Genomic DNA, 56,445 nt, shown 5'->3' on the forward strand with positions numbered 1-56,445 from the left:
GTCAACGTGCGGGTCACCGGGCTGGTGCTGACCCAGGCCAACCCGCGCCGCATCTCGCGCTACGGCTACACCGGCTACGGCTACGGCTACGGCACCAACGCGGCGCGCAAATACTACACCGACTGAACAGGCGCTTTCGCCAGCGTGGACATCTGCGCGAACAGCCCCTGTGCCTGTTCGCGCAGGTGCGCGGAGGCCGGATCGGCGCGCAGGGCCGCCGTCAGATCGGATTTTTCGGCGCGGCGTCGCTTCAGCGTCTCGCCGCCATGGCTGGGGCTGTAGGCAGTGCTGGCGCGACCGATGCGGGCGGCGGTCAGACGATCCACCTCACGATAGACGGCGGCGTAATCCTCGGCCCCCCAGTCGGGCACGGCCCAGGGCGAAAAGCCCGGCGCTCCCTGACAATGCGCGTTCAGCGACCGGATCACGGCGGGAAAATCCCCGGTCGCCATCGCAAAGGGGACCAGCGTCACCCGGTCCGCGACCGGCAGAACGCCTTCGTGAAAGTCGATGTATTCGCGGTAGGCCAGCGACCACGTATAAATCTCGGGGTTGCGCATAATCAGCGAGGCGACCGCGTCCACGGGTTCGCGGAACACTACGATCACAGGCTTGCCCAGCCGCACGCCTTCGCGCACCTGCGCGGCTACATGAGAATGCTGGGCGATCCGCAGATCATGCCCGAAGGCGTGGAGAAAGCAGCCTTCCAGATAGGAATTTGCCGAGCGCGGATAGCCCTCGATCACCAGATCGCTGGCCTGCGTGACGGCGAAATCCGGTCGGGCGCGGCGCAGCAGCGCCATATAAACCGAATCGATGCCCGCCACAAAATTGCGCAGGCGGCGGCGCAGTCGACGGCGCTTCGCCGCGAGCGTCGGCTGCCCCGCAGACGGATGGGCCGATGTTGGCATCATCGCCTGATTCCAGTATTGATGTCGACAACTTGAATGCTCTGACCCCATCAGTAGCGGTTCTGGACGCGCAGTCCAACCGCCCGCCCGATCTTCTCACCCAAATTCGCCGTCCGGACGCCTGCCGGATCATCTGACGGGAACTCCATGAATCGCGCAGCCTCGGGTTTCATCAAAGCGCTCACGGGCACCGCGCTTGTGGTCACGCTCGCCCGTGCCGCGCAATTCGCCATGGCCGCGCTGCTGGCGGCTCAACTCGGGGTCGAGGGGTTCGGCATCTTCGCCTTCGCGCTGTCGGCGGCGGTGGTGGCGGGGCAGATCGGCGCACTCGGCTGGCCGGTGCTGAACGTGCGTCTGATCGCGCGTTTCGCGCAGACCCGCGACGCCGCACAGCTGGACTCCCTGATTTCGCTCTCCCGGCTCGGCGCCGGCGCGGGCGCGCTGCTGACCGCCGCCGGGCTGGGGCTGGCGGCGGCGACGGCCCGGGCGCAAGGCGACGATGCCATGGCCGTCGGGCTGGGGCTGGCGGCGCTGATCGCGCCGACGGCGGTCTTCAGACGCCTGTTTCGCATGCAGCTCGTCGGGTTTTTCCGTCCCCGCGACGGCGCGTTTCTGGAAGACGCGGCGGCGCCGGTCGCGGTGACGCTTTTGGCGCTGGCGCCGGGATTCTCGACGCCGCTGGCGCCGGGGTTGGTTTTCTTCGCCGCCGCCGCCGTCGCGGCGGCGGCGGGCTGGGCGCTCAGTCAGGCCGGCGCAGCGCGGCTCATCGCCGGGATGCCCGCTGAATCAGGCGCAAGACCCACGCCGCATGCGCAGGTCAAGGACTGGGCGCAGGCCAAAGACTGGGCGATCACCGCGCTCACCCTGCTGGGCACGCAGATTCCGCGCCTGATCATCACGCGCTCGGACGTGCTGCTGATTGCGCCCATTCTGGGATTCGAGGCGACGGGGATCTACGCGGTCGCGATGCGGCTGGCCTATCTGGTTTCGGCCCCGCCGCTGATTCTGGCGCAGGTCATGCAACCTTGGATCACCCGCGCCTTTCACGCGGAAAACCGGCGGCGGCTTATGCGGGTGCTTGGTCTCGGGCTCGGCGCGATCGCCGCTTATGCGCTGGTGGCGCTGGCGGCGACATTCTGGTTCGGCGAGGCGCTGACCAGCCTGTTCGGCGCGGAATTCAGGCCGGCGGCGGCGCTGATCCCGGCGCTGGCGGCGGCCGAGGCGTTGACCGCCCTTGGCATACCGCTTGTTTTCATCGTGGTGTCGGGCGAGAATTATCGACGTCACGCTGCGATCGGACTGGCGCTGACGGCGGCGCATGTCGGGCTGTTCGCGACGCTGCTGCCGCGCGAGGGCCTGACGGCGGCGCCGGTGATCTATCTCGGGGTCTCGGCGTCGCTGTTCCTGATTACCGCGACGCTGGCGTTCAACACCCTGCGGGCAATGCCGTCCGACAAATCCGGGAAAGGCGATCAAACGTGATCTTGATGCATTTTTTGATCTCGGCGCTCAGGCGCGCGCCGCACCGCCGCGCGCCTGCTGACGACGGCGGCGATGCCGTGTGAGCCAGCAGGATATCAATGAAACCAGCGCGATGATGACGAACAGGCGCAGCGACGTGCGCAGCGTGTAGGTTTGGAACTTCATCACGCTGATCAACAGGACCGGGTAAGCGGTGATCGTCGCCAGATCTCTGTAGCGGAATATCCCCACGGTGATCTGACGAATGACAAACAGGCATATGACGAAAAACGCGCCGACATATCCGACGCCGAAGAAGTAGGTTTCGCCGAAGGAGCCAACCGGCACCACCCGTGTGATGCGCACCTGATGCACCATTCTGATATCGCTGAACCCGTCGATGAAGGATGGAAACGGGCTGAATGACAGCAGTTTGTACTCGATGGCAAAACTTGGATTGATACGCATCGTATTGGCCAGATTCAAGCCGCCGTCAAAGGTCAGAACCACGAACTTGGTGGCGAAATATCGAATCAGAGAGGTGTCCAGCGTCTCCAGCACCAGAGGAATCGAGGCAAGCCCCTGAAACTGATAGCCGCGACCGAGAATCACCACGATGAAGGCGCCGAAGAAAGTCACGATCAGCGCCGGCAGCAGGATCATCTCACGCACCGATATGGATTTGTGCCCAAGCACCCGGCCGAGGATGTAGATGAAGATAAAGACAACCGAATAGCGCGAATAAACCGCCAGACTGAAGGCCATAAGATAACTGCAGGCTAACGCCAGCAGCATCATCTTAGCATCAATCCGACCCGGTGGTTTGAGCGCAAGCAGCATGAAGGCCGGTACACCCAGCGGACGCAGGCTATTGTTGATTAACGCTCCGAAGCCGGCGCCAACACCATTTTTTAACGGATCCGAGAGCGCCAGATACTCAGAATTCAGATAAAGCGTGCCCTTGTCGATCAATGCCAGATGCGTCAGCGCCCAGATGAAGATGAAAGCGGCATAGACTGTGGCGGCGGAACTGGAATAGGCATCCCTGAAGATTTTCCGGAAGGCCTCTTGATGCCCTAAATCTCGTCTGAGCCCCATCACGGAAAGCGGTCCGATGGCGCTGAAGGCGGTGAACACCAGACCGGTCTGCACGAAAAATTCATCCAGCCGAATGCTTGGCATCGGGCTGAGCATCAGCTGCGGCAGATGCACGTTCGCCTGTATCACGCCCAGCAGCACGGCAATGTTGAGCATGCAGAACAAGCTCCAGAACACTGCAGGCGAATACCATGCAGTCCGCTGAACCCCATAGATTACGAAAAACCCGTTGATCGCGATGAAAGCGAGACCGATTTCAAACATCTGCCGTCAATCTCTCTTGCATCGCTGTTGCGCCGGGAAAAGCTCCGATTGGAAGCTATCCAGCATCACCATACACTGACGCAGGGGATCTTGCCGAGATCGGCGCGGTCCTTGTAGCGGGCCGCGATCTCGCGCACCTCGGCCAGCAGGCCCTCGTCCAGCGTGGTCGGATCCAGCCCCAGATTGAGGAAGCGGTCATTGGCCACGTGCAGTTCGTTTTCCGGGGCCTCCTTGCGGGGGTTCTCCATGTTGGCGATGGCGGCGCCGGTCTTGCCGGCCACCAGTTCGGCCAGATCGCGCACCCGGTGGGTCTCGGTCATCTGGTTGAGGATGTTCACCCGTTCGCCGCGCTGGGGCGGGTTGGCGATCGCCAGCTCGATGCAGCGCACGGTGTCGCGGATATGGATGAAGGCGCGGGTCTGGCCGCCGGTGCCGTGCACGGTCAGCGGATAGCCGATCGCCGCCTGCATCAGGAACCGGTTCAGCACGGTGCCGTAATCGCCGTCGTAGTCGAAGCGGTTGATCAGGCGCTCGTCCTTTTCGGTCTCCGGCGTCTGGGTGCCCCAGACGATGCCCTGATGCAGGTCGGTGATCTTCAGCTGGTCGTTCTTGTTGTAGAAGAAGAACAGCAGCGCGTCCTGGGTCTTGGTCATGTGGTAGATCGAACCGGGATTGGCCGGGTAGAGGATTTCCTGGCTGACCGCGCCGTTGGCGGTGTTCACCTGCACCTCCAGATAGCCCTCGGGGATCTGCATGCCGGCGGTGCCGTAGCCGTAGACCCCCATGGTGCCCAGATGCACGAGGTGGATGTCGAGTTCGGATTCGACGATCGCCGCCAGCACGTTGTTGGTGGCGTTGAGGTTGTTGGACACGGTGTAGCGCTTGTGGCGGCTGGATTTCATCGAATAGGGCGCGGCGCGCTGTTCGGCGAAATGCACGATCGCCTCGGGCTTCTGTTCGGCCATCAGCTTCAGGAAGGCGTCGTAGTCTTCGGCGACGTTGAGATTGGCGAAATCGATGGTCTTGCCGCTGACCTCCTCCCAGGCCGCGAGCCGCACCGACATGGGGCGGATCGGGGTCAGGCTCTCGGTTTCCAGCTCGTTGTCGATGTTGCGCCGCGACAGGTTGTCGACGATGGTCACGTCATGGCCGAGATTGCTCAGGTGCAGCGCCGTGGGCCAGCCGCAGAAGCCGTCGCCGCCAAGAACGAAAATGCGCATTGCTCATGTCTCCGAATGTCAGATCGCCCGATGGGGCTGTCGCAGGTCCCGCCCGGGGAGCGGGCGTCGTCAGGTCAGGACACGGGTTCGGGGGGGCCGGGGGCCGCGGCGGGTGCGCCCTGGGTCAGGAACCAGCGCCAGGTGTCCGCCAGCCCCTGTTCCAGATCGGTGACCGGGTCGTAGCCGAAGGCGGCGCGCGCCCGGCTGACGTCGCACCAGGTGGTGTGGATCTCGCCGTCGCGGAAATCCTCGTGGATCACTTCCAGCGGATGCGCGTCCGCGCCCTCGACCGCGGCGATGCCGCGCTTCATGGCCCCGATCAGCGCGTTCAGGTCCGTGCCCTTGCCCGAGCCCAGCTGATAGACGCCGCTGACCCCGGCTTCGAGCGCGCCGATGATGCCGGCGACGATGTCGCTCACATGCACGTAGTCGCGCACCTGACTGCCGTCGCCATAGACCGTGACCGGCGCGCCCTTGAGGATGTTGCGGTAGAAGGCGGCGACCACCGAGCCCTTGTGGAAGCTGCGCGGCCCGAACACGTTGGAAAACCGCAGGCAGGCGCAGTCCATGCCATAGGCCCCGGCGAAGGCGGAATGGTAGCCCTCCATGGCCAGTTTCGACGCGCCGTAGGGCGACAGCGGCCGGGGCGTCATGTTTTCATGCACCGGCGAGGGCGCTTCGCCGAGGATCGCGCCGCCGGTGGAGGCGGAGACGATCTTGCCCACGCCCTTGCGGCGCATGGCTTCGAGCAGCCGGAACGAGCCCATGGCGTTGACCTCGAAATTCAGCGACGGGTCGGCGATGCTGTCCATGACCCGGGTGTCGGCGGCCAGGTGGATCACCGTGTCCATGCCCTCCAGCGCCGCGTCCAGCGCCGGGGCGTCGAGGATGTCGCCCTTGAGGAAGCGCGCGCCGGTTCCCGCCAGATGCGCGCGCTTGCCCAGCACCTCGCTGTCATAGGCGGTGACGTTGAGGCCGCGCCGGGTCAGCGCCGCCGCCAGATTGACGCCGACGAAGCCGCAGCCGCCAGTGATGAGGATGTTTTTCATGATCTCAGTCGCCTGCAAGTTCGGTGTAGAGGGGAATCAGCCGCGCCATGTCATGGGCCCCGATGTCATAGTCTTGCGCCGGGGGCGCGTTGCCCGGGTCGCCGGTCAGCCCGGCGATCTGCGCCGCCAGCGCCTGCGGGTCCAGGTCCCGCGCCACCCAACCGGGCATGGCGCGGCGAAATTCCGGGATCGGCGGGATCAGCGCGCGCCCGCCCGCGGCGATGATCTCCAGCGCCGCGCGGGGCAGGCCCTCGACCCGGCTGACGATCAGCGCCGCCAGCGCCGCGCGCCCCAGCGCCAGCACCTCCGGGTGGCCCACCGGGCCGATCAGGGTGAGAACGCCCTCGGCCTCGGCCCGCCGGTCGCTGGCGCAGAGATCGCGCAGCCGGCCGATGGTGACCAGGGTCACGTCCGCCCAGCCGGGGCGGGTGCGCAGGGCCCGCGTGGCGGCGAGCATGGCGTCAAAGCCCTTTTCGCGGCTGACCCCGCCGGGATTGAGCAGAAACCGCCGCCCGGTCAGCCCGCGCCGCGCGAGGATGGCGGCGGTCTCGGCCGCCGAAGGCGTGGGCGACGGGGCGAAGGGAATGGGGATGTGGCGCACCTTGCCCCTGAGCGCCGGGCGGGCGTTCAGGCTGTCGGCGATGGCCTCGGAACAGGCGATGATCCGGTCAAAGGCCGCATAGGCGCAAAGCGCCGGTTCCGGCGATTTGGGGTCGCGCACGTCCACCGCCAGCGTCGCGTCGGGCAGGGCGCGGCGCAGCCGGGCGACGGCGGCGCCCATCAACGACGGATTGTAGAAGAACGAGGAATGGATCAGCACCGTGGCGCGGCCCGGTTTCCCGCCTCGGCGCCCCCCCTGCCCCATCGCGTCGAACGCCGCGCGAACAACCCCCGGCAGGCCTAAGAACCGCAGGTTCTGCAACGCGTACAGGCCATGCACATGCCAGGGTTTTTCCGCCCGCCCGGCGCGATGCGGAAAGATCAGCTTTCGCGCCACCCGCGGATCCCAGCCGGGCGCGTCGGCGGCCCCCGGCCCGGTTTCGGAAATCACGCAGGCGTCGTGCCCCGCCGCGACCAGCGCATTGGCCAGGATCTGCCCGTAGCGCGAGGCCCCGCCCGGCGCCGGCGGAACCGTGGGCATGACCAGCGCGAAGCGCCCCGGCGTCGCGCCGGCGTTTGCCGCGCGCGCGCCAACCGGCGCGATCGGGGCGCTGCGGTCATGATGGGACAGGCTGTCGGCGTCAGGCATGGGGCGGGTCCGGAGGGTTGCGGGTGGAACGGGGGCAGGCGGGATCGGTCAGTCGCGGCCCTCCCAATGAATGCCGGTCATGTCCCGCAGCGCCGCGTTGGCCGGGGCGAAGCGTTCGGCGAGGGCGGCGCGCAGGGCCTCGGGCGCGGTCTTGCGGGCGCGCTCCAGCGGATTGACGTTGCGCTCGGAAAAGCGCGCGCCGGCAAAGCGCCCCACGCCGAGAAAGTCGCAGACCTGATCGAAGACCCCGGCGGGATCGGCGCGCAGATCCTCGCTGCGCAGCACCAGCATCCGTTCCGGCGCGAAATGCCGGCGATAGCGGACCAGCTGTTCGGCGTAGAACCCGCGCCCGGCATAGCTGTGATGCCGGCGGTGGAAGTCACGGGCGCCGTGGGGCTTCATCCGGGCCGCCATGTCGGGGCCGATGCGGGCGGCCTCGGCGGCGAAGGCGGCCTCGATGTCCAGATCCTCGTTGCCGCGCATGTATTCGAACCAGTAATGGGACAGCGCCCGGCTGACCGGTTCGCGCAGCAGCGCGATCAGCTTCGCCTCGGGCAGCAGCGCCGCCATGCGCGCCGCCGCCCAGGGATGGTAGAGGTAATCGGGCGTCGCCTCCAGCCGCAGCCGGTCGTCCTCGGGCGGGAAATAGCTCCGGTACCAGGATTCCGGGCGGTGCGAGCTGTCGTTGAAGTAATGCACCTCCTTGGCCGGCGCCCCGGCGATGTCGGGATGCTGGGCCAGGTGGTCGAACAGCGAGGTGGTGCCCGCCTTCTGCGCGCCGATGATCAGCGCGCCGGGCAGCCCGCCCGCCGGCTTGCGCCACCGGCGCAGATGCTGGCCAAGCGCGCTGCGCCGCTTCGCCTTGCGATAGCGGGCCGTCACCTCGCGACGCAGGGCGTCGTGGTCGCTCATCCCGGCTCTCCCGGCCGCGCGCGCATCCCTAGCCTTCGCGGTTCCGGCGCGCCGCTTCGGCCCGGACCCCCTGCAGATCATGCCGCACCATGTCCTCGACCAGCCCGTCGAGCGTGCATTCCGGGACCCAGCCCAGTTTTTCGCGCGCCCGGGTCGGATCGCCGATCAGCAATTCGACCTCGGTGGGGCGGAAATAGCGCGGATCCACCTCGATCCGCAGCGTGCCGCTATCCGCGTCGTAGCCCTTTTCGTCGATCCCGGCGCCGCGCCATTCGATGGCGATCCCGGCCACGGCGAAGGCTTTTTCCACGAAGCTGCGCACCGTGTGCGCGACCCCGGTGGCCAGCACGTAATCGTCGGGGGTCTCGGCCTGCAGGATGCGCCACATGCCTTCCACGTAATCCCTGGCGTGGCCCCAGTCGCGCTGCGCGTCGAGATTGCCCAGATACAGGCGTTCCTGCAGCCCGAGGCTGATCGCCGCGGCGGCGCGGGTGATTTTCCGGGTGACGAAGGTTTCGCCGCGGATCGGGCTTTCGTGGTTGAACAGGATGCCGTTGGAGGCGTGCATGCCGTAGGCCTCGCGGTAATTCACCGTGATCCAGTAGGCGTAGAGCTTGGCCGCCGCGTAGGGCGAGCGCGGATAGAAGGGCGTGGTCTCGCGCTGGGGCACCTCCTGCACCAGCCCGTAGAGTTCCGAGGTCGAGGCCTGGTAGAAACGCGCGGTCTTTTCCAGCTTGAGGATGCGGATCGCCTCCAGCAGCCGCAGCGCGCCGAGCCCGTCGGCGTTGGCGGTGTATTCGGCGGTCTCGAAACTGACCTGGACATGGGATTGCGCGGCGAGATTGTAGATCTCGTCGGGCTGGACCTCCTGCACCAGCCGGATCAGCCCGGTGCTGTCGGTCATGTCGCCGTAATGCAGATGAAAGCGCACGTCGCGTTCATGGGGGTCCTGATAGAGGTGGTCGATGCGCTGGGTGTTGAACGAGGAGGAGCGCCGCTTCAGCCCGTGAACTTCATATCCCTTGTCCAGCAGCAGCTCCGCCAGGTAGGCGCCGTCCTGTCCGGTCGCCCCGGTGATCAATGCCCGCTTCATGAAATCCCCGTCTCTCCCGTCCCATGCCCGACGCCCATGTCGCGCGGCGGTTGTTTTCTTGTCCGAACGCCGACGCCTGCAAGCTTCGCAGACCATTCCAGAGCCCCCGCGTCAAGCGTCACGAGAGCGTGAGGCGGGAATACGGCCCCCGATTCGGACTCGCCGGATGCGGCAGCGCAACGGTTGTCGCACCCCTCGGACGGTGTTTCGCCATGAAACAGAAACAGCCGGCGGAATTCGGGGCCGGCGCAAGGCGCGCCGCCTATCCGGCCGCCCGGGCGCGCGGGGCGTCTTCGTCGGGCGCAGCGGCGATCTCCGGGCGCAGCGCGCCGCCGGTCAGGCGCGCCTCCAGCCCGTCGAGCACCGCGGCGCGGTCCCAGTGGCTGACGGCGCGCTTGCGGGCGGCGGCGCCAAGCTGCGCGCAGGTCGCCGGATCCTCGGCCAGCGCCGCCACCGCCGCGGCCAGCGCCGCCGCGTCGCCGGGCGGGGTGACGCGGCCGCAGCCGCGCATCTCGGCGGCCAGTCCGGTGGTCTCGGCGGCGGTGGCGATCACCGGGCGCCCCGAGGCCAGCATGTTGGCCAGCTTGGAGGGCAGCACCAGATCCGCCGCGCCGGCGATCTGGGGCAGGATGTGCAGATCCGCGAGCCCCAGCAATTCGCCCAGCCGGTCCATGGGCTGCAGCGGATGAAAGCGCAGATTGCCCGCCGAATCCGCGGCCGCCCCCGCCAGCCGCTTCAGGCGGGCGAGGTTGGGCCCCTCGCCGCAGATCACGAACACGATGCCCTTGCGATCCTCCAGCAGCTTCGCCGCCTTGATGATCACCTCGATGCCCTGCTTGTTGGCGATGTTGCCGGAATAGAGCGCCACCTTGCGCCCCTCCAGCCCCCACAGCGCCCGGTAGTCCGAGGGCCGCTCCAGCGGCGCGATGCGGTCGGTTTCCGCCCAGTTGCGCAATTCGGTCACCCGGGCGGGCTGCACGCCCTTGTCGATCAACCGCTGGCACATGGCCGGCGAGATCGAGCTGACCACGTCGAACCCGGTCAGCACCCGGCGTTCGAACCAGCGCGCCAGCCGCGCCAGCCGGCCCTCGCCGGCCAGCAGCCCGGTGGAAAACGCCGCCTCGACCTCGAAATCCTGCACATGCAGCCAGCAGCGCGCCCCGGCCAGCCGCGCGGCGAGGCGGCCCAGCGGCGCGGCGATGGTCGAGGGCGCGACCACGAACACCTCGTCGGGGCGGTCGCGCCAGGCGCGCCACAGCACCGGGACCAGCGCCGCGGCGGCGAAGCTCAGGTGATGCAGGATGCGTTTCGCGCCGCTCGGGGCGGCGGGGATGTAATGGGGGCAGCGGATGACGCGCGGCGGGGCCGGATTGGGGGCGGCGCCGGCGGGGCCTTTCGCCAGCCTGTCCCCATGGGCGGCGTCGCCGTCCGTGGCGACGTCATCGGCGGCGGTCCAGAACCGCCGCCAGCCGGCCATGGGTTTCCAGGCCGGGTAATAGGGCGAGGCGGCGATGACGCTCACCGCATGGCCATGGGCCGCCAGCCGCCGGGCCAGCCCGGTGGTGTAGATGGCGATGCCCACCGGCTCGGGCGCGTAGTTCATGCCGAGGATCAGGATCCGGCTTTTCGCCGGGGGCGCGGCGCGGGCCAGCGCCAGCGGCGCGGCGCCGACGGGATCGGCCCCAGCAAGACCGGGGCGGGCGGGATCGGGGCGGGCGACCATCGCTCAGCGCCCCCCGGCCCGGAGCACCACCCGCACGGTGCGCAGCAGGATGGACAGATCCAGCCCCAGGCTCAGGTCCCGCAGGTAGCGCGCATCATAGGTCGCGCGCTCGGCGAAGCCGCCGTCGTTGCGGGTCCCCACCTGCCAGAGCCCGGTGATGCCGGGGCGCAGCGCCATGTAGGCGTCCGGGTCGGGGTAGAGCGGCAGCTGATCGGGCATGAAGGGGCGCGGGCCGACGAGGCTCATGTCCCCGGCCAGCACGTTCCACAGCTGCGGCAATTCGTCGAGCGAGGTGGCGCGCAGGACGCGGCCCGCGGCGGTGACCCGGGGATCGTCGCGCAGCTTCTGGTCGCGGGCCCATTCGGCGGCGGCGTCGGGGTCGGATTCCAGATGCGCGTCGAGATGGGTTTCGGCGTCGTGGATCATGGTGCGGATCTTCCAGCAGGTGAAGATGCGCCCGCCCCGCCCGACCCGCTTCTGTCCGTAGAGCGGCGCGCCGCGATCCCGGTCGCCGCGGCCAAGCGCGACGAAAAGCAGCAGTCCGGCGATCAGCGGCAGCACCAGCGGCGCGAAGGCCAGCGCCAGGACGAAATCCAGCAGCCGTTTCAGTCCGCCGCCGTAAAGCCCGTTCGGCGTCTTGTCCGTTGACTTGGGCATATGCGGCGCAACCGTTCCTTGTTCGTCGGCCTCGGGATCGGCCCGCGCAGGCCTGTCCGCATGCGCCCGGGTGAAGCGCGTCATGTCGACGGCGTGCCCGCGCCCATCGTCCGCGCCGCCCCGAAAGGCGCGTATCGGACCGCCCCGGGGCGGCCGCCGCAAAGGCCGCGCGCGCGACATGCCAGCTATTTCGCTCCCGCACAATGGTTTCAGCGCCGCAGCGCGGCGCACGCATTGTTGAGCGAAGCCGCGCCGCCATGCAAGGCGAACCGCGGTCCCATCATGTGGAATCCACGCGTAGTCCACTCAAGTTCCCCTCGATCCGCAGCGATCTTCACGACGCTTTCATGCCCGGATCATATCCAAGGTTGCGGAGCCGGCGATGAATTATCGCCTCATGCGTGCATATGAACAAAGAGATTCATCTGTGTCGAGCCCAAACCGCCTCCCGCGCCGCCCCGCGCGCCAGCCCCTGCCGGGCGCATGGCGGGCGCCGCGCCGCTTGATCCGAGGCCGCGGACGGGGCTATCTGCGTCACGCCGGGCCGCGCGCGCGCCGGCCTGAACGGAGATCCCCGCCTTGGACATGACCCCGGATCCCGAGGGTGCGCCCGATCGTCGCCCCGGCCGCGGGGCCAAGACCGAGGCCAGGCACGATCCCGGCCGCGGGGCCGATCACGGGCTGGGCCCGGGCGGGCGGGCGCTGCGCGCCGGGCTGACGCTGGCGGGCGGCAACATGGGCATGACCCTGATCCGGCTGCTGCGCAACGTGCTGATCGCGCGGCTGGTCAGCGTCGAGGATTTCGGCGTCGCCGCCACCTTCGCCGTCACCCTGTCGATTCTGGAGATGATGAGCGGCCTGTCCGTCGGCCATCTGGTGGTGCAGGCACGGGACGGCGACAACCCCAGGCTGCTCGCCGCCATCCAGGGGCTGATGCTGGCGCGCGGGGCGCTGATCAGCGCGATCCTGTTCGCGCTGTCCTGGCCGCTGGCGGCGATGTTCGGGCATGGGGATCTGGTCTGGGCCTATCAGCTGATCGCGCTGGCGCCGCTGATGCGCGGCGCGGGGCATGTGGATGTCGTGCGCATGCAGCGCAACCTGCATTTCGCCCCGATGATCGTCAGCCGGCTGGCGGCCACCACGTTCACCCTGCTGGCGATCTGGCCCCTGGCGCTGTGGCTCGGCGATTACCGGGTGATGCTGGCGCTGCTGCTGTTTGACAGCTTCGCCCAGATGGTCATCACCCATCTGGTGGCCCAACGCCCGTTTCGCGCCCGCTGGGACGGGTCGGTGCTGCGCCGGGCGCTGAAATTCGGCTGGCCGCTGCTGATCAACGGCGCGCTGGTCTTCGCCATCATGCAGGGCGACCGGATCATCGTCTCCAACCGGTTCGGGGCGCTGGATCTGGGGCTGCTGTCGGCGGCGCTGTCGCTGAGTCTGACCCCGGCGCTGCTGGCCAGCCGGGTGCTGCGCAGCTTCTTCCTGCCGGTGCTGTCGGCGCGCCAGGACGATCCGGCGGCGTTCCGGCGGGTGTTCAACGCGGCGCTGCAGACCTGCCTGACCGCCTGCATGGCGCTGATCTGCGCGGTGGCGATCTTCGGCCCGCCGGGGCTGGTGCTGATCTACGGCGAGAAATTCGCCCCCGGGCTGACGCTGCTGCCCTGGCTGGGGATCATGGCGGCGCTGCGCATCGTCAAGGCCGGCGCCGGGATCGCGGCGATCGCCACCGCCAACACCCAGATCCCGATGATCGCCAACCTGGTGCGGCTGGTGTCGCTGCCGCTGGCCTTCTTCGCGGCGCTGCAGGGGGCGCAGATCGTCACGGTGATCCAGATATCGATTCTCGGCGAGCTCACCTCGCTGGCGATCTCGCTGACGCTGCTGCCGGGGCGGCTCGGGGCGCGGGCGCGGCTCGACCGGATGGCGGCGCCGCTGGCGGTGGCGGCGGCGCTGACGGCGGCGGTGGCGCTCAGCGTCTGGAACGCGCCGCCGGCACTGGGCCCCGACGGGCTGCGCGGGCTGATCGCGCCGCGCTGGGAGCATGGCGGGTTCCTCGCCCTGCTGGCGCTGCTGGCGGCGGTCAGCCCGGAGATGCGCGACCGCTGGCGCCGGGCGCTGACGCGCGGCGCCGGCAAGGGGGATGGCAAGGGGGATGGCAAGGGGGATGGCAAGCGGGGCGGCAAGCGGGGCGGCGAAAAGCCGGGGGGCGGGTAGGCCGCCGCCGGGTTTCCCGGCGAATGCGCCGATCGCTTTCTTGATTTTAAGACCTGAGCGGATATGACCGCCAGAGACCCCCGGCGCCTCCGCCGGAGCGCCGCGATGGACCGCCATGCAAGACGATGCGCCCGCCGACCCGCTGCTGATCCATGTGGGCTACCACAAGACCGGCACCTCCTGGATGCAGCGCCGGGCGTTCAAGCCGCGCTTCGGCTACCGCCCGCTGATGACCCATGCGGAAGCGAACGCCCTGATCGTCCGCCCGCGGCTGGATTTCGACGCCGCGACGGTGCGCGACGACCTCGCGGCCCGGCGCGCCGGGCCGCCGCCCGGGATCGCGGCCCCGGCGGAATCGGGCGCGGCCCCGCCCACCCGGTTCACCGACGTGATTTCTTCGGAGGGGCTGGCGGGCAACCCGTTCTACGGCGCCCCGGACGCGGAGATCATCGCCCGCCGCCTGGCCGCGGTGGCGCCGGGCGCGCGGATCCTGATCACCATCCGCGCCCAGATCCCGGCGATCGCCTCGATCTACATGCAGTATCTGCGCCGCGGCGGCACCCTGAGCGCCGCGCGCTTCTTCGATGGCGAAACCGCGCCCTTCTACTACGCCTTCGATCCGGCGGTGTATGAATACGACCGCTTCGTCGCGCTTTATCATCGGCTGTTCGGCGCCGGGAACGTGCTGGTCCTGCCCATGGAGGAGATGCAGCGCGACGCCCTGGCCTTCGTCGCCCGCGTCGCCGGCTTCGCGGGCAACGGGGCGAGCATCGCCGGGCTCAACGCCGCGCCCACCGGGGTGAGCCAGCCCGAGATCACCGCGCCGCTGGTGCGCCGGCTGAACCATCTGCGCGGCGGTCCGGCCAATCCGGGCCCGATCCTGCCCCTGCCCCGGCTTGGCGAGACGCTTTACCGTCTGGTCGGGCGCGCCGCGGCGGGACCTTTTGCCGGGCTGGCGAAGACCCGCCCGGTGCGCGCCGAGGCCGAGGCCCGCTTCGCCGGACGCTTCGCGCCGAGCAACCGGCGGCTGGCGGCGCTGCTCGGCGACGCGGTCGATCTCGGACGCTACGAGACCTGACGCGGCGCCGGGCCAGCGGCGACCGACGGCTCAGAAGATGAAAAGCGCCTCGTCCTCGATCATCTGGGCGGCGTCGAAGTGAGGGGCGCCGGCGATCTCGGCGATCTCGCGGAAATCATCGCCCTGGCCGTCGGCGTTGACATAGAGATGCGTCTGCCCGCCGCTCTGCGTGAAGCGGATGTAATCGTCCAGATTGTCGGGAATCGCGGCGCCGGCGAAAGGCCCGAACAGGCTGGAGACGTCGATCGCGTCGCCTTTCCGGGCGTTGAAATCCTGCAGGACGTCGATCCCGTCATAGGCCGTGCCCGCCTGGAACACGAACATGTCGGCGCCGCGGCCGCCGTTGAGCAGGTCCCGCCCGGCGCCGCCGGTCAGCGTGTCGTCGCCGCTGTGGCCCAGCAGCGTGTCGTCGCCGGCGTCGCCGAACAGCTGGTCGGCGCCCTTGTTGCCCAGCACCCGGTCATTGCCGGCCCCGCCGAACACCGTGTCGCGCCCGCCGCCGCCCGACACCCGGTCATCGCCGTCGCCGCCGAACACCGCATCGACGCCGCGGTTGCCCGACACCCGGTCATCGCCGTCGCCGCCGAACACCGTGTCGTCGCCCATGTTGCCCAGCACCCGGTCATTGTCGCTGCCGCCCTTGATCAGGTCGTCGCCGCTATGCCCGCGGATCAGATCCCGGCCGGCGAAGCCGTAGATCGCCTCGTCGTCATTGGAGCCGCGCAGGATGTTGTCCCCGGCGCCGCCGCGGATGATCTCCAGCTCGGCGTCGTCCGGGCCGGGATCGGGATCCGGGTCCGGGTCGCCGCCGGGATCGGGAATGTTCCCGGACAGCAGATCGGCCATGGCGACCGGTCCGCCGGACTCGAACTGCACGAATTCCACCTCGACGAGGAAATCCGAGCCGTCGGGCCCGGTCAGCCGCACGCCGGCGCCTTTGACGGTCGCGACGTAATCCGAGGCGCGGCCGCTCATGACCGCCACGTCCACGCCGTCGCCGCCATGCAGCCCGTCATTCCCCTTGCCGCCGACCAGCACGTCGTCGCCGCCGGCGCCGATCAGGTAATCTTCCTGAATGGTGCCGGTGAGGGTCTCGGCGCCGGCGTCGCCCAATCTGGTGACGCCCTGCTGAAAATGCGCGCCGGCGCGATCCTCGAAATCGGCGGGCCTGGCGTTTTCCTCGTAGATCACCTCGCTGCGCGGGTTGGAATCGCCAAGATCGGACAGGAACGACCAGGAACCCCATTTCGACGGTTGCCCCACATCGCCGAACTGCATGTAGGGGCCGTCGCCGATCTCGCGCCAGGCCTCGATGGAGAGCTTGTAGAGCTCGGCCATCTGCGGGCTGCGCACGAACGCGGCCAGGAAGTCGCCGAGAGCCTCGCCCTTGCCGTCGGTGGCGAAGAGGTGATGGACATGCTGCCCGCCCTCGTAGGAGATCAGCTTGAGCCCGTAATCCTCGACCACCGCCTTGTGGGCGCGCAGCTGTTCGGCGGTCCGCGGGATGGAGGATTCATAAGCCGGATCCTGCAGTTTTTCGAACAGGTAGTCGAAGGCGTCCACCTCCGGGTCGGCGATCGCGGCGAGCAGCCCTTCGCGCAGCTCCTCCCTGGTGATCACGTTGCTGCCGAAATAAGTGGTGACCGCCACCGCATCGAACACCTCCGCCGGCGGCGTGTAGGTGTCGGGCTCGGCCTCCTGCCAGAGCTTCGGGGCCAGCAGCCGTTTCGTCACCCAGGCGTTGCCGGTCTGGGACCCCAGCGTCTTGATCAGCCGCGCGTCCGCCGCATCGCCGAACACCTCGTCCCAGATCAGGGCGGATTCGGTGGCGCGCTTGGCGTGGTAGTCGACCATTTGCGCGTTGTCGCCGGCGTCCGGGAGGTCGCCCCAGGCCGCCTGGCTTTCGGCCAGCAGTTCATGGGGCTGCTGGAAGGCCCAGTTCCAGACCTCGTTGGAGAATTCCACCGTCGCCACCAGATCCGGATCGAGATTGTCGCGCACATAGGTCGCGAATGCGCGAATGTAGTCGTCGCTGGCCAGATGCGGCATGGTGAACCAGGGATCGACCCCGGCCTCGTTGGCGAGCTGCACCATCACCTCGACCGGCGCGCCCTGCTTGGACCAGGTCGCGTCCCCGGGCTTCGGGCGGTCGGACCAGTCGGAGAGATCGGAATTGTTGGTCTCCATCCAGGCCATGAACCGGAACTGGCGGAAATCCGACACGCGCGCCAGCCAGTCCGGGTTGAAGATGGCGCCGGCCTCGTGGAGCTCCTCATATTCGGCGCGCACCACCGAAATGTCGCGGATATAGTCGCCGACGCCCTCCGGATCGGTGGCGCGGATTCCCAGCGCGAACGTGCCGCCGTCGGTGTTTTCGAAGACGATGCGGCCCGGCTCCCGGCTCAGCACCCTGACGTTGCTGACGACGAGCTCGCCCTGCCCCTCGTAATTGACCACGTAGACGCCCTTGCGTCCCTCCGCCGCCGCGCCGCCATTGCTCCAGTCCCAGATGTTGGAGACCGAGGTCGCGCCAGGCGGCAGGGCTGTCGGCCAGCCGTCGGCGTCCAGATAGCCGCCCGCATCCAGATCGGCGTTGGAGAACGCCCCCCATTTGTCCGACATGTGCCCAAGCCAGGGTCGGCTGGTTTTCGCCAGATCGATGAACGGCGTTTGAGTCGACCAGTCGGACAGGCCGGTGGGGTTGAGGGCGATGGAGGGATTGGAGAGGCCTTCCGCGGACTCGGCGGCGGCCAGGAGTTCACTGGGCAGCATTAGCGTAACCTTTACAAACGCGAGCGCGATGAACGCCACTAACAGGGTTCTCACGAGACGACCGCGCCGACCGCCTCGGTATTCATGAAACATACAAGTATTAATGGGAACTTACCCAAGAAACCTGCCTCCCCGTTAACATGAACGCCGACCAGTACGCGAGACAATCAGCGCTCATGCCCTATCTATACCACCAAGTCGCCACATGTTTCCAGCGCGGTTTTCGGAACGACGGACCGCCGCGCTCCCATCCCGCAAGCGCGTCCTCCCAGTCTGCCGCATTGACAATCGCCTCTATTATGAACGATGCTTTAAGGGTATTTTCGTTGGTCCGGCCTGGCTTCGCGGGAAGGGGGTCCCGCCGCCGGATCCTGGGGAGCAAACCCGCGTCGCAGCGCGCGTTTTTCTGAAAGCGGCCTTCGAAAGCCGCGCGGCGTCGGGACCGCCGCCGGGCTTGATCGGGCGCATCGACGCCGCATTTCAAGCGTAAGGGACGCGTGAACGCGACTCGCGTAACATTGAAATCACATGCAGCCGCATTGCGTCCGGACCCGTCGTCCCGGCGCCCGCGGGCGATGGACGCGCCCGACGCGCCGGAAGTTGGATGAAGGGATTGATCATGATCGTCGCCCGCCGCCGCATCGCCGTCTTTCTGCTGATTCCGTTCATGCTGTTTCTGGCCGGCTGCGAATCCGCCGAGGAGCGCAAGCTCGCCCATCAGGAACGCGGCCTCGCCCTTGTCGAGGAGGGTCGCCCCAAGCTCGCCGTCATCGAATTCACCAACGCCCTGCGCATCGACGAGGCGTTCCTGCCCGCGCATCGCGCGCTCGCGGCGCTTTACAAGGATCAGGGCGACCAGCCCCGCGCCGCGGCGCATTTCAAGATCATCGTCGAGGCCGCCCCCGAAGACGTGGAGGCCCGCGCCAGCCTCGGGCGGATCCTGTTCGAGCTTGGCGATCTGGACGGGGCGGGCGCGCAGGCCGCCGCCGCCCGCGCAATCGCCCCCGACGATCCGAGGCTGCTTGGCCTGCAGGCCGCCGTCGATTTCATGGGCGGCGACGCGGCGGCGGCGCTGCCCGCCGCGCGCAAGGCGCTCGCGGCCGATCCCGGGGTGACCCTGGCGCGGCTGGTGCTCGTGGCCGACCGCATCCAGGCCGGGGATCCGCGCGGCGCCCTCACCCATCTCGACGACCCTCTGGAGGAAAAGGCCGACGGCTTCGAACTGGGCCTGATCCGCATCCGCCTGCTCGAACAGCTCGATGATCGCGCGGCGGTCGGCGCGACGCTGAAGAAGCTGGCGGCCCTGCAGCCGGAGAATGACGGCGTCCGCCTCGCCATCGCCCGCTGGCACATGCAGGCCGACCCGCCCGACGCCGCCGCCGCCGAGGCCGAGCTGCGCGCCGCCGCCGCCCTGCGCCCCGAGGATCCGGACGCCGCCCTGCGGGTGGTGGATTTCCTGCGCCAGACCGCCGGCATGGACGCCGCCCGCGCCGAACTGGAGCGGCTCGCCGCCCCCGCCGGGGCGCCGGCGGTCTATGAGCGCGCGCTGGCGACGCTGGAGGCCAATGCCGGCGATCGCGCCGGGGCCATCGCCCGCATGGAGGCCGCCGCCGACGACGACTCCGATCCCGAGGCCGCCGATCAGGCCCGCATCCTGCTGGCCCGGATGCTCGACCCGGCGACCGAGGGGGCGCGCCGCGCGGCGCTGATCGAGGAGGTTCTGGCGCGCGATTCCAGCAATATGGACGCGCTGGTCATGCGCGCCGGACAGCGCATGCGCGCCGATGACTACGAGGCCGCGATCGCCGATCTGCGCACCGCGCTGGACGCCGCGCCCGAGTCCGCGACGATCTACGAGATGATGGCCGAGGCCCATGAGCGCAACGGCGCGCCGGCGCTGGCCGCCGAGCGCCGGGCGCTGGCGGTGCGCGCCTCGCAGAACGCCCCGGGCCCGTCCCTGCGCTACGCCGGAACGCTGATGGCCGAGGGCAAGGCCGGCAGCGCCGAATCGGTGCTGCTTGACGCGCTGCGCCGCGCGCCCAAGCACCGCGGCCTGCTGACCGCGCTGAGCCGGGTGCGCCTCGCCCGCAAGGATTGGCAGGGCGCGCGCGAGGCCATCGCCGCGCTCGAGACCGCCGGCGACGTGCGCCCGGCGGTGACCGATCAGCTGCGCGCCGCCGCGCTGGCCGGCGAGGGTCGGGTCGCCGAGACCCTGTCGGTGCTCGAAACCGGCTGGGAGACCCGCGGCGAAGCCCGCGACCTGGAGGCGCTGGTGCGCGCCTATGCCGGCGCCGGCGAATTCGACAAGGCCGAGGCGCTGCTGCGCGCGCGGCTGGAGGACGCCCCCGAGGATCTGGCGGCGCTGACCCTGCTGGCGCGGCTGCGCGAGGCCGCGAGCGATCCGGCGGAGGCCGAGGCGCTGCTGCGAAAGGCCATCGCCGCCGCCCCGGAGAACGGCCTGATCTACGACGCCCTGGCCCGCTTCCACGACCGCCGCGGCGCGGCGGACAAGGCCGCCGCCGTGACCCGCGAGGGGCTGGCCAGGGACCCCGCCAACCCGGCCCTGCGCTTTCGCAACGCCATGCGGCTGGAACTGGAGGGCGATTACGAGGGCGCGATCGCCATCTACGACGCGCTGTACGACGCCGATCCGGGGGATTCGCTGGTGGCCAACAACCTCGCCAGCCTGCTGTCGGATTACCGCGATGATCCCGAGAGCCTCGCCCGGGCGGCGACGGTGGCGCGGCGGCTGCGCGGTTCGCAGGTCCCGGCCTTTCAGGACACCTATGGCTGGACCCTGTTCCTGAGCGGCGATCATGCCGGCGCGATAGCGACGCTGCGCGAGTCCGCGGCGGCGCTGAGCGGCAACGCCATCGCGCAGCATCACCTCGCCATGGCCTATTGGAAGCTGGATCAGGGCGGGCTGGCGCGCGAACGGTTCCGGCGCGCGCTGGAGCTTGCCGACGCCGGCGCCCCCTACCCCCAGCGCCCGGAGGCCGAGGCGGCGCTGGCGGCGATCGCGGCGGCCGAGACCGCCGCCGCGGCGAAGGCGGGGGCGGGGGCGGGGGCGGCCGGAGAATGACACGCCGGAGATTTGACATGACCAGACGCCTGATATCCGGGGGCGCGGACGCCCTGGAGCCCGCCCCCCTGCGCATCCGGGGAGGGCGGCGCCCGTGACCACGTTCGAGGACAGCGCGCAGGGCGGGTCGGGGCTGGACATCGACATCCCCTATTATCTTTCGGTGCTGCGCCGGCGGTTCTGGCTGTTCTTCGCGGTCTGGGTGCTGATCGCCGCGCTCGGCGTCGGCGTCGCCTATGTGCTGCCGCCGGTCTACGAGGCCCGCGCCCTGATCCTGGTGGAATCCCAGCAGATCTCCACCGACCTGGTGCGCTCCACCATCACCGCGCCGGTTTCCGAACGGATCGCCATTATCCGCCAGCGCCTTCTCACGCGTGATACGCTATTCAAGCTATTGAAAAAGCACGGTGTATTTAATAACCGCTCCGATATGTCGCCCAATGACAAGGTGACCGCGATGCGCGAGGCGGTCCAGCTCAAGCAGCTTGCCCTCGACCCGGGCGCGCGCTGGAACCGCAGCCAGTCCTCGGCCACGGTGTTCTCGGTCAGCTTCACCGGGGACAACGGCGCCATCGCTGCGGCGATGGTCAATGACATGGTCACCCGCATTCTCCAGCAGAACGCGCAGCTGCGCAAAAGCCGCGCCGAGACCACCGCCAGCTTCTTCGCCCAGGAGGCCGAGCGCCTGTCCCGGGAGCTGATCGCCGTCGAGAGCAAGATCCTGACCTTCATGCAGGAGAACGAGGAATCGCTGCCCGACAGCCTCGATTACCGCCGTGAACAGCTGGACCTGCTGCAGGAGCGCGCCCGGTCTCTGGAACTGCGCAAGCTGGAGCTGCAGCAGGAGCGCTCTTCGCTGACCTTCATCCTCGACAGCGTCGAGAGCCCGGCGCAGTCGGAGATGGAGCGCGCGCTGGAGGCCGCGCGCCGCGAATTGTTCGAGCGCAGCGCGCTTCTGTCGGCCGAGCATCCCGTCATCCGCAGCCTGCGCTCCCGGGTCGCCGCCTACGAGGCCGCCTTCGCCGCCGAGCAGGCGGCGAAATCCCAGAGCGCCGCCGATGGCGCGGCCCTGGCCGCGCCGCCCTCCCCCGCCGCCGTCGAGGCCCGCCGCCGGCTGGCCTTCATCGACGCCCAATTCGGCTATATCGACGCGCAGCTGGCCAAGATCGACGACGAGCGCGCCGCGCTGCAGCGCTCGATCCTGGCCACGCCGAGCGTCGAGATCGCGCTCAACGCCCTGCAGCGGGTGCGCAGGGAAACCGAGGACCGCCACCAGATCGCCCGCGCCAAGCTGGCCGAGGCGCGCACCGGCGAGCAGCTTGAGGACAAGCAGCAGGGCGAGCGTTTCGAGGTGATCGAGCAGGCCGTCGTGCCGGAGAAGCCGATCAGGCCCAACCGGGTGAAGATCTCGCTGCTGGGCATCGCCGGGGGCTTCGCCGCCGGGATCGGGCTGATCCTGCTGCTGGAGATGATGAGCGGCGTGGTGCGCCGCGCCGCCGATCTGGACCGCATCCGCCGTCAGCCGCTGGCCATGCTGCCCTATATCGTCACCCCCAACGAACACCGCCGGCTTTGGGCCGGGCGCATCGCCGCGCTGCTGCTGGTCTTCGGCGGCGGGGCGGCGGCGCTTTGGGCCATGGACGTCTATTACCTGCCGCTGGAGGTGGTGGCCCAGAAGCTGCTGGAGAAATCGAAGCTGGACGGCGTGATCGAGACGATCCGCCTGCGCTTCAACTGAAGATGTTGCGCCGGATGGCGGGAGAGGTGACGATGACGACGACAGGAGCCAGCCAGGCCATGGTCCCGGAGCGGCGCGCATGAATCTGTTCAAGCCATCCATGGAGGCCGCCGTCGCCGCGCCCCTGCGCCGGCGCTCAAGCGCCTCGGACGCGGCCTGGGCGCGGCTTGAGCCGGTGAGCGTCGACGTGGCCGGGCTGCGCCGCAAGCGGGTGGTGACCATCGACCGGGCCGATCCCGCGCACATGCCCTTCGACATGCTGCGCACGCAGCTGCTGCAGACCATGCGCGACCGGGGCTGGCTGTCGCTGGCGGTGACCTCGCCGGGGCCGGCCTGCGGCAAGACCCTCACCTGTCTCAACCTCGCCTTCAGCTTCGCCCGCCAGCGCAAGGCGCGCATCCTGCTGGTGGAGCTGGACCTGCGCCGCCCGGCGCTGGCGGGGATGCTGGGCGCAACCCCGCGCCGCCCGGTGGGCGATCTGCTGTCGGGCAGGGCCGCGGCGGAGGAGGCCCTGGCGCGCGTCGGCGACGGGCTGGCCATGGCCTTCGCCGACGGGCCGGTCGCCAACCCGGCGGAACTGCTGCACGATCCGAGCACGCTGGAATCGCTTGACGCCATGGTCACGGCGCTGGAGCCGGATCTGGTGATCTACGACCTGCCGCCGATGCTGGTTTCCGACGACGCCGCGGCGTTTCTCGCCCATGCCGACTGCGCCATGCTGATCGCCGCCGCCAACGAGACCGAACTGAAGGACATCGAGCGCTGCGAGAGCCAGATGGAGGCGCTGACCGAGGTGCTGGGCATCGTGCTCAACAAATGCGAGTTCACGCCGAAAATCTATTACGGCTACACGAATAAATGAACCCCGCGCCGCCGGCCGGGAGGCGCTGACATGCCCAACGCCTTCGCCTATCTGGCGCTGTTCGCCTGGCCCGCGGTCGCGCTTTCGCTGTTTCGCCGGCTGCCGGCGCATCGGGCGATGATCTGGACCATTCTGGCGGGGTATCTGCTGCTGCCCGAAAGGACCGCGGTGGACCTGCCGCTGCTGCCGGCGTTCGACAAGGTTTTCATCCCCGCCGCCGCGGCGCTGCTGTTCAGCTGGCCGGCGCTGCGCGCCCGGGGCGGGCTGGGGCTGCTGCGCGGGCCCATGACCCCGCTGGCGCTGCTGTATCTGCTGGTCCCCTTTGCCACCGTCGCCATGAACGGCGATCCGGTGGTCGCCGGCCCGCGCGTGCTGCCGGGCCTGGCGCTTTACGACGCCTTCGCCTTCGGGCTCGGCCACGCGGTGCTGCTGCTGCCCTATCTGCTTGGCCGCCGCCTGCTGGCCGACGAGCCGGCGCAGCGCGACCTGCTGCTGGCGCTGGCGCTGGCGGGGATCGCCTATACGCTGCCGGCGCTGTTCGAGGTGCGCATGAGCCCGCAGCTGCACACCTGGATCTACGGGTTCTTCCCCCACAGCTTCGCGCAGCAGGTGCGCTATGGCGGGTTTCGCCCGGTGGTGTTTCTGGAGCACGGCCTGCGGGTGGCGATGTTCCTGGCCATGGCGCTGCTCGCGGCGGCGGCGATATGGCGGCTGGAGACCGGGGCGCGCCGCGCCCGGTTCGCGGCCGCGACCGGCTGGCTGCTGATGACGCTCGTGCTCGCCAAATCCGCGACCGCCCTGGTGCTGGCCGCCCTGTTCCTGCCGGTGATCCGGTTTTTCGGCCCCCGTCCGCAGCGCCTGTTGGCGGCGGTCGTGGGGCTCGCGGTGCTGCTCTACCCGATGCTGCGCGGCGCCGATCTCGCGCCCGTGGACATGGCGATGGAGATCGCGGACGGGATTGACGCGGAGCGCGCGGGATCCCTGCTCTATCGGTTCGACAACGAGGACATCCTGCTGGCCCGCGCCAATGAACGCCCGTTTCTCGGCTGGGGCGGCTGGGGGCGCAACCGCGTCTATGACCAAGTCTCGGGCCGGGATCTGAGCGTCACCGACGGGGCGTGGATCATCACCATCGGTTATTATGGCTGGCTGGGCTACATCGCCGAATTCGGGCTGCTGACCCTGCCGCTGATCCTGGCTGCGCGGCGGCGCTTTCGCGGCCTGGCGTCGCCGGCGTCGCTGGCGCTGGGGCTGATCCTGGCGGCCAATCTGGCCGACCTGATCCCGAATTCCTCGCTCACCCCGCTGACCTGGCTGATCGCCGGAGCTTTGGCGGGGCGGCTGGAGCAGCGGGTCCGCATGCCCGGCCCGGGCCGTCGGAACGCGCTGCATCCGCTGAAGCGCCAGAGAACAGGCGGGGCCTGCGGATAGCCGCCCGAGTGTCGAGCGGAGTTCCGGCTGGATGCGCCACCACCCCTGAACCGTCATTCGCCCCGCCCGCGGCCGGGGGCGAGCTTGTCGAGCAGTTCGGCGAAACTGGCGCCGAACCGCAGGTCGATATCGGGCCGGTAATGCCCGTCGGAGCGGAACCCCGATCGATCGCGGGGGTTGAAATGCTCGGCGGTGGCGAAATACGGGACGCGATTGCGTTCGAGCGCCGGCCGGGCGATCGCCAGCAGATCGGCGTCGCCCGGATTTCGGGCCTGAATCAGCATCGCCACCGGGATCTGACCGTCGGCTCTCGCTGTCGCCGCGAACGCCGCGATCATGCGTTGCAGGATTTCGGCGTAGGGGTATCCGTTTCCGGAAACAATCGCCGCCTCGGATCCGGGTTTGCATAGACGGCGTTGACCGAAGGCGCGATCCCGTCCGCGATCACGATTTTCTTGATCAGACCCAGCAGGCACAGCACGCCGCCGCGACCGACGGCCTCCCAGCCGAGAACCCGAGGCGTCGTGATGTTCGGCAGCAGGTTCTTCGCCCGCTCGATGGGACCGGCCACCAGTTGCGGAAAGAAGGCCACGAACAGCGCGAAATCCAGAAAATCCCGCGTAGGTTCGAGGTTGCGGCGGTAGATGTCGATCGTGTAGCTGAGCGTCTGGAACGTATAGAAGGAAATTCCGACCGGCAGCAGGATCGAGAGCGTGAACGGATCACCCTCGTAGCCGATGGCGGCAAGCAGATCCGAAAAGCTTTCGACAAAAAAGCCCAGATACTTGAACACGCTCAACATGCCGAGATTGGCGCCCAGCGAAATCCCGAGAAGCAAGCGGCGTTTTCGTTCGTCGGCCTCGGCGGCCATGCGCAGACCAACAAGAAAATCAATCGTCGTGCTCAGAAGGATGAGGCCGAGGAACCGCCAATCCCAGGCGCCGTAGAACACGTAGCTTGCGACCAGAAGCATCCGGTTCTGCGCCCTGAAAGGAAGCAGGGCATGCAATATGGCGACGATCAAAAAGAACGCCCAGAAATTCAGTTCTATGAACAGCATTTCGCATTGCGCCTCCAACGCGCATTAAATGCTTATTCTTGCTTCCCTGTTCATGACATGAAACCACGATCATGCGCGCATGAAATCCGCATCTACCAGACGCGCCAGACCAGCGCGAAAAGCCCCGGGATGACCGCCAGCATCGCCCAGTCGCGCCATAGCCTCCGGACCCCTGCCCGCCCGCTGCGCGCCAGCAGCAGCGGGGCGCTCGCCAGGGGGCTCAGCGCCACGACAAGCAGCGCGCCGTCGAGGCCGAACGCGTTGAACGCGGCGGCGAGCGCGAGGATGAGCGTCGCCGCATGCAGCGCGGTCGACAGCATGATGGTCAGGCTTTCGCCCCGGCCGAGAATGAATGCCCAGAAAGGCTCGTAGCGCATCGGCAGCAGCCGGAAGGCGAGCAGCGCCAGATAGCCCCCCGCCACCTGATAGGCGGGCGGGTAAAGCAGCCCGATCAGCGCCGCCCCGGCCATCAGGAAAACCGCGAACCCGACCAGCGAAATCGCCTCGAAGACCAGGCGGAACCTAGTGAAAATCCGGTTGAAATCGCCGCCGCTGCGCAGGATTTCGGCGATGGCCGGAAACCCCACATTGCCGCTGAGCCGGTGCATGACGTCAACCCCCACCTGCACCCAGAGGATCGCGATGACGTAGAACCCGAAGCTTTGCTTGTCGAGCAGCGCGCCGAGGATCAGCTTGTCGGCGTTGTTGGCCACGTAGCTGGCAAGCGACGAGCCGATCAGCCAGCGGCCGAACTTCCACAGCTCGTCGACGATCTCGCGATCCCAGACAAAGCCCATGCGCGGCGTGGCGAAGACGACATGGCTGGCGGCGAGGCGCGCGACGCCGCCCACCAGCATCCCCGCCAGCAGCGCCCAGACCGAAGGCTCGATCTGCGCGAACCCGACCATCGCGACAAGCCCGACGACCTGCGCGCCCAGCTCCAGCGCCGTGAGCCGGGCCAGCCGCATCCGGCGCTGCGCAAGGAACATGGTCGTCGGCTCGAACCCCTTGATCAGCAGCGCCAGCGAGGACGCCGCGATCAGCGCCGGCAGCTCCGGGTCGGCGTAGACCGTGCCCGCAGGCGCCCAACAGGGCGCGGCCAGCGCCAGCGCCCCGGCGGTGAGCGCCACCATCAGCGTGATCAGCGCCGAGCGCAGGATCTGCACGCTCCAGGCCACGCGCAGGAAATGCGCATCCTCGCCGCGGGGCGAGCGCACGACGCTGGTGCGAATGCCGATATCGGTGAGCATGGTCAGGGCGATATGCACCGTCACCACCATCGCCATCAGCCCGAAGGCCTCGGGCGCGAGGATGCGGGTCATCACCAGGTTGCCGGCCAGCCGCATGGCCTGGCTCGCGCCCATGCCGCCGACGCTCCAGATCCCGGCGCTCAGCGCCCGGGTCCGCAGCGACGCAGGATCCCCGGCGAGCCCTTTCAGACGTTGGATCAGGAACATCGGCTACGCAGGTCTCCTTCAGCCCCCCGACCGCTTCGGCCCGCCAAGACCGCCCGCGATCAGGGGCACGCTACGGATTCGACTACAGGCTCGGCACGAAACGCGGCAGCACCGGGAGCATCTCGCGCAGCATGCCTTGCAGGCGGGCTTCGGCGTCGGCCTCGGTTTCCTTGTCTCCGATGCGCGAGATCAGCCGCACCAGCGCGCCATCGGTGCGCCCGGCGCTCAGCGCGCTCCACAGGATCCAGGCCTTGGCGGCGTAATCCGAGGCGGTGCGCTGGCCCGGCTGTTCGAACCAGAAATACACCACCTGGCGCACCACGCCCTTCTGGATCACCGCCCGGGTCACCGGGAACGGCGCCGCCGCGCCCATGGCGGCGGCGACGTCGATCTTTTCAATCCGCGCCACCTCCCAACCGCCGCCGGGGATGCAGATTTCCGGCGAATGGATGCCGCCCGCGGTCTGGTCGGCATACCAGGCGATCAGCAGATCCACGCTGCCGTCGCGCCGCTCGAAGGGCGCCCAGTAATAGTCGTCCGCCCCCAGCGCGGATCGCACGCTTGGCGACACCCGCCGCGGCAGGCCGGCGCGCCACTGTTCCGGCCCCGCGCCCAGGTCGCGGGGAAACAGCGCCAGGGGGTCGCGCGCCGGCTCGACCTGGGCGCGCGCCGGCGCCCCGTGCCAGACGACCGCGGTTCCGGTCACGATCAGCAGCGCGGCGACCAGCGCCGCCGAAGGGCGCACGTTCAGGATCCGCGCGATCTGCGCGCCGAGCCCGCTGAAATCCAGCACCACCGCCTGGCGCAGGGTCAGCCTGCCCTGCAGTTTCAGCATCAGCGCCGCCATCCCGATCAGGATGACGATGCAGGCCACGAAGATCACCCAGCCTTCGAGCAGATGGCCGAGCCCCTCGGCCTGGTCGATGCCGTAGCGGTCCACCAGGATGCCCACCAACCCGATGCGCAGGGTGTTCATCAGCACCGCCAGCGGCGCCGCGGACAGCAGCAGGATCGCCTTCTGCCAGACCGGGCCGCGCAGCAGCGTGGCGAAGACGTAGGAGAAGCTCATGATCGGAAACAGGTAGCGCAGCCCGGAGCAGGCCTCGGCCACGTAGAGCTTGTAGATGCCCAGATCGATGATGTTGCCGTCGAGCAGCACCGGCACCCCCGCCGCCTGGATGATCGCCACGCCGAGTTCCGAGGAAAACAGCTGCAGCGTGGTGGAGACCTTCCAGTAGAGGATCCCCGGCAGCGGCAGCATGAAGACCAGATGCAGCACCGAGGGCCAGAACCCCTTGCCGCGCCGCCAGCCGAAGCCGATGAGGATGACGGCGCCGACGCCGAGGATCAGCGCGTAGGCGACGATGTCGTCGATCTGCGTCGCCATGCCCAGCAGCGCGAAGGCGATGGAAAACACCAGCAGCGCCACCCCGTGCCAGCGGTCGGTGACCGGGCCGGTCGCGGGGGGCACGTCCTTCATGTGATTGAGAAACAGCAGGGCGGAGAGCATCGGGATCACCGGGCCGTGGCTGTATTCGATCTGCTGCCAGGCGGTCCCCAGCGCCGCCAGCCCGTTCTGGAAAAGCGTCGCCGCGGCGAGGACCAGCAGCAGCATCAACGCCGGTCCGGCGACGCGGCCGGGGCCGCCGGCCTCGCCCTGGCGTCCGTCTGCGAGCGTTGTCGTATACAGCGTCATGGGCAATGCTCCTGCGCGATGCGGGAAAGGGGTCGCCGGGCGCCCTGCGCGCGCCGGGGGCGATCGCCGCGATGTCGCGCGCGGCATTCGCCAAAAGCCTTTCGGACTGGATTTCTACGCATCGTTCCGGTCATGGCGTCACATCGCCCGCCGTTTTTCGAGGCGGCTTCGGCCCCGGCTTCGGCCGGGGGGCGGCGCCCGCCTGCCGTCACGCGCTTGCGCGTTCATGCAACATACATGATTCGACGTCGGCGAACAACGCGCCCGCAAACCGTAAAACCCGCCCGCAAACCGAAAGGGGCCGCCGATGCCCGGCGGCCCCTTTTGTCATCCGCGGATGCGGCGATGGATCCTGATCAGACGCCCGAGCGACGGCGCACCGAGAAGCCGAGCACGGCGAAGGCCGAACCCAGCAGCAGGACGCCCGCCGGCAGCGGCACGGCGGAGACGGTGAAGTCGAGATTCCTGGCGTCGCTGAAACCGGTCCACGTGGCGCGGAGGAACTGGATCTCGAGGTCGGTCGTGAAGGTGGTGGTCAGCGACGCATTGTCGATGCCCGGGCCCGAGATGCTGTTGAGAACCGTCGCCATGTCCGCCGCCAGCCAGGAAATGGTCAGGTCGGTGAACGGGTCCCCGATGCTGTCGGTGGAGAAATTGGTCGCGACCACCCCGGCGCTCGTGGACTGGAATTCGAACCAGATGCTGCCGCTCTGGCTCGCCGCCGCCGGATCGAACGCGAGGTTGCCCGCGAATTCGTCATTGACGCTGATCGAGTTGACCCCGAAATCCGCGCCCATCGTCACGGGGGTTCCGGATCCGTCGGTCAGGGAGTCCAGCAACAGCGGGTTGAAGGAGCCCGGCGTGTATTCCAGCGATCCGTTGGTCGAACTGGTCACGGCGCTTGCCGTCAATGGCATCGCCGCAATTGCGACCGCAGCCGCCAAGGCTTTGAGATTCATGGCATCCTCGCGTGTTTTGAGATGTGCCCCAGAAATACGCGGGAGGCATCGCACCCATGCGAAATTCAAACTGTCTGCAGAAAGGTTAACAAACGCCGCGATGCAGCGCAAGGTTAACATCGCCTTCATGCGCAATGCCCGCCCGCCCGCCGCGGCAGGCGGCGGAAACCGTCCGTGGCGCCAGTGACAATTGGCTTTCGGCGCCGCCGGTTTCGGTGCTATTGGATGAACGCGATCCAGCGCATTTCAAAAGCGAATTCAGACAAGATCCGGAGACGCCGATGACCGGCCCGACATTCATGTACGGCGCGCTGCGCTCCGGCACCACGATGTTTCGCCTGATGCCGGGCGCGCATGAGGCGCTGCATGATCCGGGCGAGGCCGACTTTCTGTTCGATCATCTTCGCCCGGCCCCCGCCCCCGTGGATTGGCGCTATGATCTGGAGGCGCTGCGCAACGACCGCATCTTTCGGGCCGCGCGCATCGCCGCCGGTCCTGACGATGTGGGCGCGGCGGGCGTCGCGCGGCTGATGGACAGGATGCTGCCGGACCGCGCCCTGATCTCGATACCCAACATCCATCGCAACGTGGACCGGATGCTCGACGTGTTCCCGGCGGCGCGGGTCATTCATCTTCTGCGCGATCCCCGGGACGTGGCCCGCTCGACCATCGGCATGGGCTGGGCCGGCAACGTCTATCACGGCGTCGATCACTGGATGTCCACCGAACGCGCCTGGGACCGGGCGGCGGCGCGGCTGGCGCCCGGGCGATGCCTGGAGATCCTCTACGAGGACCTGGTCCTGAATCCCGAGGAGACCCTGGACAGGACCTGCGCCTTTCTCGGGGTGGCGCCCTCACGCCGCATGCTCGACTACCATCGGAATTCGACCTATGGCGCGCCGGACCCTGGCCTGGTCGCGCAGTGGCGGCGCAGGCTTTCGCCCCGCGAAATCGGTCTGGTGGAGAGCAAGGCGGGCGATCTGATGGCCCGGCGCGGCTATGCGCCGAGCGGCCATCCCGCGCAGCCCCCGACGCTGACGGAGCGAATCGGCCTGTCGGTCCAGAACCGGGCGCGCCGCCTTGGTCATGCGCGGCGGACATACGGGGCGCCGCTGGTGCTGGCCGAACAGGCCCTGCGCCGTCTCGGCGCGCGCCGCGCCCACAGAAAGCTGCGCCTGCGGATGCAGGAGATCGACACCCGGAACCTGAAATAGGCGCCCCCCGAATGTCCCCAGCCCCCTCGCCCGCCGCGCCGCAAGACGCCCGGATCGTCGTCTCCATCGTCAACTACGGCGCCGCGGACATGGTGGCCGCCGCCCTGGCGCCGCTGCTGGACGAACTGTCGCGATTCGCCGCCCACGCGGTGCTGATCGTGGACAATGATTCGCCCGAGGGCGCGCCGGGCGGGGACGGCGACAGGCTGGCGGCGCATCTGCGGCGGCTGGGCGATCCCTCGGTCCGGCTGATCCGCTCGGCGCGCAACGGCGGCTTCGCGGCGGGCAACAACCTCGCCTTCGCGGCGCTCGCGAATCTGGACTGGACGCCGGACGCGGTGCTTTTGCTCAACCCCGACGCCGTGATCCGCCCCGGCGCGCTGCGCGAGATGGTCCGGGTGATGGGCCTGAACCCGCGCATCGGCGTGGTCGGCGCGCGGCTGGAAAGACCCGACGGGTCGAGCTGGGTCGCGGCCTTCCGCTTCCCCTCCATGATGGGTGAGTTCGCGCGCGAAACCGGGCTGAGCGTCATCGCCAATCGCTGGCCGATCCTGATCCCGGACACGGAGATTCCGGTTCGGGCCGACTGGGTGTCGGGCGCGGCGATGCTGATGCGCACAACCATGCTGGAGGAGATCGGCGGCATGGACGAGGGCTATTTTCTCTATTTCGAGGAAACCGACTTCATGCTGCAGGCCGCGCGCGCGGGGTGGGAGACCTGGCATGCGCCTGAGGCCCGGGTCATGCATGACGCCGGAAGCACCACCGGCATCGGCGACGGTCGTCCGCTCCACGGGCCCATGCCGGCCTACTGGTTCGCTTCGTGGCGGCGTTATTTCGCGAAAAACCACGGCGCCCCCTACGCCGCCGCGACCGCTGTGCTGAAGCTCTGCGGCATGGCGCTTGGCACGGCGCAGCGCCGGCTCAGGCGCATGCCGACGAACCTGCCGCCGGGCTTCGTGGGAATGTTCGCCCGACGCTGCGTTCTCGGGGCGAACGCGGCGGACGCCCCCCTGCCCGGCAACGACGGCAACGCCCCCGCCCGCCCAAGTCCCGATCCGAGTCCCGGCGTGAACCGCGCGGCGCCTTAATCGGGCGGCCTGAATGGAGAGCCCCGGATGACCGATCGCCCCAGAATTCTCGTCATCGCCGAGGCGGCGAATCCCGAATGGGTCAGCGTGCCGCTGGTGGGCTGGTCGCTCGCCCAGGCGCTGCGCGACGTCGCGGAGGTTCACCTGGTCACGCAGATCCGCAATCGCGAGGCGATCCTGCGCGCGGGTCTGGTCGAGGGCGAGGATTTCACCGTGATCGATTCCGAGGCGGTGGCGCGCCCGCTCTGGAAGCTTGCGGGACGGCTGCGCATGGGAAAGGGCAAGGGCTGGACCATGGGACAGGCGATCGGCGCCGTGTCCTACGCCTATTTCGAACGCTTGATCTGGAAGCGTTTCGGCCCGGACATCCGCGCCGGGCGATTTGACGTCGTGCACCGGATCACGCCGCTGAGCCCCACGGTTTCAAGCTCGATCGCCGCGAAATGCCGCCGGGCGGGCGTGCCTTTCATGCTCGGCCCGCTCAATGGCGGCGTGCCCTGGCCGAAGGGCTTTGACGCCGAGCGGCGGCGCGAGCGGGAATGGCTGTCCTATGTGCGCGGGGCCTACAGGCTTTTGCCCGGGCGCCGGGCGATGTTGAACGCCGCGGCGGCGATTCTGGTCGGCTCGCGCCACACGCAAGGCGAGATCCCGGCGCGCCACCGCGAAAAATGCGTCTATCTGCCCGAGAACGCCGTCGATCCCGCCCGGTTCTCGCGCCGCGCGGCGCCGCCCGGGCCGGGGCCGCTTCGCGCCTGCTTCATCGGGCGGATGGTCCCCTACAAGGGGCCGGACATGCTGCTCGAGGCCGCCGCGCCGTTGCTGCGGGACGGGCGCATGACCCTCGACATGATCGGCGACGGGCCGCTGACGGCGGCGCTCAGGGCCCAGGTCGCGCGCGACGGGACCGAGGCCGCCGTGCGCTTCCATGGCTGGCTGGCCCATGAGCGGGTGCAGGACGTCGCCGCCGAATGCGCGCTGCTGGCCTTCCCCTCGATCCGGGAATTCGGCGGCGGCGTGGTGCTGGAGGCGATGGCGCTGGGGCTGGCGCCGCTGATCGTGGATTACGCCGGGCCGGGGGAACTGGTGACCGGGGACACCGGCTTCACGGTTCCGCTTGGGGCGCGGGATGAAATCGTCGCCGCCTTCCGCGCCGCGCTGGAGCGGGTCGCGGCGAATCCGGGCGCGGCGGCGGAAGCCGGGGCGCGGGCAAGGGCAAGGGTCGAGGAGAGCTTCACCTGGGCGGCCAAGGCGGCGCAGGTGCGCGAGACCTATGACTGGGTTCTCGGGCGCCGCGCGGACCGGCCGGCGCCGTTTTGAGGCGGCGTTTTCATTGCGGGGCGGCCGACCGCCGCCTGGCGCAACCGGGGCGGATGCGCGGTGTGATCTGCTCGCCCGGATCGGTGGTTTGCGCGGGTCACGCCGCTTGCATTTCACGATCAGTCGCCGTTCATCACCCACTATGGAATGCATCGCACGCCCACGCCGTCCGCCCGACCGGGACAAGATCAGTCGTCATGTTTCTATTTCAGCATTTTGACCGCGCCGCGCGCATCGCGCTGCTTGCCATCGTCGCGCTTGCGGTTCTCGTCTTCGCCCTGACCCCGGTCGTCTATGACACCGATCATTTCGGCGACACGCTGTTCATGGCCAGCGCGGCGGGGCGGATCTTCAACGGCTATGCGCCGATGATCGATTTCGGCCATTTCTACGGAGGCGCGACCGGGCCGTTCGTCGCCTGGGCCTACCTGAGACGATCATCGGACACCGGGTCTTGCAGACCGGGTTTGAGCGAACAGGAGCGACAGTGACCCAGATACCGTTCAACCGCCCCTCGCTGGTCGGCAGGGAGGTCAGCTGCATCCGCGACGCCATCCGGCGCGGGCAGCTGGCGGGCGACAGTCACAACACCCGGAATTGCAACGACATCATCCGCGAATTCACCGCGGTCGATTGCGCCCTGCTGACGCATTCCTGCACCGGGGCCTTCACCGCGCGGGGCTGGACCAGCGTCATCCTGTCATTGCGGTTCCTGTCCGGGCTGATTCTGGCGGTGCTGGGCGTGCATGGCTTCCATGTCGGGCGGCTCTTCGCCGAGGGCCGGAACCGCCCGCGCATCCTGGTCGAGCGGATCGCGGATCGCGAACCGGACCGGACGGCGGATCGGGAGTTGAGCGAGGGCATGGGCCGATGAGCGGCGGCGGCGAGATCGCGATCAACGTCTCCATCATCAACTACCGCACCGCGCAGATGACCATCCGCTGCGCCGGCTCGGCGCTGGAGGCGCTCGACGGGCTCGACGGCCATGTCACGATCGTCGACAATTTCTCGGGTGACGGCTCCGCCGAGGAGCTCGCCGCATGGATTGACAGCCTGCCCGGAGATGCGCCTGTCAGCCTCGTGCGCTCGCCTGAGAACACCGGGTTTTCGGGCGGCCACAATATCGGCATGGGGGCGCGGCGCGCCGCATTTCATCTGCTGCTCAACAGCGATGCGCTGGTGCGCCCGGGCGCGATCGCGCGGCTGCTCGAAACCGCCCGCGCGAATCCCGATGCGGGCATCGTCGCCCCACGACTCGAATGGGAGGACGCGACCCCGCAGATCAGCTGCTTTCGCTTTCCCACGCCGATGAGCGAACTGATCCGCGGCGCCTGCAGCGGCCCGCTGACAAGGCTGCTGAAACGCTGGGACGTGCCGCTCGACCTTCCGCCGGATCCAGAGGAGATCGGCTGGGTCAGCTTCGCCTGCGTGCTGCTGCGCGCCCGGATGCAGGAGCAGCTCGGCCCGATGGACGAAGGCTATTTTCTCTATTCCGATGACACCGACTGCTGCTGGCGCGCCCGCCAGGCCGGGTGGCGGGTGATCTGCGATCCGCAAGCCCGGGTCGTGCATCTGCGCGGCGGCAGCGCCCCGGTCAAGGGGCTGGCGGCGGCGCGCAAGCGTCTGCCAGCGTATTTCTACGCCTCCCGCACCAGGCTTCTCTATCGGATGCATGGCCGGGCCGGATTGCTGGCCGCGAACCTGATGTGGCATCTCGGGCGCGGTGTCGCGCAGCTGCGCCGCCTGTTGGGCAAGCCGATCCCCTCGACGGTGGAGCGCGAGGCGCGCGACATCTGGATCAATTTCAGCGCGCCGCTTGGCGACCGGCGGGCGCCGGAGAATCAAAAGTGAAGGGATCGCTGGAGAAAACCGAAGGCCGGATGCGAAACGGCCCGGATTTCATCATCATCGGGGCCATGAAATGCGGCACCACCACGCTGGCCGCGCAGCTGGCCGCACAGCCCCGCGTGTTCATGACCACGCCCAAGGAGCCCAATTTCTTCAGCGACGACGACATCCACGCCCGCGGCGCCGCCTGGTATGAAAGCCTGTTCGCCGGGGCCGCGCCGGGGGACATCACCGGAGAGGCGAGCACCCATTACGCCAAGCTGCCCACCTATCCCGACTGCGCCGCGCGCCTGCACGCCGCCCTGCCCCATGCGAAGCTCATCTACCTGACCCGCGATCCGGTGGAGCGGCTGATCTCCCATTACATCCACGAATGGTCCATGGGCGCGATCGACTGCGGCATCGAGGAGGCCGTCGCGCACCATCCCGAACTGATCGCCTATGGTCGCTACGAGGCGCAGCTTGCGCCCTACGAGGCGCTTTTCGGAGCGGAGCGGATCCTGCGCCTGCGGCTCGAGGACATGCAGGCCGATCCCCAGGCGCTGCTCGAGCGGGTCGCGGCGTTTCTCGACCGCCCCGGCGCCTTTGCCTGGCGGGCGGAGCTGGGGCGCACGAATATTTCCGCCGAGCGCATCCGGAAATTTCCGTTCTATGGCTTGATCGTCGATCACCCGGCCGCGGCTGCGCTGCGCCGGGCGCTGGTTCCCAAAAGCCTGCGCAACAGGATTCGGGGCCGGTTGCAGATGCGCGACCGGCCGCAGGTGTCAGAGCAGACGCGCCGCTGGCTTGAGCGGCTGTTCACTGAAGGCCGGTGACGGCGTGAACAGGCGGGCATGGTCGCAAAGCCTGCGCCTTTGGCGCCGTCTTGATGGATTCAGGTTCCTGGCATGCGTATGCTGCGCAGCCTTGCCAAGACAGCAGATGGAGCGATCATGCCCGGCGCGAACCCGCCTGAATCCGGAATCGCCGGCGCCGTGGTCATCGGCCGCAACGAAGGCGCGCGGCTGGTCGCCTGCCTGCGATCCGCGCGGCGCGATCTGGCGCATGTCGTCTATGTGGACAGCGGCTCGAGCGACGGCAGCGGCGCGGCGGCGCGCGCGCTGGGGGTGGAGGTCGTGGAGCTGGACCTGTCGCGCCCCTTCACCGCCGCGCGGGCGCGCAACGCCGGCCTGCGCGCGCTGCGCGCCATTGCGCCGGACATCGCCCATGTGCAGTTCATCGACGGCGATTGCGAACTGCGCGAGGGCTGGGTCGCCGCCGCCTGCGCCTTTCTCGGGGACAACCCGAAGGCCGGCGTCGTCTGCGGCCGGCTTCGCGAGCGCTTTCCGGAAGCGTCGATCTGGAACGCCATGTGCGATATCGAGTGGAACACCCCGGTGGGCGAGGCCAAGGCCTGCGGCGGCATCGCGCTGATGCGGGTCGCCGCGCTGAAGATGGTCGGCGGCTTTCGCGACGACCTGATCGCCGGCGAGGAGCCGGAGCTCTGCGTTCGTCTCCGGCGCGCCGGCTTCGCCGTCTGGCGGCTCGACCGGGAGATGGCCTGGCATGACGCGGCGATGACGCGCTGGGGGCAATGGGCGCGGCGCACGCTCCGGTCCGGCTGGGCCTATGCCGAGGGCGCGGCGATCCACGGCGCGCCGCCGGAACGTTTCAACAGGAGGCAGATCCGCAGCATCTGGGTCTGGGGCGCGCTGGTCCCGGCGGCGATCCTGGGCGGGCTGCTGCTGGCGGCGGCGCTCGCGGCCCTTGGCGGCGGGTCATGGCCGCTGCCCCTGGCCTTCGCCGGGCTCGGGCTGCTCGCCTATCCGCTGATGGCGCTGCGCATTGCCCGCAACCGTCGCCGGCGGTTCCGCGATCCCTGGCGTTTCGCGTGGCTCTACGGCATGATCACCATGCTCGGCAAGCCGGTCCAGTGCCTTGGCGCGCTGCGCTTCCTGCGGGCGCGCCGGCGCGGGGAGACGCCCCAGATCATCGAATACAAGGCCGGGCCGGCCGACCGGACGCCGGCCTCCGGGGGCGCCGACTGATGCGGATCGCGATGCTTGGCTGCGGCTACGTGGCGAACATGTACCGGCTGACGCTGCCGATGCACCCGCAGCTGCGCCTCGCCGGGGTGCATGATCGCGAACGCGCCCGCGCCGAGACCATGGCCCGGCTGACCGGGGCGCCCGCCTATCCGTCGCTGGAGGCGCTGCTTGACGACGGCGAGACGCGGCTGGTCCTGAACCTCACCAACCCGCGCGAGCATTACGCCACCACGCGCGCCCTGCTCGAGGCCGGCAAGCATGTCTACACCGAGAAGCCGCTGGCCATGCGCCTTGACCAGGCGCAGGAGCTGGCCGCGCTGGCCGAAAGCCGCGGGCTGCTGTTGTCATCGGCGCCCTGCACGCTGCTCAACCCGGTGGCCCAGACCCTGTGGAAGGCGGTGCGCGCCGGGCGCGCCGGGCGCATCCGTCTGGTCTACGCCGAGATGGATGACGGCATGGTGTCGCGCGCCCCGCTGGCCAAATGGGTCAACGAGGCCGGCGTCGCCTGGCCTGCGGTCAATGAATTCGAGACCGGCTGCACCGTGGAGCATGCGGGCTACGCGCTGACCTGGCTCTGCGCCATGTTCGGCCCGGCCGAGCGCGTGACCGCGCAGTCCGAGATCCTGCTGCCCGACAAGATCCCCGGGATGCGCATCGCCGCGGCGCCGGATTTCTCCGTCGCCTGCATCCGGTTCCGATCCGGCGTGGTGGCGCGCTTCACCAACGGCGTCTACGCCGAGCACGACCACCGGCTGCGGCTGTTCGGGGACGAGGGCGTGCTGCAGGTGGCGGACCCGCGCAACGACCGCGCCCCGGTGACGCTGCGCCGCTATCACACCCTGCGCCGCCGCCGATTCCTGTCGCCCTGGGCGCAACGGCTGCGCCCCGCGGGCGGGCGCGAGCGCATCGCCGGCTATCGCGGCGCGCAGGTGCGCGATTTCTGCCGCGCCATCGCCGACATGGCGGACGCGATCGAGACCGGCCGGCCGGCCTATCTGGGCACGCGCTTCGCGCTGCACGTGACCGAACTGACGCTGGCCTGTCATCGCGCCACGCAGGCGTTTCAGTCCACGCCCTACGCGCCGGTCACCGATTTCCCGCCCATGGCGCCGCTGGAGGATGACGCATGAGCGCCGCCGGATCCGCGCCGCGGCTGCTGGTGACCGGGGCGAGCGGGTTCCTGGGGGGGCGCGTCATCCACCGGGCGCGGCGGCGCGGGCTTGCGCTGCGCGCCCTGTCGCGCCGGGCGACGAACGCCTGGGCCGGGGATGCGGGCGTCGAGGCGATCGCCGCCGATCTGTCCGCGCCCGACGCCGAGGCGGCGCTGCGCGGCGCGCTTGACGGGGTGGACGCGGTGATCCATGCCGCCGGCGCCATGCAAGGCGGCGACGAGGCCCATGCGCGCGACACCATCGCCCCGACCCGGGCGCTGATCGCCGCCATCGCCGCCTGCGCGACGCCGCCGCGCCTGGTGCTGGTGAGCTCCATCGCGATCTATGGCTGCGCCGCCATGCCCGCCTGGTCGACCCTGGACGAGACCGCGCCGCTGGAGCCCGACCCGGGCCTGCGCGACGCCTATTGCCGCGCCAAGCTGGCGCAGGAGGCGTTGGCGGTCCGCGCCGCGCAAAAGCTCGGCCTGCAGCTGCGCGTCATGCGCCCCGGCGCGATCTTCGGCCCCGGGCGGCTGTGGTCAGCGCGGCTTGGCGTCGCGAAAGGGCCGCTGCTGCTGCGCCCGGACGGCGGCGCGATCCTGCCCGCGATCCATGTGGAGCATTGCGCCGAGGCGCTGCTGCTGGCCGCCGCGACGCCGCTGACGCAAAGCGACATCCCGATCCCCGAGGGCGATGGCCGCTTCGAGGCGATCAACGTGGTTGATGACGACCCGCCGACGCGCGCGCGCTGGCTGGCGGCGCTCGCCGCCGCCGGCAAGACCCCGAAATGGGTTCTCCCCATGCCCCTGCGCCCGATGCGGGCGGCGTCAAAGGCGCTGAGCTTCGCGCCCGGGCTTGCCGCCCGCGCGCCGGGATTGCTGCGCGAACCCACGCTGGCGGCGCGGTTCCGCCCGCTGCGATACGCCAATGCGCGGCTGCGCGACCGGCTCGGCTGGCGCCCCGAACGGGATTTCGACGCGGCGATGCGCGACTCGCTGACGCCGGGCGGGACCGCGGGATGAGCGCGCCGCCCTCCCCCCGGCTTGCCGGTCCGATCGCCTATCTGAGCGGCGAATATCCGCGCGCCACGGACACTTTCATCCAGCGCGAGGTCGCAGCGCTGCGCGCGCTGGGGGTCGATATCCGCACCTGCTCCATCCGCCGCACCGCTCCGGCGCATCACGTGGGGGCGGAACAGCGCGCCGAGGCCGCCGGAACCTTTCACGTGCTCGACGCGGCGAAGAACCCGCTGCGACTGCTGGGCGCCCATGGGCGACTGTTCGCGACCGCGCCCCGGCGCTGGATCGCGGCGCTGGCGCTGGCGCTGCGCAGCGGGGCGCCGGGGATCGGAGGGCGGCTGTTCCAGCTGTTCTATTTCGCCGAGGCCGGCGTGCTGGCGCGGCGCCTGCAACGCGAAGGGGTCGTGCATCTGCACAATCATTTCGCCAATTCCAGCTGCTCGGTCGCGATGCTGGCGAGCGAATTGTCGGGCATCCCGTTCAGCTTCACCCTGCACGGCCCGGCGATCTTCTTCGAGCCGCGGAAATGGCGCCTCGACGAAAAGATCGCCCGCGCCGCCTTCGTCGCCTGCATCAGCCATTTCAGCCGCAGCCAGGGCATGATCTTCGCCGATCCGGCGCATTGGCCGAAGATGCGCATCCTCCATTGCGGCGTGGAGCCCCGCCGCTACGCGGGCGCGGCGCGCGTGGCGGACGGGCGGCGGCGATTGCTGTTCGTCGGCCGGCTGGCGCGGGTGAAGGGCCTGCCGATGCTGCTGCAGGCGCTGGCGACCGCGCGCGAGGGGCGCCCGGACCTGACGCTGCGCCTGGTCGGCGACGGCCCGGACCGAAGCTGGCTGGAAACCCGAACCCGGGAGCTGGGGATCCGGGAAGCGGTGGAATTCACCGGCTATCAGTCCCAGGACCAGGTGGCGGCGCATTTCGCCCAGTCCGACGTTTTCGTGCTGCCGAGCTTCGCCGAGGGCGTGCCGGTGGTGCTGATGGAGGCGCTGGCCAGCGGCGTGCCGGTGGTGGCGAGCCGGGTCGCCGGGGTTCAGGAACTGGTCGAGGAGGGCGAGAGCGGGTTTCTGGTCCCCCCCGGCGACGCCGCCGCCCTGGCGGCGCGGATCGCGACCCTGGCCGACGACCCCGCCCTGCGCGCGCGCATGGGCGAAGCGGGGCGGGCGAAGGTCGCCGCCGAGTTCGACGTCGCGACCGAAGCGGCGCGGCTGCTGTCGTTTTTCCGCGCAGGGGAGCGGGCGGCGGCGGAGACCGGCCCCAGGGCTTGAACTGGGCCTGAACTGGGCCTGAAATTTGCCTGAACAGGGGCATGGGCCGGGGGGCGAGGACGGGAACAAGGACGGGGCGCGCCCCCCTGCCCTTTCGCCGCGCGGATATTCAGGCCGGGGCGGTCCAGACCGAGGCCCGCGCCGCCTCGATCTCGGCGATCGCCCGGCGCTTGCCCACCAGCAGCGCGCGGCGCTGGTAGCGGCGGATGCTGGCGCGCAGCTCCGCGTCGTCATGCTGGGGCGCGCCCTTCATCCAGGCCGCGACATAGCCCCAGAGCATGGCCAGCCCGCCGATGACATAGGGCGGATGGGCCATGCGGAACGCGGCGGTGGCGGCGAAATACAGCGGGTCGCTGCCCATGTGGCGCTGGCCGTATCCGTGGCGCATGCGCCCGGTCAGCACGCCTTTCTGGCTCGACCCCATGGGGCGCAGATGTTCAAAGCGCAGCTCCGGGTCGTCCCAACTGCGCACGATCCAGCCGAGCTGGCGGGATTTGTGGCAGTCGATGGCGTCCCACATCACCTCATGCGCGAAGCCGCCGATCTCGCGAAAGCAGCGCACGCGGTAGAATTTGGTCATGCCCACCGACATTTCGTCGCCGCATTTCTCGCTGACCATCGCCCCCGAGGCGGCGCGGAAATACGGCTTGCCGCTGCAGCTGCCGAGGCGGGGTTCGGCGTTCATGCGCGCGATCAGGGTTTCGAAATAGCCCGGCGGCAGATCCAGATCCAGATCGAGCTTGCAGACGAAGCCGAAGGCGTCGAGATCGACCTGTTCGAGCCCGACGCAGAACGCCTCGATCACCCCGGGCCCCACGGCGCGATGGCCGCGATCGGGCTTGCGCGCCACCTTGATCCAGTCATGGCGCGCAGCGTAGTCCGCGAGGATGTCGGGCGTGGCGTCGGTGGAGCCGTCATCGACGATCACCCAGAGGTCCGGGAGAACGCTTTGCCCCGCGACGCTGTCGAGGGTGCGGCGCATATGGGCCGCCTCGTTCCGGCAGGGCGAGATGAGGACATAGGGCTCGCCGCCCTCCCCGTTGCGCATGTTTCGCATTCACTCGTCTTTCTCACGCAATTCCCGGCGCGGACCTGAATTTCGTTCGCCCCGGCGCCGCCGGCGCGCAGGCCCCATGGCCAGGCCTCAGATCGCGCCGAGGCGCTTTCCTACGGTTTCCGCCGCGCCGGGCGCCAAGGCGACATAATCATGGGCCTCCGCGGCGTCGGGGTGATCGATCGGAACCAGGTCCACCGACCACAGGCGTTTTGGCAGCGCATGAAGCTTGTATCCGCGATCCTGAAGAAACCGGAGCGACGCGGGCAGCCGGTCCGGCGGCGCCGGGGCGTTTTCTTCCAGAAGCACGGCCATCGGGGGGCGGGCGTCGAAGATTTCGGCGGCGCCGAGCAGCATGTCCGCCTCGAAGCCCTCCACGTCGATCTTCATGAAATCAATCGACTCCAGACCGATCTCCGCAGCGTAGTCGGACAGGCGGCGCACGGGCACCTCGACCGTCCCGGCGGCGGCGCGATGAGTCGGGGCGAGCGTGGCCGCGCCCGCGTTGCGTCCCGCGGGCAGAAAAAGCGGCAGGACGGACTCCTCCGACCCGAGGGCGATCGGATGCAGCGTGACCGGCGCCGCCGGATGGCGCGCGAGGGAGGCCTCCAGATAGGCCCCCATGCGCGGATTGGGTTCGAAGGCGTGCACCCGCCCGGTCGGCCCGACGCATTTTGCCAACAGCAGGCTGATCAGCCCCAGATTGGCGCCCACATCCAGCACCGTGTCCCCCGGCGACACGCAACGCTCGACGGCCCAGGACACCTTCCGGTCGAGATCGCCGACGAAGAACATCGCCCGCCCGATGTAGTCGTCAAGCGGCGCGAGGATTTCGCCGCCGGCGATATTCATCCAGACATTCGTCGCCGGCGGCGCCGCGAGCCTGTCGATCAAGGCCGAATTGGCGAAGGTCCCGCAGCCGGATTTCAGCGGATACAGGCGGGTCGCGGCGGCGACGGCGCGGCAGCGGAGGGGGGCGCGGGCGGCTCTGGGCGTCATGTCGGGAACTTCGCTGCCATGGGGTTTCGGATCTCCTGAGGCCTTGGATGAAGATCTGAAAACCTGACAAGCCGGGCCCGGCGATGTCCAGCGTCTTTCTCGTCCGCCGCCCTGGCCCGACCAGCGGGCGTTTTGCGATTGGCCGCGGCGCTACGCGTTCTGGGGTTCCTGCGCCGACGGCGTGCGGCGCACTCTGAGCGCGCGCCAGGCCAGCGCCGGCAGCAGCCCGGCGCATTTGAGGTAGCGCATCCCGAGCCGGCGCGGGTTGGTCGCGAGACGCCAGACCCATTCCAGCGTCAGGCGGCGGACCCAGGCCGGGGCGCGCCTTTGGGTTCCGGCGAGGAAATCGATCCCGGCGCCGATCGACACGAAACCGCAGCCGGGCAGGACTTCATGGGCGCGGGCGGCGAAAACCTCCTGCTTCGGGGCGCCGAGCGCGATGAAGCAGAGCTGGGCGCCGGATTTCGCAAGATCGGCGATGCAGACGCCGGCCTCGGGGCCATTGGGATCGAAATCGCCCGACGGCGCGCGCAGCAGCACGATCCGCAGCCCCGGATTGGCGTCGGTCAGGCGCGTGGCGGCGCGCGTCAGCGCCTTTTCGGTCGAGCCGATCAGCGCGACCGGCACGTTTCTGCGGGCGGCGAGCGCGCAGAGCGGCTCCAGCAATTCGCAGCCGGGAATGAGTTTGACCGGCCGGCGCGCCAGACGCGACAGCCAGACGATAGGGTTGCCGTCGGCGATGACGAAGCTGTGCGCGGCATAGGCGCGGCGAAAGACCGTGGACAGGCGAAGCTTGACCAGATGGTCGAGATTGAGCGTCGCCAGCGTGAAGCCGCATCGGTCGTCCAACCTGGTCTGGATGGTCTCGAACAGGCGCGCGCGTGTGGGGATGTTCACCCTGACGCGGCAGCTCGATTCAACCTCCAGGATGAATGCGTCGCTCATGAATGTCCCCAACCCAATACAGGCTTCTTGCATGGAGCGGAAAGCGGGCGAAAACGGCGAGCCCATTGGAAAAAGCGGTGCATTCGCCAACATGGCCAGCATCTACCTGATTACATTACTTAAAATACGCCGCAATAATGCCCGGCCCGGCTTGGGGTCCGAGTGAACGCCACGAATCGAAAATGCGGGAAACGCCAGAAACAGGGCGCGCCAACCCGATGCCCGCCTCGAACATTAACAAATCTACACCATGAAGCGAAAATGAAAAGCCCTAGATTTGGCGGATCGCCCATGCAACCCAGGAGTGTTTCTGCCGGTCGGCGCGGCGCCTGAGCGGCCTTGCCGGGCTGCGCAACCCTCAATAAATATTTTTGCAATTTTGTGGTTTTGCGGTTTGCATTTTTTCATGTCTTGATTTTTCCAAAATTGCGCTTTTCATAAAGCGGGTTTCGCGGTATTGTATTTTTGGCTTTTTGACATACCGCAACGGGAAATGCGTCATGCTGGTGGTAACGGCGATTCAATCGAAAGGCGGGGTCGGCAAGACCACCGCGCTGATGGGGCTGGCCTGCGCCGCCGCCGCGCGCGGGCAGCGGGTGGTGCTGATCGACACCGACCAGAACAAGCCTCTTGGCCGCTGGGAAGAGGCCGGGCGCGAAACCGGACACTGGTCGGATCTGGTCGCCACCCGCACCCATCTGTCCTTCGACGAACTGCAGGAATCGGTCACCCGGCTGGAGGACGAGGGCGCCGCCGACCTGGTGCTGATCGACACCAAGGGCGGGCGGTCGAATTTCCTGACCGCGCTGGCCCAGTTCGTCGACCTGATCATCGTGCCGTCGCGCCCGGTGAAGGTGGACGCGGACGAGGTCATGACCACCTTCCGCTGGTTCAAGGAGATCGAACGGGCAGGGGCCGACGTCGCGCCGGCGGTGCTGCTGTTCTCGGTGATGAAGCCGCCGTCGCAGCGCTCGGTGGACATGCTGGCGATGCGCGCGGCGCTGGCCCGGGCGCCGCATTTCGACGCCGAGATCCGCGAACTCGCCTCGATCGTCAACATGCAGAGCCGCGGGCTGCTGGGCGAGATCATCGCCCGGCTGCGCGCCGACGCCAATGCGCTGGCGCGGGGGCGGGCAGGGGCCTACCAGGGGGCGCTCGACATCATGTCCGGGCTCTATGACGAAGTGATCGCGCGCGCCGCGACCCGCGCGGCGCAGACAGCCTGAGGAGCCGGAGATGACCCGCAAGACCAGAACCATCATCACCGATTTCGGCGGCGAGCTGGAGGCGATGATCCAGGACAACCGGATGACCGCCGCCCCCGTTGCGCCGGCCCGCAAGCCCGGCGCGGCGACGCGGGCGCGCGCCGGCAAGGCGAAATCCGCGGCGAAACCCCTGGCGGCGGGGCAGGGGGCGGCAACGGGGGCGGCGCGAAAAAACCATTCGATCCGGGTGCCCTTCCATGATCCGGGGATGGTGGCGCAGGCGCGCGAACTGGCCGCGCAATACGGAATCCCGGAGGCCAGGGCGCTGGCCCCGCAGGTGAAGAAAGCCGCCGCCATCCTGCGCGAACGCCTGGAGGCCGGCGCGCTCGACGGGCTGGAGATCGGCCATGACCGGCGCAGGCCCATCGCCAGCGTGGCGACCTCGATTTCGCTGAGCGACGCGGATCTGGCGGCCATCCGCGCCAGGGTGGACCCGGCCGGGATCTATTCCAACGCCAAGGTGCTGGCCCTGACCTTTGCCCAGATCCTCGGCGAAAGCGCCGGCTAGGCGGGGTTCTGGCAAGCGGGGCTCAGGCGTTTTCGAAAAGCGTCGCGCCGGTCGCCCGCAGCAAGTCGCCGGGGCTGACGCAGAAAACCGCGTTGGGGGCGCCGGCCGCAGCCCAGACCGCGTCATGGCGCAGCAGGCGCGCATCCATCCAGGTTTCGGTCGGCGTCAGGTGGCCGATCGGGGACACGCCGCCGATGGCGAAACCGGTCTCGGTTCGGACCCGCCCGGGATCGGCGCGGATCAGGGATTCGCCGAACAGCGCCTTCGCCGCGCCCGGATCCATGTCATCGGCGCCGTTGATCAGCACCAGCCTGAGCCGCCCGGTGTCGGCGCCCGCAAAGATCATCGATTTCACGATCTGACTGACATTGCAGCCGCAGGCCGCGGCGGCCTCCGCCGCGGTCCGGGTGCTGCCGGGCATGCGCTGCACGGAGATCGCCAGCCCGGCTTCGATCGCGGCGCGCTCGACTCGCTTGACGCTTTTCGACATTTTTTGTATCCAATTTTTTGTTCGGGATACATAATGCGCGGCATTGCGGAGGAGTCAACCGAGCCGCCGCCCCGAAAGGAACCGCCGGAATGACCGACAGACCCGCCGGAGCCGGGACCAGAAACGGGGCCAGAGCCGCTGAAATCGCCGAGGCGCTGCGGGCCGAGATCATTTCCGGGGTCTTTCCGCCCGGCGGGCCGCTGCGCCAGGAACATCTGGCGCGGCGTTTCCGCTCCAGCCGCATGCCGGTGCGGGACAGTTTGCGGATTCTCGCGCAGGAGGGGCTGGTGGAGCTGCCGGCCAATCGCGGCGCGCATGTCGCCGGTCTGGATGCGGCGGGGTTCCGGGAAATCGTCGACATGCGCGCCGTGGCCGAACCGCTGGCCCTGAAACACGCGATTCCGGAACTCAGCGACCGGCAGATCGATCGGGCGGCCGCCATTCAGAAGACGGCCGAAGGGCAGGGGGCCGAGGGGTTCGGGGCGCGCAACAAGGCGTTTCACGATGCGCTCATCGCGCCTTGCGGCCGTCCTCGGCTGCTCGCCCATATCGCCGGTCTGCACGACCTGGCGGAACGCTACCTGCGCATCGCGGTGACCGAACTGGATTACGCCGGACGGTCCCATGCCGAGCATCGGGCGCTGCTGGGGGCGTGTCGGGCGCGCAATGTCGGGCTGGCCTGCAGTTTGCTCGAACGGCATGTGACGGAGGCCGGCGAGGCGATCATGGCGGCCTTCCTGAAGGGGAGGTCGGGCGCCTGACTTTTGGTTTGCCCCAGTTTGTCACTGACAAAGACCCGTTCTGGCACGAGATTTGCGACCATGCGAAGCCGTTCGAAGGGCATCCTGTGGTTTCGCGGCGGCTCGACCCATGTGCAGAAGGGCGCTGCCCGCATCGCTGTCATTGCGCGGCCTGGCGCATCGCTGTCATTGCGCTCGTTCATTGCAATTCCGTCCGGGGGGAGACTCTGATCCCGCCTTGCAGATGCGGATGAGTCCCGGATTTGGTCTGCATCTAAATATCCGATAATGAATCTTATGTATTATTTTTGTTTTGTTCGATCTGTCGGCCCGGGACAAAACGGGGTTCCCGGGCATTTGCGCGAAGAATTCGCCCATGGCGCCCGAGTCGTCAGCGGCGCGACCGGGGCTTTCTTCGCGAGTCTTTCCAAGGCTTTCGGGGCTGACCGGGGCTCTGGGTGTTAGATCGTGTTAAAGATAGTGTTAAGGGTTATCCACAGGCGGCTATCCAGTTGAAATACAATTATAAAATAGTGGATTTTGGGGCGAAGGCGATTCCAGAAGCACGTTCAGGCGATTCCAGAGGCACGATTCGGTGAATCCGAAACCACGATAATGAGGCTTGTGTAAATGAAACCACGAAACTACCCTCTGGCGTTACTGAAACCACGAAACCATCCTCCGGCGTCACTGAAACCACGATGCGCCGAGCGCCCGGGCGACGGCGGGACGGGGGAGAGGCGGAAGGCAGGCATATGAGCGCAGCGCAGATCGCTTCGGACGCCCGCGCGGTCCCCGGAATCAAGGCGGGGATCCATGCGGGCATCGGTTCGGGGGTCAGTTCGGGGGATGGCGGCGCGCATCGCCCGCCGCTGCTGCCCGACCGCCACCCCACCGCGGATTTCTTCATCTGCGACGTGCTAGACGCCATTCCCAAGGATGACATGGCGTCGATGGAACACCCGATCTTCTCGCTCTCCACCCGCCCCGACCGGCGCATCCTGCGCTACGAGAACGGCGGCGTCATGGTGGAGATCACCCCCTCGATGAAGGGCCTGGCGACGATCCATGACAAGGACGTGATGATCTACTGCATCTCGCAGCTGATCGCCAAGATCAACGCCGGGGAATCGCCCTCCCAGATTCTGCACCTGAAGGCCCATGACCTGCTGGTGGCCACCAATCGCGAGACCTCGGGCAACGGCTACCGGCGGCTGCGCGAGGCGTTCGAGCGGCTCACCGGCACCCGCATCGTCACCAACATCGTCACCGGCGGCGAGGAGACCACCCGCGGCTTCGGGCTGATCGACAGCTGGGAGATCATCAGAAAAACCCGCGACGGGCGCATGGTCAACGTGACGGTGAAGCTGTCGGACTGGATGTATCGGGCGATCATGGCGAAATCGGTGCTGACGCTGCACCGGGACTATTTCCGCCTGCGCCGACCGCTGGAGCGGCGGGTCTACGAGATCGCGCGCAAGCATTGCGGACATCAGCTGGAATGGAAGATCTCCCTCGACCTGTTGCTGAAGAAATGCGGCTCCACCAGCCCGCGCCGGGTGTTCAAGAAGATGATCAAGGAGCTGATCGAGCATGATCACCTGCCCGATTACACCGTCGGGCTGGAAGACGAGATGGTGCTGTTCCGATCCCGCGAGCGGCTGGCGGAGATGCAGGACACGCGGTTTCCCCAGCTTGACCCGGACATCTACAACGACGCGCGCATCGTGGCGCCGGGCTATGATCCGCATTTCCTTGAACGCGAATGGCAGAGCATGTGGCTCGACAGCGGCTGTCCGCAGCTGCATGACGCGGACAAGGCGTTTCTGGCGTTTTGCCGGCGTCGCGCGGAACGCGCGCCCTTGGGATAGCTGCGGAACGCGCGCCCTTGGGATAGCTGCGGAACGCGCGCCCTTGGGATAGCCGCGGAACGCGCGCCCTTGGGATAGCCGCGGAACGCGCGCCCTTGGGATAGCCGCGGAACGCGCGCCGACAGGATAACGTCGCGCCGGGGCGGGGCGATGGCGAGCGCGGCGGGGTTAGGGTCAAGACTCAAAAGAATGGATTGCGAGCGGATGGGCCGGGTCGAGCAGGGTCTGACTGAAAACACCCCGCCGGGGGCGCGCCGGGCGCGGCCTCGCATCCGTTTCGTCACCCGCAAATGGCCGCCGGCGCTTGGCGGCATGGAGACCTATTCCCTGCGGTTGTCCGAGGCGCTCGCCGTTTGCGCCGATGTGGAGACCATCGCCCTGCCCGGGCGCGAAAGCGGCGCGCCGCCCCGCGCGGGCGCGCTGATCGGCTGGGGGCTGAAGACCGCCTGGCGACTGGTCTGGGCGCGGGCGCCGGTCGACGCGACCCTTGTGGGGGACATGGCGAGCTGGCCGCTGGCGCTGGCCGCCGGGCGCCGCGGCGGCGCGCTGGCGCTGGCCGCCCATGGCACCGATGTGGCCTATCCGCTGCGCGGGGGTCTGCGGGGGCGCGCCTACGGGGCGTGGCTGCGGTTCGGGGCGCGGATGCTGCGCGGTCGGGCGGTGGTGATCGCCAATTCACAGGCCACCGCCGACCTGGCGCGCGCGCATGGTTTCGCCCGGGCGCCGGTGGTGGCGCTGGCCACCGACATGCGCCCCCCCGAGCCGCGCCCCGACATGAATGCCGGGACCCTGCTGTTCGCAGGGCGGCTGACGCCGCGCAAGGGCTGCGCCTGGTTCATTCGCGAGGCGCTCGACCAATTGCCGGGGGCGATCCGGCTGCGGGTGGCGGGCTCGGTCTGGGACGCCGACGAGCGCGCGGCGCTGGATCATCCGCGCGTGGACTGGCTGGGGGCGCTGGATCAGGCGCGGCTGGCGCGGGAATACGCCGCCGCCCTGGCGGTGATCATCCCCAATATCGACGTGCCCAGCCACGAAATCGAGGGCTTTGGCCTGGTTGCCGCCGAGGCCGCCGCCGCCGGCGGGCTGCCGCTGGCGGCGCGCCATTCCGGGCTGCGCGAAGCGGTGGTCGATGGGGTCACCGGATTCCTGCTGCCCCCGGGCGACGCGGCCGCCTGGGCGGTGCGGATCGCCGCGATCGCCGCCTGGCCGCCGGAGACCCGCGCCGGTTTTCTGGCCCGCGGCGGCGCGGCGGCGCGGGCGCGGTTCAGCTGGGACCGGGTGGCGCGCGAGACCCTTGCGGCGCTGGGGCTGGAATGCGCCGTCGAGGCGGGCGCCGCGCCCGGCGATGGCCGGGGGGCCGTGCCATGACGCGGCCCGGCGGGGATGCGCCGCCCGGGCCGGACCCGGGCTTGCCCCCGACCCCCGGCCCCGAGGCGATCCCTCCATGGCTGGCCCGCGCGCAGGCGGCGCGCGCGGCGCTGGCGCGCTGGCGTCGGCCGCTCGGCGTCATCGCCCTGCTGGGCTTCATCGGCGGGATCTGGCTGTCGGCACGGTCGATCGCGCTGACCCCGGAGGATATCGCGCCCGGGCCGGCGCTGGCGATTTTCCTTGTGCTGGGACCGCTTTACACGGTTTCGGGGGGGATTGGCCTGCAGCTCACCGGCTGGGCGATCGGGGTGCGCGTCGGTTTTCGCGACGCGCTCACCGCCACGGCGCTGGGAACCGCGTCCGAGGTGCTGCCGATCCCCGGCGGCGCGGTGATGCGCGGCGCGGCGCTGATGCGCGCCGGGGCCGCGCCCGGGCGCAGCGCCTGGGCGGTGGTGGTCACGGCGCTGCTGCTGCTGAGCCTGGCGACGGCGGGGGCGGGCGCGGCGCTGCTGCTGCGCAACGCCGGCGTCGAAAGCGGCGGGGGCGGGGGAAGCGCCGGCGCGGCGGCGCTTGGCGCGGCGCTGCTGGCGGCGGGGGGCGGCGGCGCCCTGGCGCTGGCGGTCTGGATCGCGCGGCGCGCCTCGCCGCTGGCGGCGCTGGCCTTCATGGCCCAGCGGGTGGTGACGCTGGGGCTGACGACGCTGGTGGCCTGGGCCGGGTTCGCGGCGCTGCGCACGCCGCTGTCGCCGCTGGAGGCGGTGTATTTCGCGGTCGCCGCCACGGTGGGCTCGGCGGCCTCGATCGCGCCCGCGGGGCTCGGCCTGTCCGAGGGGCTGGCGGCCGGGCTCGCCAGTCTGGTGGCGGTGTCGCCGGGAACCGCCTTTCTCGCCGCGGCGCTGGCCCGGGTGCTGGTGCTGGCGTCGAATGGCGCGATCGCGGGGCTGCTGCTGCGGCGGCGGCGCGGTTGACGCCTCCGCGCCCCCCCCCCCGGTGCTCCCCCCCCGTGCTCCCCTCCGCGCGTTCAGTCCTTCGGGTGCTTGCGCGCGTCGCGGGCCTGGCGCAGGGCGTCGCCGGCGCGGACCGGTCCGGCGCGGGGCGGCGTTGGCGGCGCGGGGGCGGGGTCAGGTTTCGCCGCGGGCTTCGGGGCGGTTTTTCGGGTGGGTTCGAGAGCGGCGCGAATTGACCCCGCGCGGGGTCCCGCCCGCCCGGGCGTCGCATTCGGGGCCGGGCCCCCCACATTCGACCCAGTGTCCGACCCGGTGTCCGATCCGGTGTCGATCCGGGCGGTGATCCGGGCGCGTCCGGCGCCCCTCGCGGGTTTTGCCCCGGGTTTTCCCGCGGCGGGTTCGGCCGCGCCCGAAGCCCCGATCGTCCAGACCCCGGCGCCGGTCATGAACATCAGCCAGCTGAGGCTTGAATCCCAGTAATGCACCGTGCCTCCGGCGATGATCAGCCCGCCGAGGCTGACCAGCATCCCGGCGCGATAGGCCGAGGCCTGCGGATCCGCGAGCCTGGCGCGCGCCATGCCGCGGATGATCAGCGCCACGGCCAGCATCAGCGGCACGCCCGCCACCAGCCCGTAGCGCATGGAGGTCAGCAGCCAGAAATTGTCGAGGCTGGCGCCCATCCATGTCGGGCGCTCCCAGTCATTCATGCCGATGCCGATGACCGGATGGCGCCACAGCTCGGCGCTGCCGTATTTCCAGATCAGGATGCGGTTGTAGGCGCTGGAGGTGGAGAAGGTCAGATAGGTCACCAGCACGTGGAACGGGCTGCGGTTGGACAGCAGGTCGATGAACAGATAGGCCGAGGCCGCCAGCGCCGCGAAGATCCGCCAGCGCGCCGGGTTGGGGCGCATGAGCATTTCCCAGGCGATGAACACGCATTGCGCGGTGAAGGCCAGCAGCGGTCCCGAGGACAGCGAGAAGAAGGTCGTCGCCAGCACCAGCCCGCTATAGACCATGCGCTGGCCGGTGGTCTTGCCGTGCCCCAGCGCGAACCAGGCCAGCCCCAGCGCCGAGGCGCACCAGGTGCCGTAGAGGATCGGGTGCGCGAACACCCCCTGCACCCGGTAGATGCCCATGCGTTCGCCGATATTGACGTCGCGATAGCTTTTGGCGATGCCGCGCAGGATCTCGATGACGATGGATTTGCCGGTGACCCCTTCCAGCACGGCGAGCGGCAATATGATCGCCAGCGCGACGAACACCGTGCGCACCACGACGGCGAAATCATCCTTGTTGCGGATGCTGACCCGGGCCAGCAGGTAGGAGCCGAAGAATTCCAGCAGGTAGAGCATCGCGGTCTCGAAACCCTCGCCGCCGTGATGCATCAGCAGCGCCAGCACCGACCACAGCGCCGAGAACCCCAGCAGCCAGTCGAAGGCCATGAGCTTGCCGGCCCGCCCGCCCAGCCAGAAGAACAGCAGCGGCGCGAAGGACAGCAGCAGCACCACGCGATAGGGAAACAGGAAAGACGGCCCCACCTTGATCAGCAGCGGCGTGAGCAGGCTGACGATGAAGATCACCGCCAGCATGGGCATGCCGCGGGTTCCGGGCGCGGGGGCCTTGGCCTTGGCCCGCCCGCCCGTCTTCTGCGCCGTCTGCCGACCCGTCTGGGGCCCCGGCTGCAGCCCCGAGCGGGCCGCGGCGGCGCGTGCGGGGATGGGCGCGGAGTCGGGCAGGGCGGCGCCGGCGGGGCGCGCGCGGCCATCATCGGCCTGCCTGCGCGTGAAGGTCATGCTGTCTCCCGTGTTCCCGGCATTGGCGCCGGGTCTCCCCGTCGTTTCGATGTTGCGTTCACTCAGTAGCCTGATTCAGGTTTCGATCCCATTGCCGCGTCAACGACCCCCGCCCCCCGGCCCCCGATCCCCGATCCGCGCCAGCGCCTGCGCGAAGCGATCGGCCAGGGTTTCGCGCGGCGCGGCGAACAGCCCGGCGATCTCGCGATAGGCGGCGCGCGCGCCGCGCAGCTGATCGCGCCCGTATGTCGAGCGCGCCGAGGCCAGCGCCGCCAGCATCTTCAGCCGCGCATAGCTGCGCATGCGGTCGCGCGCCGTGGCGGCCTCGGCCCCGGTCAGCCCCGCGTCATGGATGTGCTTGGCGATCACATAGGCGCGGTTGATGACGCTCTTGGCCCCCATGGCGTAGCCGTTGTCGCGCCGCCCCGGGTGCTTGTGATGGTGGATCCGCGCCTTGCGCGCCCCCACCAGCGCGCCCATGGGGGCCATGGCGAAGCTGGCGTCCACGTCCTCGCCGAGCGCGTAGCCCGAAAACGCCGCATCGAAGCCGAAGGCCCGGATGCAGTCGCTGCGGAACGACATGCGGAACCCGGTCATCAGCTCCACCGGCACCACGTCCTCGCGCGCCATCCAGTCGCGCAGCTCGGCGGGCATGCGCGCCACGGCCCGCGCCGTGATCAGCCCGCCCATGTAGAGGAACGGATGCAGCGCGGTCATGCGCTTTTCCAGCCGGTTGCGCAGGCGCATGCCCCGGCGTTCGCGCTTCTGGGCCGAGGTCATGGCGTAGGCGCTTTCGGGCAGCACCCCGGGGGGCGGGTCCGGCGCGTCCGAGGTGCAGACCCCGGCGATCAGCCGGTCGGCGTCGCGTTCGTAGACCTTCATGATTTCCGCCGAGACGCCGTCATGGAACAGCGAATCGTCGTCGGGAAAGATGGTGACGTCGGCGGTGACATGTTCGAGGCCGCGGTTGCGCTGGCGCGCCGAACTCGGTTCGGCATGTTCGACGATCACCTCGGTGGCGGCGGTTTCCCCCGCCTGCGTCGCCCGGGCCACCGCTTGAGCCACCGCCCGGGCCGCCGGGGCGTGGTCGTCGGAGCTGTCGATGACGATCAGTTTGCCGGGCAGGCGGGACTGGCCCAGGATCAGCGGAATCGACAGCGCCAGCGCCTCGGGGCGGTTGCGCGTGGCGATGACCACGTCGAAGCTGAGAGGGCGCGCCTGCGCGGCGCTGGCATCGGCGGTCATGGCGTCCTGGCCCTAAAAACTACGCGACTATGCGTTCGAACATGCCGGTCCGGTCCGGCTTCTGGATGAATGCCCGGCGCGAATCCCGCGCAGGGGTAGCCGATCGGCCCGGCCCGCGCCAGCCGTTTGCCGGGGCGCCGATCGGATTGGATCGGGGCCGGATCGGGGCGGCGTTGGCGGCATGGTCATCAAAAACTGTAACGAAATTCTGACGAGAACCGTGTATGGAACGGAATTGGCGGCGAAAGACCCCCCTGCCCGGCCTTGCGACGCCGTCGCGTTCGGGACCGTTGGCCAGGGTTTGAGGCGGGGTTGGGATCATGGGCGGAGACCGGAGCGCGTGGGCTTGAAGACCAATCTGAAAGCTGATCTCAAGACCGCGGCGCAAAGCGCGATCTACCTGTCGGGCGCCGCGCGCCGGGTGCGCGACTGGCACGCGGCGCATATGTTCTCCAGCGATCCCTACTGGCCGTTCAATCACCAGCACCGCGCGATCTTCATCCATGTGCCCAAGACCGGCAGCCAGGCCATCCAGCGGGCGCTGTTCGGCAAGGTCTACGGGCATCATCACCATTCCGCCGTGCAGTACCGCGCCGCCGATCCGGAAAAATTCGCCGCCTATTGCAAATTCGCCTTCCTGCGGCATCCGCTGGACCGGCTGGTGTCGGCCTTCGCCTATTACACCAGGAGCTCGCGCTACCCGCCGCATATCGCCTTCGCGCAGCGCCATTTCGCCGATCTGCCGGATTTCGCCCACTTCCTGAAGGCGCTGGCCAATCCGTGGTTCCGCGCCAAGCTGTTCACCGCCACGCATTTCCGCCCGCAGGCGGAATTCGTCGCCGACCACCGCGGCGTGGTGCTGGTGGACGATCTGTATCGTTTCGACGACATGGCGGCGGGGGTGGCCGCGCTCAGCCCTCGGTTCGAGGGCGCGGGCGAACTGGTCATGCACAACGCCTCCCAGCGCCGGAACGACTGGCGCGACTATTACGACGCGGCGGGCAAACGCCTGGCCGAACGGGTCTACGCCGCCGATTTCGAAATCTACGAGAGCATCCCGCCGGCGGCGGCCACCCTGGATTGATCGGGTCGCCCGTCAGGGGCCCGACGCGGGTCCCTGGACCCGCGATGGCGCGAAAACAGGCGCGCGGCGGCGGGTCTTCGGGGCAAGGGCGAAAGGCGCGATGAAAGGGGGGGCGCGGATCGTCGTTGCCACCCCGCCGGTTGCATGCGTTTATGTCCGGAACCGCACAGGCAGAGGCGATGAAGATGAGCCGCAGGCGCGCCGGATCAAGCCGCCCCCCGGGCCGCCCCCCGGCGCGGGCCGCGCGAAAGACCCCTGGCGAGCGGGCGCTCCGGGGGGCGATCCTGCTCGGCGCCGCGCTTGTCGTCGCGTATGGGCTCTGGCTGTCCCTGCCCGACCGGGGGCCGGGCTTCAGCAAGGCGCGGGTCGCGGCCAAGATCACCGGCAATGCGGAGGAGAACGGCAATTACCTGATCCGCTGGCTGTTCACCCTGCGCCGTCCGGAATTCATCCCCGATTTTCTGCTCGCCGGCGTGACCCTGGATGCGCTGGATCCCGCCATCCTGCACGTGACCGGCCCCGAGGGGCTCTATAACGCCATGAACCTCGCCGAGGGCTGGGAGACGATCCTGCTGGCCCCCGGCGAGTACGGCGATTTCTATTTCGAAAAAGCCGCCTGGGCGGCGCCGGGCCTGCGCCTGCGCTCCGAGGATCCCGACGATCCGGCGCGCTTTTCCAGTCTCAAGCTGAAGCGCCTGGAGCATCTGACGCTGGAGCGGGTCCGGATCGATTTCCGCCCCCGCCCGCAGGATCCGCGCTGGAGCAACGCGCTGTGGATCGTGTCCTCGCGGGATCTGCGGATCTCCGGCGTCGCGATCCGCGGCGTGCCGCCGCCGGTGGGGCGGGGGATCTATGTGACGCGCTCGCGCGATATCCGCATTCTCGACAACGACATCGCCCGTTTCCAGCGCGGGGTGCTGGCGCTCAACAGCAGCGGTCGGGTGGCGGGCAACCGGCTGGCGCAGATCAGCATGCGCGCCATCCAGGTGCGCAAGGGCAAGAACGGGGTGATGGTGATCGAAGACAACCGGATCGACCCGTAGCCCCCCTTCATCCCGCCCTCAGCCCGCTTCCGCCAGGAACGCCCGGTAGGCGTCGGCGATCCCCGCCTCCAGCCCCCGGGCCCGGTTCCAGCCCAGCCCGTGCAGCCGTGCGCAGTCGGTCAGCTTGCGCGGCGTGCCGTCGGGCCTGGTCGCGTCAAAGACCAGGTCGGCC

General features: G+C 69.1%; 49 protein-coding genes (1 of these 49 only partly in view). 27 read left to right on the plus strand and 22 right to left on the minus strand.

Annotated elements, in window-relative coordinates:
• Positions 1-113: 113 nt before the first annotated feature.
• Positions 114-914 carry a hypothetical protein gene (locus AC1HC7_RS02970; protein WP_479498623.1) on the minus strand — a complete coding sequence of 267 codons (801 nt, stop codon included), beginning with the start codon at positions 912-914 and terminating at the stop codon, positions 114-116.
• 144 nt (positions 915-1,058) lie between these two features.
• Between AC1HC7_RS02970 and AC1HC7_RS02975 the strand changes: the two genes are divergently transcribed.
• Complete coding sequence (locus AC1HC7_RS02975; RefSeq protein WP_479498624.1) at positions 1,059-2,393, plus strand: lipopolysaccharide biosynthesis protein; 1,335 nt, start codon at positions 1,059-1,061, stop codon at positions 2,391-2,393.
• Positions 2,394-2,420: 27 nt separating this feature from the next.
• On the opposite strand, the gene AC1HC7_RS02980 is transcribed toward AC1HC7_RS02975, so the two are convergent.
• From AC1HC7_RS02980 to AC1HC7_RS03015, 8 genes are all read right to left on the minus strand, one after another.
• Entirely contained in the window at positions 2,421-3,734 is a 1,314-nt protein-coding gene (locus AC1HC7_RS02980; RefSeq protein WP_479498625.1) for a hypothetical protein, read from the minus strand.
• 65 nt (positions 3,735-3,799) lie between these two features.
• A complete protein-coding gene (locus AC1HC7_RS02985; protein ID WP_479498626.1) occupies positions 3,800-4,954 on the minus strand; it encodes an NAD-dependent epimerase/dehydratase family protein in 1,155 nt (384 codons plus the stop codon).
• Between the two features lie 74 nt (positions 4,955-5,028).
• A complete protein-coding gene (locus AC1HC7_RS02990; protein WP_479498627.1) occupies positions 5,029-6,003 on the minus strand; it encodes an NAD-dependent epimerase/dehydratase family protein in 975 nt (324 codons plus the stop codon).
• Positions 6,004-6,007: 4 nt separating this feature from the next.
• Positions 6,008-7,252: a glycosyltransferase family 4 protein gene (locus AC1HC7_RS02995; protein ID WP_479498628.1), complete on the minus strand. Its 1,245-nt coding sequence runs from the start codon at positions 7,250-7,252 to the stop codon at positions 6,008-6,010.
• 48 nt (positions 7,253-7,300) lie between these two features.
• On the minus strand, positions 7,301-8,164 hold the full coding sequence (locus AC1HC7_RS03000; protein ID WP_479498629.1) for a sulfotransferase domain-containing protein: 864 nt from the start codon (positions 8,162-8,164) through the stop codon (positions 7,301-7,303).
• Positions 8,165-8,192: 28 nt separating this feature from the next.
• Positions 8,193-9,257 (minus strand): GDP-mannose 4,6-dehydratase, encoded by a 1,065-nt coding sequence (gene gmd / locus AC1HC7_RS03005; protein WP_479498630.1) that lies wholly within the window; start codon positions 9,255-9,257, stop codon positions 8,193-8,195.
• Between the two features lie 262 nt (positions 9,258-9,519).
• The gene (locus tag AC1HC7_RS03010; RefSeq protein WP_479498631.1) at positions 9,520-10,980 is read right to left on the minus strand and encodes a WcaI family glycosyltransferase; all 1,461 of its coding nucleotides are present in this window, start codon (positions 10,978-10,980) and stop codon (positions 9,520-9,522) included.
• 3 nt (positions 10,981-10,983) lie between these two features.
• A complete protein-coding gene (locus AC1HC7_RS03015; RefSeq protein WP_479498632.1) occupies positions 10,984-11,637 on the minus strand; it encodes a sugar transferase in 654 nt (217 codons plus the stop codon).
• Between the two features lie 585 nt (positions 11,638-12,222).
• Between AC1HC7_RS03015 and AC1HC7_RS03020 the strand changes: the two genes are divergently transcribed.
• Both AC1HC7_RS03020 and AC1HC7_RS03025 read left to right on the plus strand, forming a co-directional pair.
• Positions 12,223-13,851 carry an oligosaccharide flippase family protein gene (locus AC1HC7_RS03020; protein WP_479498672.1) on the plus strand — a complete coding sequence of 543 codons (1,629 nt, stop codon included), beginning with the start codon at positions 12,223-12,225 and terminating at the stop codon, positions 13,849-13,851.
• 115 nt (positions 13,852-13,966) lie between these two features.
• Positions 13,967-14,929: a hypothetical protein gene (locus tag AC1HC7_RS03025; protein WP_479498633.1), complete on the plus strand. Its 963-nt coding sequence runs from the start codon at positions 13,967-13,969 to the stop codon at positions 14,927-14,929.
• A gap of 30 nt (positions 14,930-14,959) precedes the next feature.
• Here the strand turns inward: AC1HC7_RS03025 and AC1HC7_RS03030 are convergent, their stop codons facing one another.
• On the minus strand, positions 14,960-17,701 hold the full coding sequence (locus tag AC1HC7_RS03030; RefSeq protein WP_479498634.1) for a calcium-binding protein: 2,742 nt from the start codon (positions 17,699-17,701) through the stop codon (positions 14,960-14,962).
• Between the two features lie 619 nt (positions 17,702-18,320).
• Between AC1HC7_RS03030 and AC1HC7_RS03035 the strand changes: the two genes are divergently transcribed.
• The 4 genes from AC1HC7_RS03035 to AC1HC7_RS03050 all read left to right on the plus strand — a co-directional run bounded on the left by AC1HC7_RS03035 (position 18,321) and on the right by AC1HC7_RS03050 (position 24,814).
• Positions 18,321-20,783: a tetratricopeptide repeat protein gene (locus AC1HC7_RS03035; protein ID WP_479498635.1), complete on the plus strand. Its 2,463-nt coding sequence runs from the start codon at positions 18,321-18,323 to the stop codon at positions 20,781-20,783.
• Between the two features lie 94 nt (positions 20,784-20,877).
• A complete protein-coding gene (locus AC1HC7_RS03040; RefSeq protein WP_479498636.1) occupies positions 20,878-22,521 on the plus strand; it encodes a Wzz/FepE/Etk N-terminal domain-containing protein in 1,644 nt (547 codons plus the stop codon).
• A 79-nt stretch (positions 22,522-22,600) separates the two neighbouring features.
• Positions 22,601-23,383, plus strand: coding sequence for a CpsD/CapB family tyrosine-protein kinase (locus AC1HC7_RS03045; protein ID WP_479498637.1), 783 nt, complete (start codon positions 22,601-22,603; stop codon positions 23,381-23,383).
• A gap of 30 nt (positions 23,384-23,413) precedes the next feature.
• On the plus strand, positions 23,414-24,814 hold the full coding sequence (locus tag AC1HC7_RS03050) for a hypothetical protein (RefSeq protein ID WP_479498638.1): 1,401 nt from the start codon (positions 23,414-23,416) through the stop codon (positions 24,812-24,814).
• Positions 24,815-24,867: 53 nt separating this feature from the next.
• On the opposite strand, the gene AC1HC7_RS03055 is transcribed toward AC1HC7_RS03050, so the two are convergent.
• The 5 genes from AC1HC7_RS03055 to AC1HC7_RS03075 all read right to left on the minus strand — a co-directional run bounded on the left by AC1HC7_RS03055 (position 24,868) and on the right by AC1HC7_RS03075 (position 29,923).
• A complete protein-coding gene (locus AC1HC7_RS03055) occupies positions 24,868-25,152 on the minus strand; it encodes a hypothetical protein (RefSeq protein WP_479498639.1) in 285 nt (94 codons plus the stop codon).
• Complete coding sequence (locus AC1HC7_RS03060) at positions 25,149-25,874, minus strand: MBOAT family O-acyltransferase (protein WP_479498640.1); 726 nt, start codon at positions 25,872-25,874, stop codon at positions 25,149-25,151. The genes AC1HC7_RS03055 and AC1HC7_RS03060 overlap by 4 nt, the downstream gene beginning before the upstream one ends.
• Before the next feature lie 92 nt (positions 25,875-25,966).
• Positions 25,967-27,331 (minus strand): oligosaccharide flippase family protein, encoded by a 1,365-nt coding sequence (locus tag AC1HC7_RS03065; protein ID WP_479498641.1) that lies wholly within the window; start codon positions 27,329-27,331, stop codon positions 25,967-25,969.
• An 82-nt stretch (positions 27,332-27,413) separates the two neighbouring features.
• Positions 27,414-29,027 carry a VPLPA-CTERM-specific exosortase XrtD gene (gene xrtD / locus AC1HC7_RS03070; RefSeq protein WP_479498642.1) on the minus strand — a complete coding sequence of 538 codons (1,614 nt, stop codon included), beginning with the start codon at positions 29,025-29,027 and terminating at the stop codon, positions 27,414-27,416.
• A 356-nt stretch (positions 29,028-29,383) separates the two neighbouring features.
• Positions 29,384-29,923 (minus strand): VPLPA-CTERM sorting domain-containing protein, encoded by a 540-nt coding sequence (locus AC1HC7_RS03075; protein WP_479498643.1) that lies wholly within the window; start codon positions 29,921-29,923, stop codon positions 29,384-29,386.
• Between AC1HC7_RS03075 and AC1HC7_RS03080 the strand changes: the two genes are divergently transcribed.
• From AC1HC7_RS03080 to AC1HC7_RS03135, 12 genes are all read left to right on the plus strand, one after another.
• Positions 29,889-30,173, plus strand: coding sequence for a hypothetical protein (locus tag AC1HC7_RS03080; RefSeq protein ID WP_479498644.1), 285 nt, complete (start codon positions 29,889-29,891; stop codon positions 30,171-30,173). The two genes, AC1HC7_RS03075 and AC1HC7_RS03080, sit on opposite strands and share 35 nt — an antisense overlap.
• Positions 30,174-30,267: 94 nt before the next feature.
• Positions 30,268-31,200 (plus strand): sulfotransferase family protein, encoded by a 933-nt coding sequence (locus AC1HC7_RS03085; RefSeq protein WP_479498645.1) that lies wholly within the window; start codon positions 30,268-30,270, stop codon positions 31,198-31,200.
• 11 nt (positions 31,201-31,211) lie between these two features.
• The gene (locus AC1HC7_RS03090) at positions 31,212-32,291 is read left to right on the plus strand and encodes a glycosyltransferase family 2 protein (RefSeq protein WP_479498646.1); all 1,080 of its coding nucleotides are present in this window, start codon (positions 31,212-31,214) and stop codon (positions 32,289-32,291) included.
• Positions 32,292-32,318: 27 nt separating this feature from the next.
• Positions 32,319-33,608 carry a glycosyltransferase family 4 protein gene (locus AC1HC7_RS03095; protein WP_479498647.1) on the plus strand — a complete coding sequence of 430 codons (1,290 nt, stop codon included), beginning with the start codon at positions 32,319-32,321 and terminating at the stop codon, positions 33,606-33,608.
• A 197-nt stretch (positions 33,609-33,805) separates the two neighbouring features.
• Positions 33,806-34,099: a hypothetical protein gene (locus AC1HC7_RS03100; RefSeq protein WP_479498648.1), complete on the plus strand. Its 294-nt coding sequence runs from the start codon at positions 33,806-33,808 to the stop codon at positions 34,097-34,099.
• Positions 34,096-34,482, plus strand: coding sequence for a hypothetical protein (locus tag AC1HC7_RS03105; RefSeq protein WP_479498649.1), 387 nt, complete (start codon positions 34,096-34,098; stop codon positions 34,480-34,482). Before AC1HC7_RS03100 ends, AC1HC7_RS03105 begins: the two co-directional genes overlap by 4 nt.
• Positions 34,479-35,459 (plus strand): glycosyltransferase family 2 protein, encoded by a 981-nt coding sequence (locus AC1HC7_RS03110; RefSeq protein ID WP_479498650.1) that lies wholly within the window; start codon positions 34,479-34,481, stop codon positions 35,457-35,459. Before AC1HC7_RS03105 ends, AC1HC7_RS03110 begins: the two co-directional genes overlap by 4 nt.
• On the plus strand, positions 35,456-36,271 hold the full coding sequence (locus tag AC1HC7_RS03115; RefSeq protein WP_479498651.1) for a sulfotransferase family protein: 816 nt from the start codon (positions 35,456-35,458) through the stop codon (positions 36,269-36,271). The genes AC1HC7_RS03110 and AC1HC7_RS03115 overlap by 4 nt, the downstream gene beginning before the upstream one ends.
• A 117-nt stretch (positions 36,272-36,388) precedes the next feature.
• A complete protein-coding gene (locus AC1HC7_RS03120; protein ID WP_479498652.1) occupies positions 36,389-37,483 on the plus strand; it encodes a glycosyltransferase family 2 protein in 1,095 nt (364 codons plus the stop codon).
• The gene (locus AC1HC7_RS03125; protein ID WP_479498653.1) at positions 37,483-38,613 is read left to right on the plus strand and encodes a Gfo/Idh/MocA family protein; all 1,131 of its coding nucleotides are present in this window, start codon (positions 37,483-37,485) and stop codon (positions 38,611-38,613) included. Before AC1HC7_RS03120 ends, AC1HC7_RS03125 begins: the two co-directional genes overlap by 1 nt.
• Positions 38,610-39,656 carry an NAD-dependent epimerase/dehydratase family protein gene (locus tag AC1HC7_RS03130; protein ID WP_479498654.1) on the plus strand — a complete coding sequence of 349 codons (1,047 nt, stop codon included), beginning with the start codon at positions 38,610-38,612 and terminating at the stop codon, positions 39,654-39,656. Before AC1HC7_RS03125 ends, AC1HC7_RS03130 begins: the two co-directional genes overlap by 4 nt.
• Positions 39,653-40,921 carry a glycosyltransferase gene (locus AC1HC7_RS03135; RefSeq protein ID WP_479498655.1) on the plus strand — a complete coding sequence of 423 codons (1,269 nt, stop codon included), beginning with the start codon at positions 39,653-39,655 and terminating at the stop codon, positions 40,919-40,921. The genes AC1HC7_RS03130 and AC1HC7_RS03135 overlap by 4 nt, the downstream gene beginning before the upstream one ends.
• A 109-nt stretch (positions 40,922-41,030) precedes the next feature.
• Here the strand turns inward: AC1HC7_RS03135 and AC1HC7_RS03140 are convergent, their stop codons facing one another.
• The 3 genes from AC1HC7_RS03140 to AC1HC7_RS03150 all read right to left on the minus strand — a co-directional run bounded on the left by AC1HC7_RS03140 (position 41,031) and on the right by AC1HC7_RS03150 (position 43,919).
• Complete coding sequence (locus AC1HC7_RS03140; protein WP_479498656.1) at positions 41,031-41,969, minus strand: glycosyltransferase family 2 protein; 939 nt, start codon at positions 41,967-41,969, stop codon at positions 41,031-41,033.
• Positions 41,970-42,065: 96 nt separating this feature from the next.
• Positions 42,066-42,974 carry an FkbM family methyltransferase gene (locus tag AC1HC7_RS03145; RefSeq protein ID WP_479498657.1) on the minus strand — a complete coding sequence of 303 codons (909 nt, stop codon included), beginning with the start codon at positions 42,972-42,974 and terminating at the stop codon, positions 42,066-42,068.
• Between the two features lie 150 nt (positions 42,975-43,124).
• Complete coding sequence (locus AC1HC7_RS03150; RefSeq protein ID WP_479498658.1) at positions 43,125-43,919, minus strand: WecB/TagA/CpsF family glycosyltransferase; 795 nt, start codon at positions 43,917-43,919, stop codon at positions 43,125-43,127.
• Positions 43,920-44,419: 500 nt separating this feature from the next.
• Between AC1HC7_RS03150 and AC1HC7_RS03155 the strand changes: the two genes are divergently transcribed.
• Both AC1HC7_RS03155 and AC1HC7_RS03160 read left to right on the plus strand, forming a co-directional pair.
• Positions 44,420-45,145, plus strand: a complete 726-nt coding sequence (locus AC1HC7_RS03155; protein ID WP_479498659.1) for a nucleotide-binding protein — start codon at positions 44,420-44,422, stop codon at positions 45,143-45,145.
• A gap of 10 nt (positions 45,146-45,155) precedes the next feature.
• Positions 45,156-45,692, plus strand: coding sequence for a hypothetical protein (locus AC1HC7_RS03160; RefSeq protein WP_479498660.1), 537 nt, complete (start codon positions 45,156-45,158; stop codon positions 45,690-45,692).
• 22 nt (positions 45,693-45,714) lie between these two features.
• Here AC1HC7_RS03160 and AC1HC7_RS03165 read toward each other — a convergent pair whose 3' ends face one another.
• Positions 45,715-46,182 carry a YbaK/EbsC family protein gene (locus AC1HC7_RS03165; RefSeq protein ID WP_479498661.1) on the minus strand — a complete coding sequence of 156 codons (468 nt, stop codon included), beginning with the start codon at positions 46,180-46,182 and terminating at the stop codon, positions 45,715-45,717.
• Between the two features lie 89 nt (positions 46,183-46,271).
• Between AC1HC7_RS03165 and AC1HC7_RS03170 the strand changes: the two genes are divergently transcribed.
• The 4 genes from AC1HC7_RS03170 to AC1HC7_RS03185 all read left to right on the plus strand — a co-directional run bounded on the left by AC1HC7_RS03170 (position 46,272) and on the right by AC1HC7_RS03185 (position 51,129).
• Positions 46,272-46,943 carry a GntR family transcriptional regulator gene (locus AC1HC7_RS03170; protein ID WP_479498662.1) on the plus strand — a complete coding sequence of 224 codons (672 nt, stop codon included), beginning with the start codon at positions 46,272-46,274 and terminating at the stop codon, positions 46,941-46,943.
• Between the two features lie 734 nt (positions 46,944-47,677).
• A complete protein-coding gene (locus tag AC1HC7_RS03175; protein ID WP_479498663.1) occupies positions 47,678-48,793 on the plus strand; it encodes a replication initiator protein A in 1,116 nt (371 codons plus the stop codon).
• A gap of 189 nt (positions 48,794-48,982) precedes the next feature.
• The gene (locus AC1HC7_RS03180) at positions 48,983-50,161 is read left to right on the plus strand and encodes a glycosyltransferase family 4 protein (RefSeq protein WP_479498664.1); all 1,179 of its coding nucleotides are present in this window, start codon (positions 48,983-48,985) and stop codon (positions 50,159-50,161) included.
• Positions 50,162-50,202: 41 nt separating this feature from the next.
• Positions 50,203-51,129 (plus strand): hypothetical protein, encoded by a 927-nt coding sequence (locus tag AC1HC7_RS03185; protein ID WP_479498665.1) that lies wholly within the window; start codon positions 50,203-50,205, stop codon positions 51,127-51,129.
• Between the two features lie 53 nt (positions 51,130-51,182).
• Here the strand turns inward: AC1HC7_RS03185 and AC1HC7_RS03190 are convergent, their stop codons facing one another.
• The gene (locus tag AC1HC7_RS03190; RefSeq protein WP_479498666.1) at positions 51,183-52,901 is read right to left on the minus strand and encodes an O-antigen ligase family protein; all 1,719 of its coding nucleotides are present in this window, start codon (positions 52,899-52,901) and stop codon (positions 51,183-51,185) included.
• 99 nt (positions 52,902-53,000) lie between these two features.
• Positions 53,001-54,146, minus strand: coding sequence for a glycosyltransferase family 2 protein (locus AC1HC7_RS03195; RefSeq protein ID WP_479498667.1), 1,146 nt, complete (start codon positions 54,144-54,146; stop codon positions 53,001-53,003).
• A gap of 346 nt (positions 54,147-54,492) precedes the next feature.
• Here AC1HC7_RS03195 and AC1HC7_RS03200 point away from each other — a divergent pair, with 346 nt between their 5' ends.
• Positions 54,493-55,230 carry a sulfotransferase family 2 domain-containing protein gene (locus AC1HC7_RS03200; RefSeq protein ID WP_479498668.1) on the plus strand — a complete coding sequence of 246 codons (738 nt, stop codon included), beginning with the start codon at positions 54,493-54,495 and terminating at the stop codon, positions 55,228-55,230.
• Positions 55,231-55,415: 185 nt separating this feature from the next.
• Positions 55,416-56,273, plus strand: a complete 858-nt coding sequence (locus AC1HC7_RS03205; RefSeq protein ID WP_479498669.1) for a hypothetical protein — start codon at positions 55,416-55,418, stop codon at positions 56,271-56,273.
• Between the two features lie 18 nt (positions 56,274-56,291).
• Here the strand turns inward: AC1HC7_RS03205 and fcl are convergent, their stop codons facing one another.
• Positions 56,292-56,445, minus strand: partial view of a GDP-L-fucose synthase gene (fcl, locus tag AC1HC7_RS03210; RefSeq protein WP_479498670.1) — the final stretch only. 860 nt of this gene lie beyond the right edge of the window; 154 of the gene's 1,014 nt are visible here — the last part of the coding sequence; the start codon falls outside the window, past its right edge; the stop codon is at positions 56,292-56,294.

This window comes from Oceanicella sp., from assembly GCF_056449545.1.

What these genes read in the sequence shown, in the direction of transcription:
- AC1HC7_RS03205 (WP_479498669.1), top strand. Translation starts at nt 55,416, where the DNA reads ATGAGCCGCAGGCGCGCCGGATCAAGCCGCCCCCCGGGCCGCCCCCCG.
- AC1HC7_RS03110 (WP_479498650.1), top strand. Translation starts at nt 34,479, where the DNA reads ATGAGCGGCGGCGGCGAGATCGCGATCAACGTCTCCATCATCAACTAC.
- AC1HC7_RS03190 (WP_479498666.1), bottom strand. Translation starts at nt 52,901, where the DNA reads ATGACCTTCACGCGCAGGCAGGCCGATGATGGCCGCGCGCGCCCCGCC.
- AC1HC7_RS03100 (WP_479498648.1), top strand. Translation starts at nt 33,806, where the DNA reads ATGTTTCTATTTCAGCATTTTGACCGCGCCGCGCGCATCGCGCTGCTT.
- xrtD (WP_479498642.1), bottom strand. Translation starts at nt 29,027, where the DNA reads ATGACGCTGTATACGACAACGCTCGCAGACGGACGCCAGGGCGAGGCC.
- AC1HC7_RS03135 (WP_479498655.1), top strand. Translation starts at nt 39,653, where the DNA reads ATGAGCGCGCCGCCCTCCCCCCGGCTTGCCGGTCCGATCGCCTATCTG.
- AC1HC7_RS03025 (WP_479498633.1), top strand. Translation starts at nt 13,967, where the DNA reads ATGCAAGACGATGCGCCCGCCGACCCGCTGCTGATCCATGTGGGCTAC.
- AC1HC7_RS03175 (WP_479498663.1), top strand. Translation starts at nt 47,678, where the DNA reads ATGAGCGCAGCGCAGATCGCTTCGGACGCCCGCGCGGTCCCCGGAATC.
- AC1HC7_RS03060 (WP_479498640.1), bottom strand. Translation starts at nt 25,874, where the DNA reads ATGCTGTTCATAGAACTGAATTTCTGGGCGTTCTTTTTGATCGTCGCC.
- AC1HC7_RS03015 (WP_479498632.1), bottom strand. Translation starts at nt 11,637, where the DNA reads ATGCCCAAGTCAACGGACAAGACGCCGAACGGGCTTTACGGCGGCGGA.
- AC1HC7_RS03055 (WP_479498639.1), bottom strand. Translation starts at nt 25,152, where the DNA reads ATGATCGCGGCGTTCGCGGCGACAGCGAGAGCCGACGGTCAGATCCCG.
- AC1HC7_RS03130 (WP_479498654.1), top strand. Translation starts at nt 38,610, where the DNA reads ATGAGCGCCGCCGGATCCGCGCCGCGGCTGCTGGTGACCGGGGCGAGC.
- AC1HC7_RS03045 (WP_479498637.1), top strand. Translation starts at nt 22,601, where the DNA reads ATGAATCTGTTCAAGCCATCCATGGAGGCCGCCGTCGCCGCGCCCCTG.
- AC1HC7_RS03050 (WP_479498638.1), top strand. Translation starts at nt 23,414, where the DNA reads ATGCCCAACGCCTTCGCCTATCTGGCGCTGTTCGCCTGGCCCGCGGTC.
- AC1HC7_RS02990 (WP_479498627.1), bottom strand. Translation starts at nt 6,003, where the DNA reads ATGAAAAACATCCTCATCACTGGCGGCTGCGGCTTCGTCGGCGTCAAT.
- AC1HC7_RS02975 (WP_479498624.1), top strand. Translation starts at nt 1,059, where the DNA reads ATGAATCGCGCAGCCTCGGGTTTCATCAAAGCGCTCACGGGCACCGCG.
- AC1HC7_RS03145 (WP_479498657.1), bottom strand. Translation starts at nt 42,974, where the DNA reads ATGACGCCCAGAGCCGCCCGCGCCCCCCTCCGCTGCCGCGCCGTCGCC.
- AC1HC7_RS02995 (WP_479498628.1), bottom strand. Translation starts at nt 7,252, where the DNA reads ATGCCTGACGCCGACAGCCTGTCCCATCATGACCGCAGCGCCCCGATC.
- AC1HC7_RS03065 (WP_479498641.1), bottom strand. Translation starts at nt 27,331, where the DNA reads ATGTTCCTGATCCAACGTCTGAAAGGGCTCGCCGGGGATCCTGCGTCG.
- AC1HC7_RS03155 (WP_479498659.1), top strand. Translation starts at nt 44,420, where the DNA reads ATGCTGGTGGTAACGGCGATTCAATCGAAAGGCGGGGTCGGCAAGACC.
- AC1HC7_RS02970 (WP_479498623.1), bottom strand. Translation starts at nt 914, where the DNA reads ATGATGCCAACATCGGCCCATCCGTCTGCGGGGCAGCCGACGCTCGCG.
- AC1HC7_RS03170 (WP_479498662.1), top strand. Translation starts at nt 46,272, where the DNA reads ATGACCGACAGACCCGCCGGAGCCGGGACCAGAAACGGGGCCAGAGCC.
- AC1HC7_RS03010 (WP_479498631.1), bottom strand. Translation starts at nt 10,980, where the DNA reads ATGGTCGCCCGCCCCGATCCCGCCCGCCCCGGTCTTGCTGGGGCCGAT.
- AC1HC7_RS03020 (WP_479498672.1), top strand. Translation starts at nt 12,223, where the DNA reads ATGACCCCGGATCCCGAGGGTGCGCCCGATCGTCGCCCCGGCCGCGGG.
- AC1HC7_RS03000 (WP_479498629.1), bottom strand. Translation starts at nt 8,164, where the DNA reads ATGAGCGACCACGACGCCCTGCGTCGCGAGGTGACGGCCCGCTATCGC.
- AC1HC7_RS02980 (WP_479498625.1), bottom strand. Translation starts at nt 3,734, where the DNA reads ATGTTTGAAATCGGTCTCGCTTTCATCGCGATCAACGGGTTTTTCGTA.
- AC1HC7_RS03030 (WP_479498634.1), bottom strand. Translation starts at nt 17,701, where the DNA reads ATGCTGCCCAGTGAACTCCTGGCCGCCGCCGAGTCCGCGGAAGGCCTC.
- AC1HC7_RS03195 (WP_479498667.1), bottom strand. Translation starts at nt 54,146, where the DNA reads ATGACCGCCGATGCCAGCGCCGCGCAGGCGCGCCCTCTCAGCTTCGAC.
- AC1HC7_RS03160 (WP_479498660.1), top strand. Translation starts at nt 45,156, where the DNA reads ATGACCCGCAAGACCAGAACCATCATCACCGATTTCGGCGGCGAGCTG.
- AC1HC7_RS03085 (WP_479498645.1), top strand. Translation starts at nt 30,268, where the DNA reads ATGACCGGCCCGACATTCATGTACGGCGCGCTGCGCTCCGGCACCACG.
- AC1HC7_RS02985 (WP_479498626.1), bottom strand. Translation starts at nt 4,954, where the DNA reads ATGCGCATTTTCGTTCTTGGCGGCGACGGCTTCTGCGGCTGGCCCACG.
- AC1HC7_RS03180 (WP_479498664.1), top strand. Translation starts at nt 48,983, where the DNA reads ATGGATTGCGAGCGGATGGGCCGGGTCGAGCAGGGTCTGACTGAAAAC.
- AC1HC7_RS03165 (WP_479498661.1), bottom strand. Translation starts at nt 46,182, where the DNA reads ATGTCGAAAAGCGTCAAGCGAGTCGAGCGCGCCGCGATCGAAGCCGGG.
- AC1HC7_RS03095 (WP_479498647.1), top strand. Translation starts at nt 32,319, where the DNA reads ATGACCGATCGCCCCAGAATTCTCGTCATCGCCGAGGCGGCGAATCCC.
- AC1HC7_RS03090 (WP_479498646.1), top strand. Translation starts at nt 31,212, where the DNA reads ATGTCCCCAGCCCCCTCGCCCGCCGCGCCGCAAGACGCCCGGATCGTC.
- AC1HC7_RS03140 (WP_479498656.1), bottom strand. Translation starts at nt 41,969, where the DNA reads ATGCGCAACGGGGAGGGCGGCGAGCCCTATGTCCTCATCTCGCCCTGC.
- AC1HC7_RS03120 (WP_479498652.1), top strand. Translation starts at nt 36,389, where the DNA reads ATGCCCGGCGCGAACCCGCCTGAATCCGGAATCGCCGGCGCCGTGGTC.
- AC1HC7_RS03035 (WP_479498635.1), top strand. Translation starts at nt 18,321, where the DNA reads ATGATCGTCGCCCGCCGCCGCATCGCCGTCTTTCTGCTGATTCCGTTC.
- AC1HC7_RS03125 (WP_479498653.1), top strand. Translation starts at nt 37,483, where the DNA reads ATGCGGATCGCGATGCTTGGCTGCGGCTACGTGGCGAACATGTACCGG.
- AC1HC7_RS03150 (WP_479498658.1), bottom strand. Translation starts at nt 43,919, where the DNA reads ATGAGCGACGCATTCATCCTGGAGGTTGAATCGAGCTGCCGCGTCAGG.
- gmd (WP_479498630.1), bottom strand. Translation starts at nt 9,257, where the DNA reads ATGAAGCGGGCATTGATCACCGGGGCGACCGGACAGGACGGCGCCTAC.